Source organism: Frankia torreyi (assembly GCF_000948395.1).
GTDB classification, from domain to species: domain Bacteria; phylum Actinomycetota; class Actinomycetes; order Frankiales; family Frankiaceae; genus Frankia; species Frankia torreyi.
In genome coordinates this window covers 1-57510 of record NZ_JYFN01000045.1, presented here as the reverse complement: position 1 = coordinate 57510, position 57510 = coordinate 1, and the positions used below count along the sequence as shown (strand labels likewise).

The window sequence follows — 57510 nt, the reverse complement described above, 5'->3', positions numbered from 1 at the left end:
ATCAACACGATGGTCGATCAGCTCTCGGGGTTCGCCGACGAGGTGACCCGGGTGGCCCGGGAGGTCGGTACCGACGGGCGGCTCGGTGGGCAGGCGGACGTCAAGGGCGTCTCGGGTACGTGGCGTGACCTCACCGAGTCGGTGAACGTCATGGCCGGCAACCTNACCNNCCAGGTCCGGTCGATCGCNCAGGTNNCNACGGCGGTNGCNNNNGGNGACCTGTCGCAGAAGATCNNNGTNGACGCCCGNGGNGAGATCCTNGAGCTCAAGNNNACNATCAACACGATGGTCGATCAGCTCTCGGGGTTCGCCGACGAGGTGACGCGGGTGGCCCGGGAGGTCGGTACCCAGGGCAACCTCGGCGGTCAGGCCAACGTCCGCGGCGTGTCGGGAACCTGGAAGGACCTCACCGACAACGTCAACGTGATGGCCTCGAACCTGACGGCGCAGGTCCGGTCCATCGCGCAGGTCGCCACCGGCGTCGCCCGCGGCGACCTGTCCCAGAAGATCACGGTGGAGGCGAAGGGCGAGGTCGCCGCCCTGGCGTCCACGATCAACACGATGGTCGACACGCTCGGCGCCTTCGCCGACGAGGTGACGCGGGTGGCCCGCGAGGTCGGTACGGACGGCCGCCTGGGCGGTCAGGCGAGCGTGAAGGGGGTGTCCGGCACCTGGAAGGACCTCACCGACAACGTCAACTTCATGGCGAACAACCTGACCAGCCAGGTCCGCAACATCGCCCAGGTCACGACGGCGGTCGCCCGGGGCGATCTGACCCGCAAGATCGACGTCGACGCCCGCGGGGAGATCCTCGAGCTGAAGACGACCATCAACACGATGGTCGACCAGTTGTCCTCGTTCGCGGCCGAGGTGACGCGGGTGGCCCGCGAGGTGGGCACGGACGGCATCCTCGGCGGCCAGGCCGAGGTGGAGGGCCTCTCGGGCACCTGGAAGCGCCTCACCGAGAACGTCAACGAGCTGGCCGGGAACCTCACCCGGCAGGTCCGGGCCATCGCCGCCGTCACCAGCGCCGTCGCCACCGGTGACCTGACCAGGTCGATCGACGTCGATGCCCAGGGCGAGGTCGCCGAGCTCAAGGACAACATCAACGCGATGGTCCGCTCGCTGCGCGAGACGACCCGCGCGAACCAGGAACAGGACTGGCTGAAGACCAGCCTCGCCCACATCGGCGGGCTGATGCAGGGACATCGCGACCTGCAGACCGTCGCCCAGCTCGTCATCGACGAGCTGACGCCGATGGTCGACGCCCAGTACGGCACCTTCCTGCTCGCCGAGTCGGGGGTGGAACGGCCGGCGCTCAACCTGATCGCGAGCTACGGCTACCAGGCTCCCCGGGACGTTCCGCGCCGGTTCGACTTCGGGCAGTCCCTCGTCGGGCAGGCCGCGCGGACGAAGCGGACGATCGTCGTCGCGAACACGCCCGCCGACTATCTGCAGATCGCCTCGAGCCTCGGGCAGTCGGCTCCGGTCGCCCTGATCGTGCTGCCGATCCTGTTCGAGGACCAGGTGCTCGGCGTCATCGAGCTCGCCTCCTTCAGCCCCTTCACGCAGGTCCACCACGACTTCCTGAACCTGCTCACGGAGACCATCGGCGTCAACGTCAACACGATCATCGCGAACGCCCGCACCGACGCCCTGCTGGACGAGTCCCAGCGGCTCGCGTCCGAGCTGCGGGCGCGGTCCGAGGAACTGCAGTCCCGGCAGGAGGACCTCCAGCTCTCCAACGCCGAGCTGGAGGAGAAGGCCACCCTGCTGGCCCGGCAGAACCACGACATCGAGGTCAAGAACTTCGAGATCGAGCAGGCCCGTCAGGAGCTGGAGGAGCGGGCCCGCCAGCTCGCCCTCGCCTCGAAGTACAAGTCGGAGTTCCTGGCGAACATGTCGCACGAGCTCCGCACACCCCTGAACAGCCTGCTGATCCTGGCCCGGCTGCTGGCGCAGAACCCCACCCGCAACCTGTCACCGAAGCAGGTCGAGTACGCGCACGTCATCCATTCCGCGGGTTCGGATCTGCTGCAGCTCATCAACGACATCCTCGATCTGTCCAAGGTCGAGGCCGGGAAGATGGACATCCACGTCGAGGAGGTCGCCCTGGCCGACATCGTCGACGACGTCCAGGCCACCTTCTCGCCGATCACCGCGGAGAAGGGCCTGCGCTTCACCGTCGCAATGGCGCCCGACCTCCCCGCCCGGCTGCGCACCGATCGTCACCTGGTCGCGCAGGTGCTGCGCAACCTGCTGTCCAACGCGGTGAAGTTCACCGAGCAGGGCAGCGTCGACCTGGCCATCACGTCGTCCGGCGCCAGCGGGGGGGCAGCGGGGCAGTCCGTGCTGTTCTCGGTGTCCGACACCGGCATCGGGATCGCGGGGGAGAACCTGGAACGCATCTTCGGGGCGTTCCAGCAGGGCGACGGCACCACCAGCCGCCGCTACGGCGGCACCGGCCTCGGTCTGTCGATCTGTCGCGAGGTGGCGACGCTGCTGGGCGGGGAGATCCAGGCTCGCAGCGAGTTCGGGCGGGGCAGCACCTTCACCCTCCGGCTGCCGATGGCCCCGGCCGTGACGACACCGCCCGACGGCCCCCAACCCTCCGCCGAACGGCTGGCCCCGGCCCCCGTTCCCCCCTCCCCGTGGGCTGCGCTCCCCGACGGGGCGCCGTTGGACGTGGCGCCGCCGCCGGTGGACGTGGCATCGCCGGTGGACGGCGCGGCGCCGATGGACGAGGCGAAGCCGGGGCTCCACCTGGTGACCGCGAGTGCACCGGTGGCGCCGGTGGCGGTCCCCGTCGATCCGGACCCGTCCCTGGCGCGGGAGGTGGCTGCCGCCCCCGGGATCGCCGGGCGCACCGTGCTGGTGGTCGACGACGATGTGCGCAACGTCTTCGCCATCACCAGCATCCTCGACCTCTACGGGCTGCGGGTGATCCACGCCGCCGACGGGCGGATGGGCATCGACGCGCTGCAGTCCAACCCGGGCATCGACCTCGTGCTGATGGACGTGATGATGCCCGAGATGGACGGCTACGCCACCACCACCGCCATCCGGGCCATGCCTCAGTTCGCCGATCTGCCGATCATCGCCGTCACCGCCAAGGCGATGCCGGACGACCGGCAGAAGTGCCTCGACGCCGGGGCCACCGACTACGTCACCAAGCCCGTGGACATCGAGGAGCTCCTCGCCTGCATCCGGGCCGGCCTCGCCCCCGGTAGGCAACCTCGGTAAGCAGGGCGTTCGATGCCGGCCGTCGTCTGCCGGCTGCCGGCTGTCGGCTGTCGGCCGTCGGCGGGACGGCTCCCCTCAGGCGGCGCGGGGGACGACGGGCTCGGTCCGGCCGCGGCGCGCCGCCGAGCGCACCGGGCCGGGCAGCGCCAGGCGGGTGATCTGTCGCCAGACGCTCGCCGTCTGCCGGGGCAGCGAGCCGGTGGTGTAGGGCAGGCCGAAGCGCTCACACAGCTCGCGCACCCGCGGGGCGATCTGTGCGTAGCGGTTGCTGGGCAGGTCGGGGAAGAGGTGGTGCTCGATCTGGTGGCTGAGATTGCCGGACAGGAGATGGAGGAGCGCCGGGCCGCTGATGTTGGCGGAGCCGAGGAGCTGTCGCAGGTACCACTCGCCCCGGCTCTCCTCGGCGATCTCCTCCTCGGTGAAGGTCCGGGTGCCCGCCGGGAAGTGGCCACAGACGATGATGGTGTGCGCCCAGACGTTGCGGGTGACGTTCGCGGTGAGGTTGCCCAGCAGGACGGGGAGGAACGCCGGACCGCCGAGCAGGGGGAACGCCACGTAGTCCTTGAGCCCCTGGCGGGCGGACTTGCGCAGCGTCTGCCCGAGCTGGCTCGCGGTCTCGCCCCAGTCCTTCTCGCCCCGCCACGCCTTGTCGATCTCCGCGTCGTAGATCGCGATCCCGTGTTCGAAGACGGCCGCGAGACCCAGGTTGTACAGGGGCTGGGCCAGGTACACGGGGTGCCAGGGCTGCTCGGGGGAGACCCGCAGCATGCCGTACCCGAGGTCCCGATCCCGGCCGAGTACGTTCGTGTACGTGTGGTGGGCGTAGTTGTGGGAGTGCCTCCACTGCTCGGCGGGTGAGGCGAAATCCCATTCCCAGGTGGTGGAGTGGATGTCCGGGTCACGCATCCAGTCCCACTGGCCGTGCAGGACGTTGTGCCCGATCTCCATGTTCTCGAGGATCTTGGCGACGGCGAGCATCGTCGTACCGGCCAGCCACGCCGGTGGCACGAGGGACGCGAACATGACCGCTCGGCCGCCGACCTCGAGCCTGCGCTGGAGGGCGATCACCCGTCGGATGTAGCGGGCGTCGCCCTCGCCGCGGCTCGCGATGACCTCCGCCCGCAGCCGGTCGAGCTCCCGGCCGAACTCCTCGATGTCTCGGGTACTGAGATGCGTGGGCGCTGGCATCCGCGTTCTCCTCACAGGTCCGGTTCAGCTCACAGGTCCGGTTCGGCTCACAGGTCCGGTTCGGCTCACAGGTCCGGTTCGGCTCACAGGTCCGGTTCGGCTCACAGGTCGAGCTCGACGTCGCCGACGGCGGTGGACACGCAGGTCTGGATGACGTCGCCCGGGTCGCCGTGCTCCTCGCCGGTGCGCAGGTCCCGGATCCGGCCGCTGGCCAGGCGGGCCAGGCAGGTGCGGCAGACGCCCATGCGGCAGCCGCTCGGCATGGCGACGTCCGCCTCCTCGCCCGCCACCAGTAGGGGCGTGCCCGCGTCGGCGAGCGCTTCCCGTCCGCTGCGGACGAAGCGCACCCGCCCGCCGGGCCCGGCGGACGGGCGCGCCACCGGCTGGAACCGTTCCGTCCGCAGCCGGTCGGCGAGGCCGGCCGCCCGCCAGTACGCCTCCGCGTCGTCGAGCAGTCCCCGCGGCCCGCAGACCCACGCCGGCCGATCCGGCAGATCGGCGCAGGTGGCGGCCAGGTCCGCCATCGTCGGCCGCCGCGCCCGCCGGCCGGGGCGGGAGCGGGTGTGGTGCTCGTGCAGGCGGAGGCCGGGGGTCCGGGCCGCCATCCGGCGCAGTTCGTCGCCGAAGATGACCGCCGGCCCGTCGGGCGCGATGTGCGCGAGGAAGACGTCCGGCCGGTCCCCGGCGAGGGCGAGGCCGCGCAGCATCGACATCACCGGGGTGATGCCGCTGCCGGCGGTCACGAACAGCAACCGGGGCGGCAGGTCCGCCGGCAGCACGAACTGGCCCGTCGGCTGGCCGAGCCGGACGATCTCGCCGGGACGCAGCCGGTGGACGACGTGGTGGGACACGAACCCGCCGGGAGCGGCCTTCACGGTGATGGTGACGAGCCCGTCCGGGCGGCCGGGCGGGGACGACAGCGAGAACGTCCGCCAGTGCCACACGCCATCGATGTTCACGCCGACGCCGACGTGCTGGCCGGCGAGGTGTCGCCGCCAGCCGCGACCGGGCCGCAGGACGACGGTCGAGGCGTCCGGGGTCTCCGGTACCACCTCTTCGACCCGGCCGGANAAGTGCCGCCGCGACCACAGCGGGTTCACCATGGCCCGGTAGTCGTCCGGCGTCAGCGGGCTCGTCAGGACGCCCGCCGCCGCGGTCAGCATCGGCCTGACGGTCAGCATCGGCCTGATAGTCAACATCGATTGAATCACCTCGCCGGCGGCCATACCGGACCAGACGTCTTTCCGAAGAGAATCCCGGTGATTCCGAGCGGGGGCACAGCGACTTCGGGTCGGCTCGACGGCAGGCTACACCGCAGCCGTGGGCCGTCGATTCGATCAATGTGCGGCGTGGCGCCGTCGGCGGCCGCAGGCATCGTCATTCCCGGGGAATTTCCCACGGTCGGTGACGTGCCTGCGGCTCGCGGGTCCGGAGCCGCGCCCGACCTGAATAGTCCGGCACCGCGGCCGGCGGTCCGCCGGGACGATTTCCGGTGGTCATGCGTGGTCGGCTCTACGGTGGGAATCAGGGTGCTGACCTGTGGTCCAGAAGTGAGGGACGGATCCCGCCAGACGGGACGACCCTGACGAGACGGGGGTGGGAACTGTGATCGATCAACGGGCTGCGGACCGAAGGACGCAGTCGCGGTCAGCCGGTATTCCGTGGTACGCACTTCTCGCCGTAGGTGTGGCTTTCACCCTGTTCGCGCTGGCGATCCCGCAGTTCGACATGCATTCCCTGAAGAGGATCGCGGTGGTGCTGGGGATCGTCCTGCTGCTGGGCGCGGCCAGCGAGGTGCTGGCCGCGGGGGCGACCGCCCGGGACTGGCGGTGGTCCCACCTGCTGCTCGCCGCGCTGTTCGTGGTGGGCGGGATCGTGGCGCTGGTCTGGCCGGATCCCACCTTCAAGGTGGTGGCTCGGACGGTGGCCTGGTTCTTCCTGATCAAGGGTGTGTACGACATCATCAACTCGTTCGCGGCCCGGCGCTCCGAGCAGCACGCCGAGGCCGAGGCGGACGGGCGGGCGCCGGCGCAGTGGTGGATGCCGCTCGTCGTCGGCGCGCTGGAGATCGGGGTCGCGTTCTGGGCGGTGGGCTACCCGCGGGACTCGCGGTCGCTGCTGGCCCTGTGGGTCGGGCTCGCCGCTCTCGCACTCGGCCTGACCAAGATCGCCATGGCTCTGCGGCTACGGGGAGTCCGGGCGCCCGCGCCCCTGGACAGCCTGCACCTGGACGACCTGACGACCGCCGGCTTCGGCGGCAGGGCGGTCGCGGAGGGCGGACGCCTGGAAGGGGGCCGCGCCCAGCGGGCGACGACGACCAGCGACCGCTACCCGACCGGCGACCGGTAGACGATCGGCGACCGGTAGGTGACTGACGATAGACCGGCCCGCTGGCGGCCTCAGGCGGTGGGGCCGCCGGCGAGTACCGACCAGCCGGCGTCGACGCGTAGGACCGTTCCGGTCGCCGGGCGCAGGGCGGGGTCGAGGGCCAACCCGACGGCGGCGGCGACGTCCGCCGGTTCCAGGATGCGGTGCAGCACCGAGTTGTCCGCCAGCGCCTTCTCGCGTTCCGCGTTGAGGACCGCTGCGGTGGCCTCGGTGCGCACGGCGCCGGGCGCGACGGTCAGGACGCTGATCCCGTCGCGGGCCGTCTCCGCGGCGACGTGGCGGGCGAAGGTGGCCAGCGCCGCCTTCGCCGTGCCGTGGGCGAGCCGGCCCGCGCCCACGTAGTCGGCGGCGGTGCTGCCGAGATAGACCAGCCGCCCCTCGCCCTGCGCCCGCATGACCGCCACCACCTGCTGGGTGATGTGGAAGGCCCCGGCGAGCTCGCCGGTCATCTTCGCGGCGAACGCCGCCCAGGTCAGCTCGCTCAGCGGTGCGAAGGGCGGGGCGACGGTGTTCGCGTTGACCACCAGCGCGTCGATCCGGCCGCGGTCGGCGAGCACGGTCGCGACCAGCGACGCCACGTCGTCCGGGGCGGTGACGTCACCCGCCAGCGCGACCGCGCTGCCCCCCGACCGGTGAATTCCCGCGACCACGGCGGCCGCCGCGTCGGCATCGCGCCGGTAGTTCACGACCACGTGATAACCGCGGCGGGCGAGGTCGGCGGCGATCGCCGCCCCGATTCCCCGCCCCGCCCCGGTGACGATCGCCGTCGCTGTCGTCGGTGTTTCTGCCATTCCGACCTCGTTGCGGATGAGGGAGTGGACCGTGGACCTCGGCGGATTCCCAGATCCCGGGCGCCGCCATCCGCGAGGCGGCATTCGGGCCGACGCCTCGCCGGCCGCCGAGGCGAACCGCACCCAACGCCGGCGACGGTCGTCATTGCCCGTACTCTATCCGCCGGTCGGTCCGCGGGCGGGGTACGGCCGGAACGTTTTGGTGGGAACATCCGGGTGGCCCGGTTCGAGCCGCTTTGCGCCGCCCTGGCCCGGAGCGGATAGCCCGGAACGCCGTCCCCGGGCGGTAATGTGCGGGGCCGGCGGGAGCCAGTCGAGCGCTCTCGGGTATCGGCAGCCGTCTCCGAAATGTGGGATCGGCCACATCCGTGCGGCCACTTGCCTACGCTTTTCCAGACGCAAAGGGAGACGCATCCGCGGCGTTCACCCGCGGCTCTTTTCGGTACGTGCGGAAATCAAGGCGCGATCGGAGCGGGCACGTGTCCCAGGCGAACGAGTAGAACTGAAGGGACGCGCTGGGTGGACCGACGAAAGGTGTAGCCGTGAGTCTGACCATACGTAACCAACTGACCGGAACCGTCACCGACATCACCGAAGGTGCGGTGATGAGTACTGTACTAATCGCATTGCCTGGCGGGCAGAAGGTGACGGCCGCGGTGACCATAGATGCGATCAAGGAACTCGGCCTGTCGGCGGGCTCCACCGTCGAAGTGCTGATCAAGTCCACCGAGGTTTCCCTCACCACCGGCAGCGTGGACGGTCTGAGCATCCGCAACCAGCTCCGCGGCACGATCTCCAGCCTCGAGACCGGCGGCGCGATGGCCGTCGCGCACATCGCCCTCGACAGCGGCGGCGAGCTCACCTCCGCGATCACCCTGGCCGCCGCGACCGATCTCGGCCTTGCCGAGGGTTCCTCCGTCACCGCCCTGATCAAGTCGACGGAAGTGGCCCTCGCGGCCGTCTGAGCGGCCCGGCACGGTGCCGACGCCCGCGCCGCCGCGGCCGCCACGAGCGACCACGGCGGCGTCGAGCACCGCCCGCGCCGCTCGGTATCGGGGCCGGCCGGGCCCGTGACCTGCCGGGATCTGGCGTCACACCCGATTGGTTCCGGCCCACGGGGGCAGCCTTCGCGTGACCCGCACGTCGCGGACTCCCGGGAGGGCATCGTGGGTAAGGCTGTAGGAATCGACCTGGGGACGACGAACTCGGTCATCGCCGCCGTGGAAGGCGGCCAGCCGACCGTCATCCCCAATGCCGAGGGAGCCCGGACGACCCCTTCCGTGGTCGCATTCACGCAGAGTGGGGAGAGGCTGGTCGGGGAGCTTGCCCGCCGCCAGGCAATTCTCAATCCGAAGGGCACGATAACCGCGGTGAAGCGGTTCATCGGCCGCCGGTACAGCGAGGTGGCAAGCGAACTTCGGACCGTCACCTACGACATTCATCGGGGCACCGACGACGCGGCGCGGATCGTCGTGCGCGGGCGGCAGTACGCGCCCGAGGAGATTTCCGCGATGGTGCTGCGGAAACTGGTCGACGACGCCGCCCGATTCCTCGGCGAGAAGGTCACCGAAGCGGTCATCACCGTGCCGGCCTACTTCAACGACGCGCAGCGGCAGGCCACGAAGGACGCCGGCCGGATCGCCGGCCTGGAGGTCCTGCGGATCATCAACGAGCCGACCGCGGCGGCGCTGGCGTACGGGATGGACAAGCGCGCGCACGAGACCGTGCTCGTCTTCGACCTCGGCGGCGGCACGTTCGACGTGTCGATCCTCGACGTCGGCGACGGCATCGTCGAGGTGCGCGCGACCGCCGGCGACACCCATCTCGGCGGCAGCGACTGGGACCGCCGCCTCGTCGACCTGCTCGCCGACGAGTTCACGAACAACAACGGCATCGACCTGCGCAGCGACCCGCAGGCGCTGCAGCGGCTGTTCGAGGCCGGGGAGAAGGCGAAGATCGAGCTTTCCTCGGTGACGCAGACGCAGGTGAACCTGCCGTTCGTCACGGCCGACGCAGGCGGCCCGAAGCACCTCGACACCACCGTGACCCGCTCGCAGTTCGAGCAGGTGACGGCGGATCTGCTTGAACGGTGCATGGGGCCGCTGCGGCAGGCGATGTCGGACGCGAAACTCTCCGAGCGGGACCTCGACGAGGTGATCCTCGTCGGCGGCGCCACCCGCATGCCGGCTGTGCAGGCCCTCGTGCGCCGGCTGACCGCCGGCAAGGATCCGAACATGACGGTCAACCCGGACGAGGTCGTCGCCGTCGGCGCCGCCATCCAGGCCGCGGTCATCAAGGGCGAGGTCTCCGACGTGCTGCTGCTGGACGTCACCCCGCTCTCCCTCGGAGTGGAGACCCTCGGCGGCGTGAGCACGAAGGTGATCGACCGCAACACCACGATCCCGGCGCGGCGCACCGAGACGTTCTCCACGGCGGAGGACAACCAGTCGGCGGTGGACATCGTCGTGCTCCAGGGGGAACGCGAGATGGCCGCCGACAACCGGACGCTGGGCCGGTTCCGCCTGGAGGGAATCCGCCCCGCCCCGCGCGGTCGGGCACAGGTCGACGTCACCTACGACATCGACGCCAACGGCATCCTCAACGTCACGGCGAAGGACACCGACACCGGCGTCGAGCAGCGGATCACCATCTCGGACAACACCAACCTGCCGTCCGAGGACATCGAGCGCATGGTCGCCGACGCCGAGCGCAACCGGGCCGAGGACATCCGGCTGCGGGAGAACGCCGACGCCCGCAACCAGCTCGACACCATCGTCTACCAGGTCGAACGCCGACTCGCCGAGCTCGGCGGCCGGGTTGCGACGCACGAGTCGGCCCGCGCCGAGCAGCTCATCGCCGATGCCCGGCGCGCCCTGGCCGAGAACGCCGACGTCGACCGCGCCCGGCCGATCATCAACGATCTGCAGCAGATCCTCTATGGTCTGCCCGCCGCCGGGGAGCGGGAGACGGCGTCCGCGCCGGGAGGTACGTCGTCGTCGGCCGGCGGTGCCGGTGCGGCCGGCGCAGCCGGTGGTGCCGGTGGTGGTGGGGCTGGCGGGGTCGGTGCTGGCGGAGGCCAGGGGGCCGGTGGGGACGACGTCATCGACGCCGAGTTCACCACCGGGGACGATGGCTGAGGACCGGTCGGACGCCGAGCGGCCCGACATCGAGCGGCCCGACATCGAGCGGCCCGACGCGGCGACGGCATCCGATCTCGCCGTCCAGCTCGAACAGTGCCAGGCGGCTCACCTGCGGACGCTGGCGGACTTCGACAACGTCCGTCGGCGGACGGGCCGGGAGATCGCCGCGGCGAAGGCAGCCGAGCGGGATCGGGTGGTGCTGGCCTGGCTGCCCGTGCTGGATCATCTCGAACTGGCGCTCGGGCACGCCGAGTCTCATCCTGATGCGCTCGTCGACGGCGTCCGCGGGGTCCGCCACCTCGCCCTGGAGGCCCTGCGGGCCAGCGGGGTCAGCCGCATCGACGCCGACAGCGGTCTGTTCGATCCCCACCGGCACGAGGTCGGGGCCGTCGTCGACGGCTCCGCGTGGGCGACGGCGGGCCCGGCCGGAACCGTCGTCGAGGTGATGCGCCCCGGCTACCAGGCCGACGGGCACGTGCTGCGGCCGGCGTCGGTGGCCGTGAGCGCCGGCCCGCGCTCGCCGACGGCGTCGTGACTGTGGAGATCAGATGAGCGCCAGCGGAACCAGGGATCGCAGCCGGGGGAACTTCTACGAGATCCTCGGCGTCCCCCGCGACGCCGACCCCGACGCCATCCAGAGCGCCTACCGCAGGCTCGCCCGCAGATACCACCCGGACATCAACTCCGATCCGCGGGCCGAGGAGCGGTTCAAGGAGGTGTCGGAGGCCTACGACATCCTGTCCGACCCGGAGAGCCGAAAGCGGTACGACCGGTTCGGCCGGGACTTCCGCCGGATGCCCGAGGGCGCCGAACACTGGGCCGGTGCCGGTGCCGGTGCCGGTGCCGGTGCCGGTGCCCGTGCCCGTGCCCGTGCCGGCCCCGGTGCCGGTCCGGGAACGGGTGGCGGCGGCGGTCCGGATGCCCGTTTCGAGGGCTTCTCGGGTTTCGAGGGCTTCGGCGTCGACGACCTGTTCGGCGGCTTCTTCCGCCGCCGCGACCAGGCGGGCCCGGTGCCCGGTGCGGACCAGGAAGCCGAGATCGAGGTCGGCCTGGCCGAGGCGTACCACGGGGGGCGGCGGCGGATCACTCTGCCCGCCTCCGGTGGCGGCACGCGGGAGGTGGAGGTGACGATCCCGGCCGGGGTCACCGACGGCCAGCGGCTGCGGCTGGCCGGGCAGGGCGGCCAGGGCCGCGGCGGGGGCGGGCGTGGCGACCTGTACCTGGTGGTGCGGCTGGCCCCGGATCCGAGGTTCCGGGTCGAGGGCCGCGATGTGTACATCGATCTGCCGCTCGCGCCGTGGGAGGGAGTCCTCGGCGCGCGTGTCACCCTGCCCAATCCGGCCGGCGGCGAGGCGACCCTCACCGTCCCGCCCGGCACCTCCACCGGCCGCCGTCTGCGCCTGCGCGGACGGGGCCTGCCTCGGCCCGGGCGTGCTCCGTACCGCGGTGAGGGCGCCGGCGACCTCTACGCCCACGCGCGGATCATGGTCCCGCCGAAGCCGACCGAACGGGAGCGGGAGCTGTTCGCCGAGCTCGCCGGGACGTCGTCGTTCAACCCGAGGGAGCGGTGATGACCACGCTGCTGGTGCGCACCCGAGCCGTCGACCGTCGCGACCAGGCGCTTGATCTGGACGCCTTCTGCGCCGCGGTCCGGCTGCATCCCGATCTGGTTCGCCGGCTGGTGGCGCTCGGCCTGCTCGACGCCGACATCGACCCCGCCGGCCGCTACACGCTCGCGGCGACGGCGGTGGCCCGCGCCGCCCGCATCGAACGGCTCCGCCGTGACCTCGGCATCACCTACGCCGCGAGCGGGGTCGTGCTCGACCTGCTCGACCGGATCGGTGAACTCGAACGGCTGCTGCGAGTCCGAGGAGGTCGATCATGACCACTACCGGGGTGGATCCCCATCTCGCGCTGGTTCGACCCGTTGTTCCGCACACCGCGCGCGGCTGTGAGGACTGCCTGCGGGTCGGCTCCGTCTGGGTGCACCTGCGGCTGTGCCTGACCTGCGGCCACGTCGGCTGCTGCGACTCCTCCCCGCTGCGCCACGCCCGGGCCCACGCGCACGCCACCGCCCATCCGATCGTGCGCTCCTTCGAACCGGGCGAGCACTGGCGCTGGTGCTACGTCGACGAGACCTTCGTCTGACCGGGATCAGGAGCCGATCACGAATGCCCACGCCCGGCCGGCACGGCCGGCCGGCCGAAGTCGAAACGGGGGATCAGCGATGAGCACGCAGAACAGTCAACAGCAGTTCCGCGACCCGCAGGCGCGCCAGCCCGGCGACCAGGGAGAACGCGGCGGCGCGCGAGGTGCCGTCCGCCCGGACGCCCTCGGCAGCGCGCTCGGCTGGTTCGGCATCGGCCTCGGCGCGACCGAGCTCGGGGCGCCCGACCTGGTCGCCCGGGCCATCGGAGCCGACGACTCGGCCGTCTCCAGGACCCTGACGCGGATCTTCGGCGGCCACAAGATCGCCGGCGGGGTCGGCGTGCTCGGCAGCGAGCAGCCGGGCCGGTGGCTGTGGGGACGGGTCGCGGGCGACCTGCTCGACCTGTCGGCGCTGGCGCTCGTCGCGGCCCGGCGCCGGGTGACCGGCGCCGGCCTGGCCCGCCCGCTGTTGGCCGTGGGCTCGGTCGTCGGCGTCACCGTGCTGGACGTCATCGCCGCCCGCCGCCACAGCCGCGCCGAGGCGCCGGGCCATCTGGTGCACGCGAGGTCGAGCACCACCATCCGCCGGGCCCCCCAGGACCTCTACCGCCGGTGGCACGACTTCGAGTCGTTGCCCACGTTCATGTACCACCTCGACTCGGTGCGGACCACCGACGGAACCTCGCACTGGAAGATCCGGGGACCGGCCGGGAGGAAGATCAAATGGGATGCCCGGATCGTCGAGGACCGGCCCGACGAGCTGATCGCCTGGCGGTCGGTCGGCCGCTCGGACGTCCGCAACGCCGGCACGGTGCGCTTCCGGCCGGCGCCCGGGGGCCGGGGGACCGAGGTCCAGGTCGACCTGGAGTACCAGCCGCCCGCCGGAGCCGCCGGCGTCGCGCTCGCGAAGGTGCTCGGGGAGGAACCCGGTCAGCTTCTCGCCGAGGACCTGCGCCGCTTCAAGCAGCTCATGGAGACCGGCGAGGTCGTCCGGTCCGAGGCGAGTCCGACCGGCTCCCGGCCGGCCAGCCGCCTGCTGCGCCAGCACCCGGCCCGGCCGCTCGGCCGAGCGTAACGCGAAGGGACTCCAGTCATGCGTGCAAACTGCTGGCTCGGTCGGGGCGAGGTCGAGGTCCGACAGGTCCCCGATCCGCAGATCCTGAACAGCCATGACGCGGTCATCCGGGTCTCCAAGACCGCCATCTGCGGCACCGACCTGCATCTCTACGACGGGTTCGTGCCGACGATGATGAAGGGGGACGTGCTCGGCCACGAGTTCATGGGCGAGGTGGTCGACGTCGGTCACGACGTGGAGACCCTTCGCATCGGCGACCGGGTCGTCGTGCCGTTCCCCATCGCGTGCGGACGGTGCAACACCTGCCTGGCCGGCGACTACTCGCTGTGCGAGAACTCCAACCCGAACGCCTCCCTGGCGGAGAAGATCCTCGGCCACGCCCCCGGCGGCATCTTCGGCTACTCGCACATGCTCGGCGGATTCCCCGGCGGGCAGGCCGAGTACGCCCGGGTGCCGTTCGCCGACATCGGACCCATCAAGATCGAGGACGACCTGCCGGACGAGCGCGTGCTGTTCCTCTCCGACATCCTCCCCACCGGGTACATGGGGGCCGAGTTCTGCGACATCACGCCCGGTGACGTCATCGCCGTCTGGGGGGCCGGGCCGGTCGGCCAGTTCGCCGTCGCGAGCGCCTTCCTGCTCGGCGCCGAGCGGGTCATCGTCATCGACCGGTTTCCCTACCGGCTCGAGATGGCCCGGGACAACTCGGGGGCCGAGCCCGTCAACTACGAGGAGTCCGACGTCCGCGAGGCGCTGCTGGAGCTGACCGCCGGGCGCGGCCCGGACGCCTGCATCGACGCCGTGGGCCTCGAGGCGCACCATTTCTCGCACGCGGCCCACTCCTACGACCGTGCGAAGCAGGTCACCCGGCAGGAAAGTGACCGCCCGTTCGCCCTGCGGGAGGCGGTGCGCAACTGCCGCAACGGCGGTGTCGTCTCGGTCATCGGCGTCTACGGCGGGTTCGTCGACAAGTTCCCGATGGGCTCACTGATGAACCGCGGACTGACCCTGCGGTCCGGGCAGTGCCACGTGCAGCGGTATCTGCGGCCGCTGCTCGACCGGATCCGCAACGGCGAGATCGACCCGAGTTTCGTCATCACTCACCGACTCGGCCTCGACGACGCGCCCCACGGCTTCACGACGTTCAGGGACAAGGAGGACGAGTGCATGAAGGTGGTACTCACCCCTTGACCGGACGGCCGGATGACCGGACGGCCGGATGACCGCAGCCGGACGGCCGGACGACCGGACCACTACCCGCTACCCGCCCCGCGGCCCGTCCGCGGCCGCCTTGTCCTGCACCCCGGGCGGCTGCTCGGCCAGCGTCTCGCCGCGCATCACGGTGAGCAGCTCGGATTCCGGTGGAGGCGGCGGCGCCGACGTCGCGGCGGCGGCCTGCAGCCCGTCGAGCAGGAGGGCGATCAGCCGGGCGGAGCTCTCCGGGGCGTGCGCGCCGGCACGGTGGATGAGACCGGCGTTGGCCATCAGGATGATCAGAATGTCCTGCGGGGCGAAATCGGCGCGTAGCGCCCCCGCGTGCTGTGCGCGGCGGATGGTGCGCACCACGTCCCGCCGGGCGTTGTCGCGTGCCGCGTCGATCGCGGCGTCCGGGAAGGCGTCGCTGGCCAGCAGGTCGGCCAGCCCCCGATCCGCCGCCTGCATCCGGCACAGTGCTGTCAGGTAGCCGCGCAGGGCAGTCCACGGATCGGGTTCGGCCGCCGCGGCGGCCGCCATCTGCGCGTACTTTTCCATCTGCTCGGACAGGGCGGCGGCGACGAGCTGGCAGCGCGAGCCGAAATGCCGGTAGAGCGTGGCGTTCCCGACGTTGGCACGCTGCGCGATCTCATCGAGTGAGGCCTGGATGCCCTGCTCCGCGAACACCCGGCGAGCGGTCGCCAGAATCGCCTGCCGGTTACGGCGAGCGTCCGCGCGGGTAGCCGGTGCAAGATCAGACATCCAGTCATCCTAACCGCGGGCGGGGACGGGACCGGCGTTCTTGGTACTGTGGTCGGCGAACCGGGGATTCGTCCCCGGTGGGGGTGAGAAGCGCGCAAACGCGGGAAACCAGAGCCAACTTCTGGAAAACGTCGGCCACACCAGACGAGGGCAGGTCATGGACACCCAGCGCTTCACGCGCCAACTGATGGCCGGTTTCGGCCCCGGTGAGCAGGAGCGTCTGAGCGGGGCGACGGTGCTCGTGGCCGGGATCGGCGGGGTGGGCGGCGCCGCCACCACCTATCTCGCCGCCGCCGGCGTCGGGCGACTGGTGTTGGTCCATCCCGGCCCGTTGGAGAAGCCCGATCTGAACCGCCAGACCCTGATGCGCCCCGACCGGATCGGCGAGCCCCGAGTCCTGATCGCCGCGGACACCCTGGGTATCCACTACCCGGAGGTCGCGGTGGAGACCTGGGACCGGGACCTGTTCGATCCGCTGCTGCCCGAGCTGGTGGCCGCCGCCGACGTCGTGATCGACGCGCGGCACAACTTCCCCGAACGCTTCCAGATCAACCGAATGTGCCTGGACGCCGAGGTGCCTCTGGTCGTCGCGGCGATGAACGCGACCGAGATCCAGTTGCTCACCGTCGCCGGGGACAGCGCATGCCTGCGGTGCGTTTTCGCCGAGGGCGACCCCGACTGGGATCCCCTCGGGTTCCCCGTCTTCGGAGCGGTCGCGGGGACGGTCGGGTGCCTCGCGGCGATGGAGGTCATCAAGCTGATCTCCGGGTTCGGCGAGCCGTCCATCGGCCGGATGCTCGTCGCCGATCTGTGGGATCTGGACGTCCGTTCGCTGTCGGTGGTGCGCGACCCCACCTGCGCGGACTGCGGCTCCCGGCAGCGGACGCCTCGCGCCTCCCGGCTGGACAGCGCCTCAGGGCGTTAGGGCAGCCGGCCACCGCACCGTCTCGAGGCGGCCGTGGCCAGGCCCGGTCGCGCGGGCTCGGCCGTGTCCAGGGCTGGTCGTCGCGCGGGCCCGTTCGTCGCGCGGGCCCGTTCGTCGCGCGGAGCCACCCCTGGTCGGCGGGCTGTCCGGCGCCAAGCCGGATCGTGGGCGAGGCAGGTGTCCAGGCCGGTCGTCAGGTGGGCCGGCGGGGGGAGNGGGGCTGCGTCGTCGGATCCCCGCCGGGAAGCTCGACGAGTGTCTGCTCCGGCTGGGTGGTGATGCCCGGCCGTGGGCTCGGGGTGTCCGTGGGCTGCGGGGGACGCGGGACGGGCGATGTCGTCGCCGGTGGAGGCGGCAGGGTGACCACGTTCCCGGTTTCGGGGTCGGGGATGACGGCCGGCTGTGGTCGCGTCCCCGCCCGCTCGGCGGTCGCGGGCGCCGGGCGCGGTTCGACGGGCGTGGCCTGCGGTCGGGGCGGCGGGGCCGGCAGCGGGCGAGCTGGAGCCGTGCCGGTCTGACCCGGCAGCCCCGATGGCTGTTTCGCTACCGTCGCCCGCCGCGTGCCGTCGATGAGCACGGCGTCGGGGCCGGCCGGATCGTTCACCCACACCTGATCGCCCTCGGCGGTCACGGTGATCCGCGCGGTGTCTGCGGCGGTCGCCGGCTCGGGGGCGGACCCGGGGACGACGATCGGTGAGATGAATCCGCGAGTGCGCGTATCGAAGACCCAGACCATCCGGCCATCCTGGTCCGGGATGTAGATCATCCCGCCATGTCCGACCGGTGGACCGAGCCGGCGGGGAGCTACCGGCCCCTCGTCCCCCTCGCCTCCGCGGCCCGCTTCGCCGCCTCCGGCCGCTGCGTCCCCTTTGGCCGCGTCGCCTCCGCGGATTGGGTCGCCTCCGGTGACGTCGGGTCCACTGGCCTGCCCGTCCGGTCGGGCCAGGTCGCCGCCCGTGTGGGCGTCCCCCGGAGGCGTCGCCGAGCCCTCTGATGATCTCGCAGGTCGATCGATGTCGGGGAGCCCGGTCGGGGCTGCGGGGCCGGCGGAGGCCGCGTCGCCGCCACCCCCCGCTCGGACTGTGTCGTCCCCCGGCGGGGATGGACTGCCCTCCGCTCGGGCCGTGCCACCCCCCGGCTGGGTCGTGCCACCTCCCGGCTGGGCCGTGCTGCCCCCCGCTCGGGCCCTTCCATCATCCGGCACGGTTGGCAGATCATGCGCGGTCACCGTGCCGTCGTGGACGTCTGCGAGCAGGAGCCGTCCGGCAACCGTGTCGATTACTGGGACGGTGCCCTGCTCTGTCGCGTCGGCCGCAACCACCACCGGGTCGGACGGTGCGGACGCGGTGGTCAGGGTCACCGGCAACGCGATCGCCCGGCCAGGCCGGGCGCCGGCGAGCGGGATCGCCGTCCCGGCCGTGCCGTCGACGACCACCGGGCGATCCTGGGCCAGCACGATGTCGATCTGATGGTCCGGTCGGGCGACGGGAATCGGGGCCGACGCCACGCCATCGCGGATCGGCACCACGGAGCCGCTGGTACGCACGGGCACCCACAACGTTCCGTCCCGCGTCCGGACGACGGCGCCGAGGGCTCCGCCGAGGTCGATGACCGGTCCAACGTCGGTGAGCAACCGTCCGTCCAGGCGTCGTACCCGCCCACTCGCACCATCAACGGCGTAGATCACCTTGCTCCCTGCGATCACTGTCGTGCCGGGACGCAGGCTGGCCGTTCGGGCGGGGGCAAGGCGTTGCGGCTCGATCAGGTGGAGCAGGCCGGCGTCCTCGTCGCAGACGAGGAGATCCGGGCCGTTGCGCAGGACGGACAGCCGATGTCCGACTGCGCCGGGCACGGTGACGGCCGCGTCCGCCCGCTCGGTCGTGCTCTGCAGGTGCGTGACGGTGCCGGTCGACTCGCTCGCCAGCCAACTGCCGCCGGTGGTGAGGTCGAGGGCGAACGGTGGCGTTCCGGGTGCGGCGGCGGCCAGCCCGGCGCCCACGCACAGCGCCGCGCCGGCCGCTGCCGTGATGACGCGACGCAGCCGCCGCCCGAATGCGGAGATGGTCGTGGTCTCACTTTCCCTGATCAGGGCCGGCGCGCGGGCGCGGCAAGGCAGCTCCGGCAGCACGGCCGTGCCGGGCGTCGTTGGTCCTCGGCGCCGGAGTGCAGGCGGTGGGAGCGGACAGCCCGAACGGGTCGGTGTCCTCGAACGGGTCGGTGTCTGTGTGGGCGTGCCACCCCGCCCGCCCACACAGACACCGCGGGGGAGCGCCGCGGGAGGGGTACAGCGCTCACCGCATCCCAGGCGCCATACCCAACGGCGCGCGGGAGTCTGTTGATATTCATGTGTTGACGTCGACTATCCCGAGATGGACCACTTGGGCGGGTCATCCCTCTTGGTAGGTAGGACGCGGCGTTCGTCGGACAGGTTGCGACGCGCTTGATGCCTTTCGTGACATCACCTCGGGGGAGTCGCGCAGCATGGCGGACGCCGGTGCGGCGCGTGCATGCCGGTGTGGGCCTCCTGGCCATCAGATCAACAACTAATTCAGGCTATGGCACAACGAAACGGGGGTGCCCGTCGTCTACCGCAGCGGAACGGATCGTCTCCGTGTCGGCGACGGCCGCTGGAGTCGCCGTTCCCGGGCGGATCTCCCCACCGCCCGCGGGCGGACCGGGCCGGTCGCCCCCTAGTCCGGCACGGTCCGCCCCCCGACTCGTACCCGCCCGCCCGCACCAGCCCGATCGCAGCAGGTGCGACCGGTAGCAGCACGACTCGTACCCGCCCGATCGGTCCCGACGAGGAGGAGCCCGACCCGGTGATGAGCAGCCAGTCCGCGCGGCGAGGACGGTCAGCGTTCCCTACCCCGACCGGACCAGGAGGCAGGGCATGACAAACAGGAACGACGACCGCGACCACCTGCGCGGCGACCAGTCCGGCGTGGCCGCGTTCTCGGCCACCTTCCATGACGTCGTCGCGAATATCGAGAAGGTCATCCGGGGCAAGCGGGATGTTGTCGAACTCGCGACGATCTGCCTGTTCGCCGAGGGGCACCTGCTCGTCGAGGACGTTCCGGGCCTGGGTAAGACCTCGCTGGCCCGAAGCCTCGCGGCCTCGGTCAACGCCGGCTGCCACCGCATCCAGTTCACGCCGGACCTGCTGCCGGCGGACATCACCGGGACGATGGTGTACGACCAGCGTGCCAACGAGTTCGGCTTCCGCCGCGGACCCGTCTTCGCCAACCTCGTCATCGGCGACGAGATCAACCGCGCCTCACCGAAGACGCAGTCGGCCCTGCTGGAGGTGATGGAGGAAGGGCGGGTCACCGCTGACGGCACGGGCTATCCCGTGCCCCGCCCGTTCATGGTCGTGGCGACGCAGAACCCGATCGACATGGACGGGACATACAGCCTTCCCGAGGCCCAACTGGACCGGTTCCTCATGCGGCTGAGGATGGGGTACCCGTCGGTCGATGCCGAGCTGGAGATCCTTGAAGGCCGGCAGGTGGGACGGCGGATCGAGGACCTGAGGCCGGTGATGCGGGCGGAGGACGTCGTCGCCCGAACGGCCCAGACCTTCGCCGTCCACGTCGCGCCGGCGCTGCGCCGTTACCTCGTGGACCTGGTGGCCGCCACGCGGACCATCCCCGACATCGTCCGGTTGGGGGCGAGCCCACGGGGCAGCATCGCGCTGCTGCGCGCTGTCCAGGTCAGGGCCGCCGCGCACGCCCGGGTGTTTGCCACTCCCGACGACGTCAAGGCAGTGGCCGGCCCGGTCCTGGCGCATCGTCTGGTGCTCAGCCCGGAGGCCGAACTGCGGCGCGTCATCGCCGAGGATGTCGTCGACGAGATCCTGCAGACGGTGCCGTCACCGCGCCGGCTCGTCGGAATCTGATCGTGTCGTCCCCCGACGACCGTCGCCAGGGCGGCGACCGGGCTGACCGCGGGCTGCTCCGGGTCATCGACGCGGACACGGCGACCACCCCCTTGCCCGCCTTGATGCCGCCCGCCCCGCTGCCGTCCGCCTCGGTGTCCCCGTCTCCAGCCTCCCTCGCCCGGACCATGCAGCGCCGGACGGGCCGGTCCGCGCCGGACCGGCCCGAACCCGGGCGGACCGTGCGCGGGCTCGGCGAGCGTCACCGTCCGCCTACCCAGGAGCCGCTCCCGCGCCCGGCCGCGGTGGGCCGGCGAGTCGCCTCGGCGGGCCGGCAGCTCACCCCGACCGGTGCGGACGCCGCGGAACGGGCGGGCTCGACCCCGCCGGGTTGGGCCCCCTCCATGGTCGGACCTGCGGAACGCGTTGCTTCCGGGACGGCGGAACCGGACGTGGCCACGGCGGAATGGCCGGCACCGGCCCGAAACGGGCCTGCCCGGTCGGAACCCGTCTCGTCGAGTTCGGGCGCGTCGGGATCTGGACCGGTGGGGCCCGATCGGTCCGGTCCCGGGAGCGCTGCGTCCCCGGCGAAGCAGGGCTGCCCGTCGGATCGTGGAGCCGTGGGGAGCGGGGATCCGCCGGGAAGGGCCCGCCTGAGGGTCACCCCGCTGGGATGGGGGATGTGCGTCACCGTCGCGGCCCTGCTCCTGGGCGCTCGAGTGCTGCGATACGCGGAGCTGGCTGTACTCGGCGGGGCCGGGGCCGCGGCGATGGGTCTGGCGGCTGCTACGGCCGTTCGCCGCCCAAGGGTGTCGGTGGCGGTCCGCGTGTCGCCCAGACGGGTCACCCGAAGTGAGGCCGCCACCCTCACCGTCACGGTCCGCAACCTGTCGCGGTGGCCTTCGCCGCCGTTCACCCTTCATCTGCCGCATGGCCCTGCCGCCGCGCGCCCGGACCTACCGGGGCCGGGTGCTCCCCGTGCGGGGCGGCTGCTGGCCGCTTCGGACCTGGTGGAGACGTGGTGGGAACGGCGTACGTCGACTATCGCCGCCCGCGGAGGCGACGGCCGCGTGCACACCCTTCCGGCCGCGCGCCAAGGGACGCCGCGCACCGGCGCCGCGCCTGGCGGCCACCCGCCGCGGGCTGCCGGCGCCCTGCACGCACCAGACTCCACGCCGTCCCACGGCACCGGCACCGATGGCCGGGGCGCGGCCGGGGCACCGGATTCGTATCCCCCGGACGGGCCGGACACGCTGGCTGCGGCCGTGTCCGTCCAGGTGCCCCGACTCGCCGGCTCGGGTTGCCGGACGATCGAGCTGGCCATGGACACCAGGCGGCGCGGGGTGGTCCGGCTGGGCCCCGCCGAGGTGATCAGATCGGATCCGTTCGGGCTCACCCTGCGCCGGCAGCGGCTGGCGGCGGCCGACACCCTGCACGTCCGGCCGCGGACCCGGCCGCTGGCGCCGCTGGCCTCCGCGCCCTCGCGCGACCCGGATGGGCAGACCGGACTGGGCACGGCCGGGGGACTGGAGATCCACACCCTGCGGAGGTACGCGCCCGGTGAGGACCTCCGCCTCGTGCACTGGCCGTCCAGCGCGCGGGCGGGCGAGCTGATGGTCCGCACCCACGTCGATCCCAGCGAGCCGGCTGCCACCGTCGTCCTCGACAACCGGCCGGCCGCCTATCCGCCCGGCCGGGTCGGCGTCGCGACGTTCGAGGAGGCCGTGGACATCACCGCCGCCGCGGTGATGACCTGCGCACAGGAGGCGTTCGGGGTCCGGCTCGTGACGACCGCCGGGTTGCGGGTGGCAGGCCGGCGCCGCCGACGGGACGCCGACGTGCTGATGGACGAGCTGGCGGGCGTGCATCTGGACGACACCGCCTCGCTGGATGTCGTCGCGACGCTGCGGCGCGGCGGGCTCGGCACGCTGGTGCTCGTCACCGGTGGATTCGACCGACAGGCGCTGGCCGCACTCGCCCCGGTGGCCCACGCATACGGGCGCGTCGTTCTGGTCCGGGTGGGCCCCCGCAGCCCGGCCGCCGCCCGGGCCATCGACCGGCGCGACTCCTCCGACCGGGCCCGCCTGCGGACCGCATCGCCCGGCCGGGTGGCGGGGATCGGCGTGCTCGGCAGCACCGTCCCCACCGGCGGTACGCACCTGGACGGCACCACCACCCGGGCCGCCGGCCGGCTGACGGTGATCGACATTCCCGACGCCGAGGCGCTCGGCGACTACTGGCCGACCGGCGAACGGCACCGGCGATGGCCGCGGGGCTCCCCACGGACGAGCCGATCATGACGCAGATCGGTGGACCGTCCGGCGGGGCCATGCGCTCGGCGTCCGGCTCGAGCGGGGGGCACGTCGTCGGGGTCGACCTTCCCGCCCGTCGGGAGGAGCCGGTGCGGCCTCGCCTGGCGGCCCTGGTGGTGGTGGCGGGACTCGCGATCGTGGGCGGGTTCGGGTTCCGCCGGGTCTTCACCCTCCCCGATCTCCAGGTGATCATCCCTGTCGCCGCGGTCGTGCCCGTGATCACAACCGCGGTGCTGGGTCTGCGACGCCGGCCGGTGCCACTCGTCGGGACGATCGCGACCTGGGCCGGGGGGTTCGTGGTCTGGGCCACCTGCACGGTAGCGGCCGGTGCGGGCGGGTTCTGGGCGCGGTTGTCCCTGGTCCGCTCGGGCGTCCTGCGCGGATGGGCGCGCCTGCTGGACGCGGCCGTCCCGGCCCCGCCCGACGGGGCCCTCCTGCTCGTACCAGCGGCACTGACCTGGCTGGCCGCCGCCGTCGGCGCGGAGCTCGTCGTCCGCACCAGGGCCCGGCTCCTGCCCGCGTTGCCCGCTGCCCTCGTCCTGGCGGTCGCGGTCGCCTACGCGGCCCCCGTGCCGGGATCCGACGCGCCGTTCGCCGCCGCGTTCGCCGCGCTGGCCGCGGTCCTCGTCCGGGTTCGCGGGAGCGGCCCGTCCCGGCCACTGGGAGAGGCCGCAGCCGCCATCCCAGGCCCCACCGGGCCGGGCGTCGGCTCGGGTGAGGCCGCAGGGTCCCCCCGATCCGGGCCAGGTCTGCTACCCGTGGCAAGCCCGCGAGGTTGGGCGGCGCTCCGCCTCGCGGCGCGGTCCATCGTCGCCGTGGCCGTCGTCGTGGGAGCCGGTCTGGCACTCGCGAATGGTCCGATCGGGCCGGATGGGCGACCGCCCGTCGACCCTCGCGACCACCGCACAATCGCGCCGGCACCGCTTGCCGCCCTCAACCCCCTGAGTCGGCTAGCCGGCTGGACCGCCCATCCTGACCAGGTCCTGTTCCGGCTGGGTCTGTCCCCGCAGCCGTCGGGGCCGGTCGCGCTACGGCTCGCCGTCCTCGACTCCTACGACGGCGCCACCTGGTCCACGAGCGGCCGTTACCTGCCCGCGGGACGGGCGATCATCGGCGGGCCAGGCGACCGGGGGCAGGCCGGGCGCGACGCCGGCCAGGATGGTGGTCGGCCGTCCACGCCGGTCACCCAGGACCTGACCGTCGTCGACCTCGGTGGCGATCTTGTGCCCGCCCTCGCCCGGCTCGGCCAGTTCATCGTGGTCTCCGCCGCCGGCACGGTGTCGCCCGCCTCGCCCGCCTCGACCACTGCTCGCACGCCGCATCCCCCGGGCGGGGATCGCTCCACGGTGGCTCCCGAGGGGCCGGCGGGCCAGTTCGCGGTCGATCCGGAGGACGGCACACTCGTGCGCACCACGCCGCTGCACCCAGGCAACCGACTGCGCCTTGTCTCCACCCCGCCGGCCACCATGACCGCCGACAGGCTGCTCGCCCTCACCGTCTCCGCGACGCCGGCCAACGCCCCCTACCTCGCAGTGCCCGGCGGGATCCCTCCGGTGCTGCGGGAACTGGCCTCCGTCGCCACTAACGGCGGGGCGACGCCGTACCAGCGGGCCGCCCTGCTGCGCCAGTACCTGATGGCCAGCTTCAGCTTTGATCCCACCGTGCCCGCCGGGCATTCGCTCGCCCACATCGACCACTTCCTCGGCCAGACCCGACGCGGCACCTCCGAACAGTTCGCCACGACGTTCGTCCTCGCGGCGAGGCTGCTGGGCCTGCCCGCCCGCCTCGTCGTGGGATTCACGGCTGCCGACCCACCCGGCGTAACCCGCACGATCCGGGGTGCCGATGCCCTGGCCTGGGCGGAGGTCAACTTCGACGGCGCCGGTTGGCTGCCGTTCTTCCCCACTCCCCGAGCGGGGGACGAACGCGGTGCGACGGTGGCCGGGTCCACTCAGGGCGAGTCCTCCGCACAGACCTCACTCGTGGAAGCGGTGCTGCGTACCACCATCTCCGTGCCGCCCGGTCGGGCGGAGGCCACCCTGCCGGGAGAGGCCCCACCTCGTTCCGCCGACCGGCGATCGCCATCCCCCGGCTGGGCGGACCTCGTCATCCCCTCGGCGACGGCCGTCGGCGTCACCGCCGTGCTTGGCTGTCTCCTCCTTGGCTGGCTGCTGCCGATCGCGCGGCGTCGGCGGGTGCGGCGCGCCGCGAAGGGCAGCAGGGCGCGGATCGTCGTCGCCTGGCAGCGGGCCATCGAGATGTTCGCCGACTCCGACCGGGCGATGCCGCGGGCGGCCAGCCCGAGCGAGGTGGTGGCCCTCGCGGCGGACCTGGTCGACGACGCCGGACTCACCGCCCTGCGTGGGTTGGCCGACCTCGCCACGCTCGCTCTGTTCGACGACGGCACCATCGGTCGCTGGGAGGAGGGACCCGGCCGGCGCGCCGCGGATGAGGCGTGGCGCCTGCTTGACGGCCTCGAGCAGGCGGTCCGTCGCGCCGTCCCCCGCCATCGCCGACTCGGCAGGCGGATCTCGCCGCGCACGGTCCGCACCGAGCTGCGCAGGCTGCGCCGGACGGCGCCGGCGCCCCAGCGTGCCGCCCACCGCCCGCCGGGGCCAGGCGGACCCGATGCCTCCGTCCCCGCGGCCGAGCGCCGCCGCCGGACCCCTGCATCGGGTTCCGGTCCGACTTCGCCGTGGCCCGAGCGGGCCACGGCCGGCAGGGATCACAGGTAGCCCACGGCAGGTCGGCATCCCCGGAACGGGTCCGTTCTGTCGCTATCTGGACGGTCCGCACCGAATGCGCCGGCATCCGGTCCGCGGCGCGTGGGCCGGTCCACAGCGGTTCCGGCCTGTCGCGGGCGGGTAGTCCCAGACCGGGCGGCTTGTGGGAGTGGGCCGTGCGGGGACCGGGCCCGGCCGGGCGCCGTGCGCAGCCGCGTGCGGGGCGGCCCATCATCCGGGCGGGTGTGCGGCCGCGACCATGGGCCCCGATCGGGCCATGCCGATCGCGGCCGGAGACAGGAGGAGGCAGCCATGGCTCAGGCGATGAAAGGACGCACGAGGCCCGCCGGCGCGGGCACCTCCAACGACGAGATGGCCAGGCAGGTCGCGAGCCAGACCTCGTCGGACCGGATGGCCGAGGAGATCTTCCGCCGGGAGAAGGACGGCGCGCTGACGGACACCGAAGCAGCCAAGAGCGAGGCGCTGCAGCACTGAGGCGCCGGGGGCCGGCCCTGCGTCGCCACCAGGCCCGGGACGAGCGTCACGGCCGGTCCCGGGCCGGATGTCCGTGCGGAGCGTCGGCGGTTCGGCGTATGGATGAGCGATGCACGAAGACACCCCCGAGGCGGGCCGCCCCTTCACCGACGACGGCACCCCCGAACCGGTCTGGCGGGCCTGGCAGCCGGGATGGTCGGAACTGGACCTCACCCCCGCACCGCCGGCAGTGGTCGTCGTGGCCCCCCATCCGGACGATGAGGTTCTCGGCGTCGGCGGGCTGCTCGTCCGCCTGCACGGACTCGGAGCCGCGATCACCGTCGTCGCGGTCACCGATGGTGATGCATCTCATCCCGGGTCGCCGACGCTGGCCCCGGCCGAACTGGCCCGACGACGGATCGCCGAGCAGCATGCCGCGCTGACCGCGCTGGGGCTGGCGCAGGTGCCGGTGCACCGGATCGGGCTGGGGGACGGGCGGGTCGCCGGGCATGAGGCGGCCCTTGCTGACCAGGTGGAACCGCTGCTCACCCCCGGCTGCTGGGTGCTGACCACGTACACCGGAGACCGCCATCCGGACCATGAGGCCACGGGGCGCGCGGCGATGCTGGCGGCGGAACGGGCCGGCGCGCGGCTGTTGGAATACCCCGTCTGGACCTGGCACTGGGCGGTTCCGGATGACCCCAGGGTGCCGTGGGCGAGGGCTCGGACGGTGCCCCTGCCCATCCCGGTGCAGGAGGCCAAGCGGCGTGCGGTCGACTGCTACACCACCCAGATCGCCCCACTGTCCGACGACCCGGCGGATTCGACGGTCCTCGGGGCGCAGGTGCTGGCCAGGCTGCTGCGCCCCTACGAAACGCTCTTCGTCTAGTCCATCGTCGGAGCACGTCGCCCGGAGCACGTCGCCCGGAGCACGTCGCCCGGAGCACGTCGCCCGGAGCGTGTCGTCGAGGGTGTGTTGTCGAGGGCCTGTCGTCGAGCGCAGGCCCCGACCATCGTTGGCCAGGGATCGCGATCGCGGTTAGTCTGCGGGGCAACGAACTGCATACCGCTGCCGCTCACACCCGTGCGGGAGAGTCCCGGCTGCCACCTGCCGGGACGCCGAAGGAGCAAGCTCTCCCCATAAACTCTCAGGCCCCCAACCGCCGGGTCAGGCAACTCTGGAAAGTGGACATCCCGGTGTCCCGCCGACGGTGAAAGCCGCGGCCGCCGTCCGCGGGTCCTCGGCTCGGACCCATGGCGGCGGCGGCCGGTGAAGCTCTCAGGCCAATGACAGAGGGGGAGGCCCGCCGCGGCGTCGGCTTCGTTGTCGTCGTCGCCCGACCTCCGGAGCGCTCATCATGTATGACGGCACCGATCACGAGGACGCCTCCGCAGCGGCCGCCACCAGCAACGCCACTGGTCCGGCAGCCGTGGCTTATCCGCAGTTCGCCGACCGCCACATCGGCCCGGACGCCGGGGCCCAGCGCTCCATGCTCGCCGCGCTCGGGGTGGAATCGCTGCGGGCGCTGACCGACGTCGCGGTCCCGGCCGTCATCCAGGACCGCAGCCTCGAGCTGCCCGCGGCGCTCGACGAGACGGCGGTCCTGGCGGCGCTGCGCGCGCTCGGACGCAACAACCGTCCGGTGCCGTCGATGATCGGTCTGGGCTTCCATCCCGCGGTGCTGCCCGGCGTCATCCAGCGCAACGTTCTCGAGAACCCCGCCTGGTACACCGCCTACACGCCGTACCAGCCGGAGATCTCCCAGGGCCGGCTGGAGGCGCTGCTGAACTTCCAGACGGTGATCACCGATCTGACGGGTCTGGCGGTGGCCGGAGCGTCCCTGCTCGACGAGCCGACCGCCGCGGCCGAGGCGATGCAGATCGCGCTGCGCACGGCGAAGGGGTCCCGCGCGACGTTCCTCATCGACGCGGACACGCTCCCCCAGACGATCGCGGTCGTGGCGACCCGAGCGGAGGCGCTGGGTGTGACCGTCCACGTCGCCGACCTGTCCCGTGGCCTGGCGGCGGGCGGCCCCGCCGCCCCGGACGCCGGGGTGCCCGCGGAGGTGCTGGACTCGACGTTCGGGCTGCTGCTGTCCTACCCGGGGCCGGGCGGGGCGCTGCGCGACCCGCGGTCGGTGATCGCCGAGGCACGTGAGCGGGGGATCGTCGTCACGGTCGCGGCAGACCCGCTGGCACTGACGCTGCTGCGCTCGCCCGGCGAGCTCGGCGCCGACATCGCCGTCGGCAGCACCCAGCGTTTCGGGCTGCCGCTGTCGTTCGGCGGGCCGCACGCCGGCTACCTGGCGGTCCGCAAGGGTCTGGAGCGGTCCCTGCCCGGACGGCTGGTCGGGGTGTCGGTCGACGCGGACGGCGCGCCCGCCTACCGGCTCACCCTGCAGACCCGTGAGCAGCACATTCGACGGGAGAAGGCGACGAGCAACATCTGCACCGCCCAGGTGCTGCCCGCCGTGCTCGCCTCGATGTACGCCGTCTATCACGGCCCGCAGGGACTGGCCGGGATCGCCCTGCGCATCCACGGACTCGCGGTCCGGCTCGCCGAGGGGCTGCGGGCCGGCGGGGTACCCACCGGCGCCGATGCCTTCTTCGACACCGTCGTCGCGGCGGTACCGGGCCGGGCCGCCGAGGTGGTGGCCAAGGCGCTGGCACACGGCGTCAACGTGCGGCTCGTCGACGGCGACCACGTCGGGGTCTCCTGCAACGAGACGACCGTGGAGGCGGATCTGCGCGCCGTCTGGGCGGCATTCGGGGTGCCCGCGGCGGCATCGGCCGAGGTGATGGTCCCGGCGGTCCCGGCGGCCCCGATCGCCCCGTCGGCGTTGCCCCGTGAGCTGGTGCGTACCGACTCCTACCTCGAGCACCCGGTCTTCCACGAGCACCGCTCCGAGACGGCGATGCTGCGTTACCTGCGCCGGCTGTCCGATCTCGATCTGGCCCTCGACCGGGGCATGATCCCGCTGGGGTCCTGCACGATGAAGCTGAACGCGACCACCGAGATGGCCGCAGTCACCTGGCCGGAGTTCGCCGACATCCACCCGTTCGCGCCCCTCGACCAGGCCGGCGGATACCTGACGATGATTCGCGATCTGGAGGACTGGCTGGCCCGGATCACCGGCTACGCGGGCGTTTCGGTGCAGCCGAATGCTGGCAGCCAGGGTGAGCTCGCCGGCCTGCTCGCGATTCGCGCCTATCACCGCGACAACGCGGTGCCCGGGGCGCCGGTCCGCGACGTCTGTCTCATTCCCTCCTCCGCGCACGGGACGAATGCGGCGAGCGCCGCCATGGCCGGAATGCGTGTCGTCGTGGTCGCCTGCGACGACGACGGGAATGTCGATCTTGACGATCTGGCGCTCCGGGCGCGGGCGAACGCCGATGTTCTTGCCGCGCTGATGGTGACCTATCCGTCGACGCACGGCGTCTATGAGGAGGGCATCGGACAGGCGTGCGCGATCGTCCACGAGGCCGGTGGCCTGGTCTATGTCGACGGGGCGAATCTCAACGCGCTCGTCGGGCTCGCGAAGCCCGGCCAGTTCGGCGCCGACGTCAGCCATCTCAACCTGCACAAGACGTTCTGCATCCCGCACGGCGGCGGCGGGCCGGGGGTCGGCCCGGTCGCGGTCGGCGAGAAGCTGCTGCCCTACCTGCCGAACCACCCGCTGCGGGCCGAGGCCGGGCCGGCGAGCGGGGTCGGACCCATCTCGGGGTCGCCGTGGGGCTCCGCCGGAATTCTGATGATTCCCTGGGCGTACATCCGGATGATGGGGGCGGACGGTCTGCGCCAGGCCACCTCGGTCGCCGTACTGAACGCCAACTACATCGCCCACCGGCTCCGTCCGCACTTTCCGGTGCTCTATGCCGGGCGGGACGGACTGGTCGCGCACGAATGCATTCTCGACCTGCGGCCGCTGACGAAGCGGACCGGTGTCACGGTGGACGATGTGGCCAAGCGGCTCATCGACTACGGTTTCCACGCGCCGACCATGTCCTTCCCCGTGGCCGGCACCCTGATGGTCGAACCGACCGAGAGTGAGGATCTGGCCGAGATCGACCGTTTCTGCGATGCCATGATTGCGATTCGCGCGGAGGCGGACAAGGTCGGTGACGGAACCTGGCCGCGCACGGACAATCCGCTGCGCAACGCCCCGCACACCGCCCAGATGGTCACCGCCGACGAATGGCCGCATCCTTATGCGCGGTCCGTTGCGGCCTATCCGGTAGCCGCACTGCGGGCCGCGAAGTACTGGCCGCCGGTGCGGCGAATCGACGGCGCGTACGGCGATCGCAACCTGGTCTGCACCTGCCCGCCGGTCGAGTCCTTCGCCGCGCGGTCCGAGGACGGCCCCGTTCTCGTCGCCGCCGGCTGACGGCGGCCCCGGACCGGAGAGGGCGTGTTCCTCCCCGCGCGGGGTCCCACGTCGGGGTGCGGGGCCGCGGTCGTGGGGTTTCGGGGCCGTGTCAGCATCGTGACATGGCCGCGGCCCCGGCCGTCCCGGCGTGGTGACCGTCAGGTCGGCTGGCTGGTGTCGTCGGGTCACGGTGCGGCGGAATGCCCGTGGACCCGCTGCGGGCGGGTGCGGCGACCTCGTTCGACGCCAGCGGCCGAACGTCGCGGGAGGGCCACTCCTCGCAGGGGCGGAACCCCACGGGTGATAGCCATGTTTCTTTCCGTGAGAACGTGTGCGGACTTCGCCTGCTCCAACGCAATGCGTGGTCCCGGTGGCCGTCGGATCGTGGTGCGTGGGGAGAGGGTCAGTCACTCTTCCCGAGTGTGAGGGTTTGGTTGGGCAAGTCTTCCGCTGCGGTAGTATTCTGCCGACGGCGCCGCTCGCGATGGCGGCAAGGTGGTACCACCGCTATTGACCGTTGATCGTGCCCCCCTAATAGTGGGTGGCCAGCTGCTGTGGTGGAACGCGGGGTTCAGTCACTCCGGCAGATCACCGATGGGGCAACGGGAGGTTGTGGCGGATGGATCCTCGGGTGGAAAAGCAGCTTGCTCAGGTCCGCCGGAAGGCGGTCGATTTGGGCCTCGGTCCGGCGTTGAAGCTGGTGCGTGACACCGTCGTGCCGACGGCCAGGCGCAATCGCAATGACGATCGTCACCTGGCGCTGCTGCTGTCGTTCGTGTTGCGGGAGAACTCCAACTGCATCGACGTGGGCGCGCACCGGGGAGACGTGCTCCGGACGATTCTGCAGCACGCCCCGCGGGGACGGCACATCGCCTACGAGCCGCTGCCGCACATGGCGGCCTCCCTGACGACCGACTTCCCGACGGTCCAGGTGCGCCAGGCGGCGCTGTCGGACAAGCCGGGAGTGCTGCCGTTCACCTACGTCCGCAGCCGGCCCGCCTACAGTGGGCTGCGCGACCGGGTGCCGGACACCGAGGACGTCGAACAGATCGAGGTGGCGGTCGAGGTTCTCGACGAGGCGCTGCCCACGGACTACCTGCCGACCCTCATCAAGGTCGACGTCGAGGGCGCCGAGTACGGGGTGTTTCGCGGTGCCCGGAAACTGATCGCCGCCAGCCGGCCGCATCTGGTGTTCGAGTTCGGCGCCGGTGCCCGCGACTACGGCACGACGGCGGATGAGATGTACGAGCTCGTCGACAGCGATCTGGGGCTGCGGATCTTCGATCTCGACGGCGACGGTCCGTATACCCTGCCCAAGTTCCGGGACACCTTCGAGACCGGTCGCCACTTCAACTTCGTCGCGCATCCCTGACGGTCGCCTGCGAACCACCGCGCAGCGTCGATGCCCGGCCGGCCGGCGAGGATGAGGCCGCTCGGGCGGGGTCGGTCTGTCATCCGCCGGCCCTCGTCGGCGTGTGGCGGATGACCGCGGCGGCCGGCCCGCGAGACACCCCGGACGGAGCCATCCGGGTACGCCGTGAGCCCCTCCGCGGACCATTGGTCCGCATACGTGGTTACGCACCCGGCGAGTGGAAGCGGAGAACAAGAATCGGACAAGAGTCCATACGAGGACTCAAACGAGCGAGTACGAAGAGCGACGGTTCGGTACGGTTTCGGAAGGTCGCGGCGATCGACACACCGGAACCGTCTGGGCGGGACCGGTGTCGCCGCTGCTGCCGGATCCGGTAATGGATCGCCGGGAGGCATCGGGCGTACGCGGCCGGTATGCGCACCACCCGTCCGGTCAACTGAGAGGCTGCTCATGGCCCGCTCCCCCCGGGGTGGCTGTTCGCCGCCAGCCGGTCCTGCATCGTCCACGAGCCCCAGGTCGTCGGTGGACCAACCGACGATGGGTCTGCCGCGGGCCGTTTCCCGAGGCCACCACGTCCCCACGCCCGCCGGGCGCCCCAGGTCCGGGCTTGGGGTCGCGTCGGCGTCACCGCCTTCGCCGCCACCGTCCCGAACGGATCCTGCGTCCCGAACCGAGGGGTGATGCCGGCCCCGCCGTGGCGCGCCCGGCCGGGCCGTGGCTGGCTAGCCTGTCCAGGTGTCGGCCTGGCCGCGGTCATCGCCTTCGTCCTGCCGCCCGCGGTGGGTGTCGGACTCGGCTTCCGGATGGCGTTGTACCTGCTGGTGAGCCTGTCGGCCGCCGGTGCCCTGCTCGCCGGACCGCATCGCCTCGCCGTCGTTCCGCGGCGTGGCTGGGTGCTCCTCGCGGGCGGTCAGGTTCTCTACGCGGCTACTGGTGCGGCCCTCTTCATCTACCCTCGCATGTCCTCGGTCACAACCGGCGCGGCGGCGGACCTCGTTCTGTTCCTCCGTTATCCGCTGCTGGTCGCCGGCCTGCTGGCACTGCTGCGGGCGCGTTGTCCCGGGCGGAGTGCGGCCGGCCTGTTGGACACCGCGATGGTCCTCGCCGCGGCCTGGCTGCTGTCCTGGGTGTATCTGGTGGCACCGGCGGTGCGGGCCGGGGGNGCGTCGGCGGCCGGGATCGTCCCGGTGGTGTGCGCGGCGGCGAGTCTGGTGGTGGTCGGTGTGACCGTCCGGCTCGCGGTGGGGGACGGCGAGCACCCGGCCACGTTGCTCCTGCTGGCGGGNGGGGNGCTCGTGAGCGTGGCCGCGGACGCCGTCGATGTGTTCACCCGCCTCGGCGACGCCGCCGCGGGAGGCCTGGGGATGGGTGGTTCGGGCGGTACAGCCGTCGACGGGCGGGACGCCGCCCGGATGGTAAGCGCTCTTCTGTTCACCGCCGCCGCGCTCCATCCCTCGCTGGCCCGATCGGGGCCGTCGGTGGCGCCGTCGGTGGCGCCGTCGGTGGCGCCGTCGGCGGTGCCGAGCCGCGGCGGGTGGCGGTTGGCCACCTTGGGCGGTCTCGGGCTGGTCGGGCCGGTGGTGCTCGGCGTGCAGGCTGGTCGCGGCGATCTCCGGGACGTCGGCATGATCGCGGTGGTGAGCGCCGGAATCGTGCTTCTGATCATCGTCCGGATGGCCCGGCTGGAGGCCGATCAGCGACACCTCGCGATCACGGATGGCCTGACCGGGCTACGGACCCGTCGGTATCTGGAGGCCGAGCTGCGGGTCGCCGCCCGGCGGGCTCGTCGGGTCGGGTCGGGGATGGGCCTTCTCCTCGTCGACGTCGACCACTTCAAGTCCGTGAATGACCGGTTCGGCCATCCGACCGGCGACCAGGTGCTCGCCGAGGTGGCCCGGCGATTGCTCGACGTGACCCGTCCGGGGGATGTCGTGGCCCGCTACGGGGGGGAGGAGTTCGCGCTGCTTGCGCTGGACGTCCGGGGCGACACGCTGGCGGACATCGCCGAGCGGCTGCGGCTCGGCGTGGGTCGGGAGCCCGTGCAGGTGACGCTGCCCGTGCCGGCCCCCGCTGCTTCCACCGACTGGTCAGCCGCTTCCGCAGAGTGGTCAGACTCTTCCGCAGGGTGGTCGGGCGCTTCCGCCGACTGGTCGCCCTTCCCCGCCGGCGCGGGGGCTGCGGCGGCCCCGGCGGCCGACGTCATCCGGACCGCGGGAAGCATCGCGATGACAACTCGCAGCGACGGCCGACCGGACACGGCGGGTCAGCTCAGGACCGCCACGGGTACCGGATCGTCGTCGCTGTCCGTGCCGGTAACGGTCTCGGTCGGCGGCGCTGTCCTGCCCGACCACGCGGGCGACGTCTACGCGCTGGTCGCGGTCGCGGACCGGGCCCTGTACGCCGCCAAGGAGGCGGGCCGGGACCGGGTCGCGATCGGTCCGGAGGGGGCGCAGCGCCCAGGGCGCGTTCCGGCCGCGGCGCCGACGCCCTCCGGACGGGCCTCCCCCCACCCGCGGCCGCCCCGAGTCCCGAGCGCCGGTCGACCGGCGCTCGACTCCACAGCATCCCGACGCTCACCGATGGACTGGCCGGCCGGCGACCAGCCCGTGGCCGACGGAGGTGCGGCGGATCCGCTCGGCATCCGGCCGCCCACGTTCCCGCGGCCTGCCGTCGATCCGTTCGGGTCCGGGCCCTCCCCGATCGTGGCGTCTGCCCTCGATCCGCTCCGAACGGGTCTGCGGATCGACGATTCCGCGTCGTCGCTGCGGTGGACGGACCGTCCTCACCCGGCCGAGCCAGTCGAGAACGATCCGGAGGGCGCCCTCCGGCCGGGCGCGTCATCCGGCGCGTCGGCGTCCGGCTGGGACGGGCCCTGGGGCGGTGACGACGGCGAAGCGGCCCGATCGCGCCAGGCGACCACCGCCAACCCGGACGGCACGCCGGCCGTGCTCGCCGAGCCCGCGGCGGTGGCCGCAGCCGCCGCGGCGGTGGCCACCGCGGTGGCCGCGGTACTGGTCGCGGAGCCGCGCGAGCTGCCCAGACGCCTGCCCGACAGCGTCGAGTGCCTGCGCCGGATCGCCGAGCAGGTTGACGCCTGGCATGCGCCGCGTGCGGACGGCCGGGCGGTGGGGCACTGGCTCGCCGAGGTGCTCACCGTGCTCGGCCATGCCGCCGTGGCACGCCACCGGGCCCGGCTGGCCGGGCGGCTGCACAACGTCGGAAAGATCCTCCTGCCACCGCACGTCCTGGCCCGTCCGGGCCCCCTGGACGCCGAGGAGTGGCGGCTGATCCGGATGCACCCGGTGATGGGCGCGAATCTGCTCGCCCAGGTGCCGGATCTGCGGGTCGAGTCGGAGATCATCGCCCAGCAGCGGGAGTGGTTCGGTGGGGGTGGTTATCCCAGCGGGATCGCCGGGTCCCGGATCCGGATGGAGGCACGGGCCCTCGCGGTCTGCACCGCCTGGGCGGCGATGCGCGGCGGACGCGGGGGGCGGGCTCCCCTGAGCGGACCCGCCGCCCGCGAGCAGCTTCGGGCCGGGCGCGCCACCCAGTTCGACCCGACGGTCGTCGACGTCTTCCTCGCTCTGGAGGCCGACGGGCGGGTCGGGCTGCCCCATCCGGGCGACCGGCTTACGACCACCCCGGCCGCGTGGGCGTCCACACGGCCGGCGCTGGGGCTCGCCCGATCGCGCGCCGGCGTCCCGGCCGTGATGCTGACCGAGGGAGACTGACGACGTATGAGCGAGTCCGCCCCTTGGCGAGCCCGTCTCTGTGGGTGAGCCCGTCTCTGTGGGTGAGGTGAGCCGGCCTCTGTGGGTGAGCCGGCCTCTGTGGTCCCCAGCGACCGCCGCGGCTTCCTGTTCCTCGCCGCACGGGCCGGGTAGCCCTCTCGGCCTACCGGATCGGTGAGTCGGTGAGTCGGCGTATCCGTTGGGTCGATGCCGGCCTGGCATCGGCTGGCCCGGCAGCGGGTAGTTCTCTCCCGATCGGTCCCGGAGTAACCGCTCCGGGCGCTTGGCCAGACACCCACCGTAGCCACGTGGGACGGTAGTGCGGTTCCGGTGCGGCGCGGCGTGTTCGTGGCCGGTCCCGAAAGTGGTGGTTGATACCCGCGGGGAAAGAGGGGGAGTGACGGACCGGGCCACAACCCCGATACTTTGACGCTCCAGCACCTGGCATGTGTCGGATCGGTTGTGCTCCGCCAGACCGCGAAGAGGACGCGGCGAACCCGAGTGCGGGGAGGTGCCGGAAACGACCGGGGCGGTCGAGGCGTTGCGAACGGAGGTACGCAATCATGCGGTCAGTGGCACGAGGGGGATTCACCGCCCGGTCCGCCTGATACCCACCTCGCAACGCCCGTTGCAGATCCCCATAGGACGTCGCCACCGGTACGGGGGTTGTCCGTACCCAAGAAAGGTCACGAGAGAGGGGCGTCCGTGCGAACGCTCGAACCCACCAGCCTCGACCTCGACACAATCGAGGTGGACAAGCTTGCCAAGGGCATCACCCTGAGCCTGTTGATCCCGGCCCGTGGCCCGGAGGCGGCCCGGACTCTCGGCGAGATCATCGCGCAGAACCGGCAGCGGTGGATGCAGGAGCGCAGTGTGCTGGACGAGATCGGCGTCGTCGTCGATCCGTCCTCGGACGGCGACGAGCACGACCTCGTGCGCATCGCGACGGACGCGGGCGCGAGCTGGGTCGTCCGCGGGCAGTCCGTCCTGCAACGCCATGCCGGCCGGGAGGCCACGACGACCGGTGGGAAGGCCGGCGCCATGCGCAGCCTCGCCTACCTTGCGTTCGGTAATCGTCTCATCTTCCACGACGCCGATCTGGAAAGCTACGATCCGTACACGGTTGGGGTGCTCGCCGCTGCGACGACCGCCGGCAACGCTCCACTTTTCGTGAACGGAAGTTCGCGTAGGGTGACGGGTGACGGTCAGCCCGGCGGGCGCACCACGGAGATGCTGCGATCGTTGTTGTCGAAACAGCTCGCCCGGTATGTGCCGTCCATCACGCGGACTATCCAGCCCCTGATCGGGGAGTTCGTCATCGACGCGGATGTCTTCGCGGCGCTGGCCTTCTCGCGCGGGTATGGCGTGGAGACCTCGCTGAAGGTTCTGGCGCTCGACCTGCTCGACTACTCGGACAGCCTGCAGGTCGAGCTGCCGATCAAGTATCAGGTCGGCCAGCATTACCACAGCCTCGTGAAACAGTTCCATGAGATTAGTTTCACAATCGATGTCCTGGAAGCGTACTTCCAACGGCGCCGTGTCGATCCGCACGTCGCCATCTGGCAGATCGCCGACAACTACGACCTGCTTTTTCCGGGACGCACCTACGCTCTGCACCGGCCGCCGGGCTACGACGAGACGGATTTCGTCCCGCGTATGGGCTTCTACCAGCCGCTGGCCACGGCACCGGCGTATCAGGCCCGACTTCCGGAGATCAAGAGTGCCCGCCGGGTCGCACTGGACGCGCTGGAGCGCCGGATGCGTACTTCGGCCTGACCGATCTGCCCCGACCGGGCCGGGTGGCCCGGTCGGGTGCTCTACCGGCCGCCCATGCGGGCTGGTCCAGACCCGACCGTCCGGTCCGGTCGGGTCGGGTCATCCGCGCCGGGCGGGCTCGCCGGGACGATCGCCCGGCAGGCCTGGGTGAACACGTCGATCATCTGTCGGTCGAACAGGTCGGCAGGATCTTCGAGGGCCGGGGGGAGGTGGCCGAAGGACTCCAGCGACAGGAAGCCGTGCAACTGGGTCCAGGCCGCCAGGCAGACCGCCATGCCACCGGGGTCGATCGCCACGCCGTGGTCGCCAGCCCAGGCGCGCAGCCTGACCTGCATCGTCGGGGTGAGCCCGGCTTCGACATGGCCGGTGTCGACCAGTCCGGCCTCGATCGCCTCCGTCATGCAGCGGAACAGCACGGTCACCGACCGCTGCAGCTCGGCGGCCACCCGGGTGCCGACGAACCCGCCTTCCGGTACCCGCGTACCGAAGATCAACGTGTACTCGACGGCGTGGTCCAGCGCCCAGTGGCGGTGCGCCCGGGCGACGTCCAGCCACCGACCGAGATGATCGTGCGGATCGCCCGCCGTGAACGCTGCCTCGAGGGCGTCGGCCAGCGAGGCGAAGCCGTCGGCCGTCAGCTCCGCCAGCAGGACCTCGCGGCTGTCCACGTAGCGGTACAGGGCCGAGGGGGCCATGCCCATCGCCCGCGCTACCCCCCGAAGGGACAGGGCGGCGGGACCGAGCTCCGCCAACTGGGCATGCGCCGTCTGCTTGATCTCGTCGAGGGTGGCCCGCCGTAGCCGCTCCCGGCGGGGGACTGGACTACTCACAGCGGCCATGGTCGATCTCGGGGTGAACGCTGTCAACTTTGCGTCAGTTCGGCCTTGACGAGAACACCCGGCGCGAACACTGTTCTCTCCAGGGTTGCCCCATCTGTGGAGGAAGCCGTGTTCTCGTCCCTTGTGGCGCTGGTGACGCGCCGCCCTCGCCTGGTGCTGGTCCTCACGGTCGTCGTCCTGCTCGGCGGCGGCGTCCTCGCGAGCACCGCCTTCGGCAAGCTGCAGACCGGGGGCTTCGACGACCCGGCTTCGGAGTCCACCCGGGCAGCCGATGTGATGGACGCCCGCTTTCACGGCCATCCGAACGTGCTCCTTCTCGTCACCGCCCGGCGAGGGGATGTCGACGACGCGACGGTCGCCGCCGCGGGCCGGTCCGTGGCGGCCGATCTCGTCGCCCAGCCCGGCGCCCGCGACGTCGTGTCCTACTGGACCGGCGGCGGGCCGGCGCTGCGCTCCCGGGACGGCCGATCGGCCCTGGTCGTGGCCAGTGTGCGGAACGATGACCAGGCCTCGGACATCGTCGATCGCTACGAGTCGAGTCGAGAATGGTCGGACACGGTGACCGTGCTGCCGGGTGGTGCGGCGACGGTGGGCGAGGACATCGGCAACCAGGTCTCCAGCGACCTCGCCGTGGCCGAGTCGATCGCCATCCCCATCACCCTGGTGCTCCTGGTGATGGCGTTTGCCGGCGTCGTCGCCGCGCTGCTGCCGCTGGGCATCGGCCTGCTCGGCATCGTCGGCGGTTTCGCGACGCTGTCCGTGATCGGCGGGCTCACCGACGTGTCGATCTTTGCCGTGAACCTCGCGACGGCGATGGGCCTCGGCCTCGGCATCGACTACTCCCTGCTGATGGTCAGCCGGTTCCGCGAGGAACTGGCGGCCGGGCGTGACCGTGCGGACGCGGTGGCGGTGACCGTTCACTCCGCCGGTCGGACCATCCTGTTCAGCGGTGCCACGGTGATCGTGGCGTTGGCCGTGATGCTGCTGTTCCCGCCGTTCTTCCTGAAGTCCATGGCCTATGCGGGGATCGCGGTGACGCTGGTGGCGGTGGTCGCGGCGATCGTGTCGCTGCCGGCCCTGCTGATGGTGCTCGGCGAGCGGGTGAACTCCTGGCGGGTGGGTGGCCTGATCGGACTGGTCCGCCGACGCCGGACGAGTCGGTCCGGGCCGGTGGAAGTCTCCGGCGCGGATGGGGGGAACGGGGGGGACGCGATCGCGATTCGGCAGACGGGCGAATCCCCGTTCTGGCGGCGGGTGGCGGCGACGGTGATGCGCCGCCCGGTGCTCACCGGGCTGCCGGTGGTCGCGGTGCTGCTCGTACTCGGGGCGCCGTTCCTGCACGTCAACTTCGGGACGCCGGACGACCGGGTGCTTCAGCCCGGCTCCGCGTCGAGCCGGGTGGTCGGGGACGCGCTGCGCGAGGACTTCGCGGCCGACCTCGGCGGTGCGATGGAAGTCGTCGTGCAGGCCGAGGGGACGCGATCGGTCGACCGGCCGGCGCTGGCCGCATACACGGCGACGCTGTCGCGGCTGCCCGACGTGGCCCGCGTGGACGGTGCGCTGGGAACCTACGTGCAGGGCCGCCGTGTCCTACCCGCCGAGCCGACCAGTAGCCGCTTCGCCGTCGCCGGTGCGGACTCGCTGCAGGTGGTGACCTCGGTGGACTACGCGTCGGGTCGCGCGCAGGCACTCGTCCGGGCCGCCCGGGCCGTGCCGGCGCCCGCCGGGACCAGCGCCCTGATCGGCGGGGCGCCCGCCGTGCTGGTAGACGGCAAGAACACGGTCGCCGACCGGCTCCCCCTCGCGCTCGGCCTGATCGCGTTGGCCACCTTCGTCCTGATGTTCCTGTTCACCGGCAGCGTGCTGCTACCGGTGAAGGCGATCGTGCTCAACGGCCTCGCCATGTGCGCGGTGTTCGGCGCATCCGTATGGATCTTCAGTGACGGGCACCTCGAGGGACTGCTCGACTTCACCCCCGGCCCGCTGGACACGTCCATGCCAGTGCTGCTGTTCTGCATCGCCTTCGGGTTGTCGATGGACTACGAGGTCTTCCTGCTGTCGCGGATCAGGGAGGCGCACGATGCCGGTGCCTCCAACGCCGAGGCCGTCGCCGCCGGGCTCGCCCGGGTGGGCCGGATCGTGACCACCGCGGCGGCGCTGCTCGCCGTCACCTTCGTCGCCTTCGCGACCTCGTCGGTCCGCTTCATGCAGATGTTCGGCGTCGGCACGGCGTTGGCCATCGTGCTGGACGCGACGCTCATCCGGGGGGTGCTCGTCCCGGCGTTCATGCGGGTTGCGGGCAACGCGAACTGGTGGGCGCCGCGCCCCCTGCGGATCCTGCATGACCGGTTCGGACTCCGCGAGTACCGCGCGCCCGCACCCCCGGCCCGGCCGGGCTCCCCGCTCGTCCCGCGCGCAGGGCACGGATCGGCGGCTGTGGGCCTGGCACCGGCGCAGCGGTCCGCGGCCCAGGGCGGGGCGTCGCCGCGCGGCGACGCCGGACAGGGCCCGGCTGGGCGGCCGGGGCCGTCGGCGGGCTGACCGGATCGAGGCCGTCCCCGAGAAGGGGGCTGTGGGGCCCCGTGCGTGGGCGGCGGCGGGCCGCCGGCGCCGGCTCGGCTCAGAAGCGCTCGAAGCCGCGTCGACGTTCCCAGTCGGTGACCGTGCTCTCGTACGCGGCCAGCTCGACCTCAGCCGCATGCGCCAGATGGGCGACCACCCGGTCACCGAAGGCGGCGCGGGCCACCGCGCTTGACCGCCACCGCTCGACGGCGTCGCGCAGCGTCGCGGGCAGCGGCGTGAGTCCCGGCATGGTGAACGCGTTGCCGATCCGGCCGGGCTCGAGCGCCAGCCCGTGCTCCATCCCGAACCGGCCGGCGGCGATCATGCCGGCCACGGCGAGGTAGGGGTTGGCGTCCCCGCCGGGCACGCGGTGCTCGATGCGCAGCCCCGTCCCGCTGCCGACGACGCGTACGGCGCACGTCCGGTTGTCGCGCCCCCAGCTCACCCCGGTGGGCGCGAACGTGCCGGGGGCGAGCCGCTTGTAGGAGTTGACGTTGGGCGCGAACAGCAACGTGAAGTCGGCCATGCAGGCCAGCTGGCCGGCGACGAACGAGCACATCAGCGGCGACATCCCTGCGGTGTCGGATCGGCCGGCACCGGCCGCGGCCGCGAACACCGGCTCGTCCCCGTCCACCCCCCGCAGGGAGAGGTGGACGTGACAGGAGTTTCCCTCGCCCTCGTCGTACTTCGCCATGAAGGTCAACGCCTGCGCCGACGCGGCGGCGATCTTCTTGGCGGTCGTCTTGTAGAGGGCGTGGTTGTCGCACGCCTGGAGCGCCTCGGCGTAGCGGAACACGATTTCGTACTGGCCCGGATGGACCTCGCCCCGAGCCGACTCGACCGCGATCCCGGCGTCGGCCATGGCCCGCCGGATGCGGCGGGTCAGATCGTCGAGTTCCTCGGTGCCGAACAGTGCGTAGTCGATGTTGTAGCGGCTGGCCGGAGTAAGCCTCGACCAGGAACGCCGCGCCGCCCGTTTGTAGGACTCGCGGAAGACCAGGAACTCCAGCTCGGTCCCGACGAGGGCGGTGAGTCCGGCGGCGGCGAGCGCGTCGAGCTGGCGGCGCAGCACCGCTCGGGGGGCGACGTCCACGGGGGACCCGTCGGGCCAGGTCGCGTCCGCCAGGACCACCGCGCAGGACGGGCGCCACGGTGCCCGGCGCAGGCTGGTCAGATCGGGTCGGAGTCGAAGATCGCCGAAGCCGTCATACCAGGGAGTGCGCGGATAGCCGCCGTCGGTCTGCATGTCCACGTCGACGGCGTGCAGGTAGGTGCACGCCCCCATCCCGTCGGCGAGCACCTCGCCGGTGAAGTGGTCGGGGGACACGGCGCTGCCGACCAGCCGGCCCTGCAGGTCGACGGTGGCGACGACCACCTCCTCGACGGCGTGGTCGCCGGTCAGCAGCCGGTGCAGAGCCTCGACGCCCGCCGCCTGCGGATCGGTCAGGGCCTGCGGATCTGCCAGCGCCTGGAGATCTGCCAGGGCCTGGGGGTCGGCGTCCGCCGATCGCGGGCCGGCACCGTCGCTGGTACTGGTCCGATCGGGTGGCGATGCCGGGGCGGCGGGCTGCGGCGGTGCGGGGGCGGGCGGGTGGCCGGCCGGTTCGGCCGGGCTCGGCCGCTCGGCGGGCCCCGCCGAGCGGGCGGGTGGTATCGGCGCTGGCAGCGACGTCACTGGTCCTCCGTTCGTGCCATCGAAACCTCGGCCTGGGACGCCGGCCCGTGGGAGGTCACCGCCGCCACCGGGTTGGCCACCTTCCCGTGCATCAGGTCGAACCCGCCGTCCCGGTCCGCCCGGTCGTGGAACCCGGCGCCGGCGAGCTGCTCGCGGTTGAGGCAGACCCGGTCGAACCGCGGCGTGAGCAGATCGATCTCGCGGAAGCGTTCCCCCAGCTGGGGGAACCGCGCGTGATAGCCGTCGACCGCCGCCCGGACCAGCCGCCAGAACTCGCCCTCCTCGACCTGCAGATGATCCGCCGCGAGCACGGAGAAGTAACGGAAGTGGCCGGCGAACACGGCGGAGAGCACCGAGTGGGCCAGCAACGGCCCGGGCCAGCGGCGGCAGTGCGCGGCCGCCTGCGTGGGCATGCCCGCGCGTTCGGGAAAGTCGCCGTCCACCAGCTCGATGTCGGCGCCGAAGTCCTTCACCGCGATCCGTCGGGGTAGCTGCTCGGCGTCGAAGATGCAGATGATGTTCTCGCCATGCGGGGTGAAGGCGACCCCGTACCGGTACAGGTAGTGCAGCAGTGGCGGCAGCAACGCGGTGAAGAGGGCGCCAAGCCAGTCGCGGGCCGACTGGCCCGATCGGGCCACCAGTTCGGCAGCCAGGGACCGTCCGTCCGACCCGATCGTGAGCAGCGACGCGAGGCTGCGAGCCTGCTCCCCGTCGACGAGATGCCGCTCCACCGGATCGCGCCAGATCACGCCGAGCAACTCGTGCAGCCGGTAGGGCGCGCCGGGGATGGCATCGTAGGCCCGGTGGCCGACGGCGGCGCCGGCCACCTCGGACAGCGGCAGCACCCCCGTCACCTCCCGCAGGAACGGATCGGCGTCGCGCAGGTCGAGCAGCCAGCGCGACACTGCCGGCCCGGCGGCGGCGTCCGCCGCGGACATGCCACGCCAGACCAGGGTGTTGCGGATCATCAGGGCAAGCTTGACGTTGCGCCGCTCCGGCCGGTCGATGTTGGCCAGCGTGCGGACGGCCTGCAGCGGGAGGTACCGGTCCGGTCCCTCGCCCAACGGGACCAGCAGACCCGTGGCGAGCTCGGCGGCGAACAGCGGGACGATCACGTTCTCCCACTGCCATGGGTGCACCGGCAGCCAGACGTAGTCCTCGGCCGCCGCTCCGACGGCCAACAGGCCCGGCTCGCTGGACGGGTCGGGCTCGCTGGACGGGTCGGGCTCGCTGGATGGGGCGCGGCAGCTGGATGGGCCGAGGTCGGTGAGCGGGCCGAGGTCGGTGGACGAAGGGGGTGCCGTGGGCGTTGGGAGGTGGCTGGCCTGGGCGGCGGCGTCCCGCGGTGGTGCAGTGGCCACCAGGGCACGGGCGAGGACGTCGGCGAAGCGGACGCGGGTTTCGGTGTCTAGCTCCGCGCGGACCAGAGCTGCATTGCCCGACTGGTCCGCGGCGGCCCCGTCCGGTAGGCCGGGACCGGTCGAGGCGATGTCCCAGTACCGCCCGATCGCGGGATGCGCTGCCACCCAGCGCAGGCGGAAGGGCGACCGGGCCTCCGGGGTGTATCGGCTGGCGGCCGCGCCGAAGCCGAGGCGTCCCTTGTTGGCGACGAGGCAGGGATGGCCCGACTGATGTCCTTCCAACGCGACGAAGGGCAGGCGGGCGAGGAGGGCCGCGGGCGACGCCGTGGCCAGAAGGTGCTGATCGGCCGACTGGGTGGCGAGCAGGTCGCGCACCACGTCGGCGAGGACCGGATCGGGCCATCCGAGTAGGGACTGCGCATCCCGCAGGAACCGCACCGGGTCGTCGGCGGCAGCCTCGTCGATCCGCCCTTGGCCACGCGGGTCGACCGGCCGGCGGTCGTCCGGTCCGCTCGGGGGAGACAGGATGGTCCCCTGCCCGTCGACCGGCGGGGCGGTGCGGGTGAGGCTCGCGGGATCGATCCACCAGGATCCGAACGTGCCCCGCCGGGCGCGAAATCGGTAGACGGCGCCGGCTGTCACCAGCCGGTGGGCCAGCGCGGGTCCCCGGCCGATCGGGGGATGCTCCGCGAGGTCCGTGTCACCGGTGTAGTCCTCGATCTGCGGACTGAGCAGATCCTCGTAGGCGAGTTCCGCGATGAGCTTGGTCAGCAGTATGCGACCGGCCTGCCGCCAGCGGTCGGCTGACCCGCCCGGCCTCGCAACCGGCGGCGGGGATCCTGCGGCAGGTGGGCGGAGGGTCACCGGTCGGCCTCCCCGAGCATCACGGGATGCCGCCGTACCCCCCGATCGGAGGCTGCATCCCGCGCGCCGTCGGGTTCCCGACGCCCCCCACCATCCGCCGCCGGGGAGGCGGCGGCGCTGCCGGGCCCGACATGGCCCGTCGGCGCTGTTGTCGCCGTGGCCCGCGGTGCGTGGTGGGACCCGCCCGTCCGGGGAGGGGCACCGAAGGTCGTGAACGCCGAAGGCGGCGGCAGTCGGTATGCGTGTCCTCCGGTCAGGTCATCGAGGATGACCGCGGCCCGCCAGGCACCCAGGCCGAGATCGGGGGCACCGACCCCGTGGGTGTGCAGCTCGGCGTTCTGGACGTAGAGATGTCCGGTCACGCTGGGGTCGGTGGCGATCCGGTAACGGGCGTCGATCTGGAACCGACCTCCGTCGTCGAGAGCCAGCAGCCCGACCATCGGATCGAGCAGGGCCGGGCGCCGAGCGGCGTATCCCGTGGCCAGCACCACCGCGTCCGTGGTCAGCGCAAAGGCCCGGTTCTGATCATCGTGGCGGCAGTCGAGCACTGTCTCTCCCCGCTCGCCGTCCAGCGACGCCGACTGCACCGACACCCCCGGCAGCAGCGTGACCGCCTCGTCGCCACCGTCGATCGTCCGTTCGTAGAGCAGGTCGTAGATCTCTGCGATGGTGTCCGCGTCGATCCCCTTGTAGAGCTGCCACTGCGCCGGGACGAGCGCGTCCTTGCGGCCCTGCTCCAGGCCGTGGAAGTAGCGCACGTAGTCGGGGGTGAACTGTTCGAGGCCCAGCTTCGAGTACTCCATCGGCGCGAAGGCTGGGGTGCGGGTGATCCAGGTCAGGTGCTGCGCCGCCGTCTGCTGGTTGCGCAGCAGGTCGGCGAACACCTCGGCGCCGGACTGGCCCGATCCGACCACGGCGACGTGGGATAGTCCGGCCAGGGACGTGCGCCGCTCGCGGTAGTACGCCGAGTGAAACACCCGGTCACCCGCGACTCCCGCGAAGGCGGGTGGCATGGTCGGTTCGGTGCCGATTCCGAGCACCACATGCCTCGCGGTCACCACCCGGGTGGACCAGGTGCCAGCCCGGTCGGAGGGCTCTGCGTGCGCCGTCGCAGCAGGCGGGGCCGTCTGCCTGACCACGAGGCGAAACAACCCGGCGTCGGGATGCCAGCGGACCGCCTCCACCCGGGCGCCGAAATGGGTGGATTGCAGGCCCTCGGCGACCCACCGGCAGTAGGCGTCGTACTCGCGGCGGGGGATGTGGAAGCGTTCGTAGAGGTAGAAGCGAAAGAGCCGGTCGTGCGCCTGCAGGTAGGACAGGAACGACCATGGGCTGGTCGGATCGATGAGGGTGACCAGGTCGGCGAGGAACGGCACCTGCAGGGTCGTGCCCTCCAGCAGCAGGCCGGGGTGCCAGGTGAATGCCGGCGCCTGCTCGAAGAAGGCGGCCCGCAGACCGGGGAGGCCGTCGGCCAGTGCGGCCAGTGACAGGTTGAACGGCCCCAGCCCGACCCCTACAACGTCGTAGTCCGGTGCCTCCGGATGGGGGAGGCCGGATGCCGGCACCGTGACCGGGGTCCGCGGCGGCTCGTCGCGGGGTTCGGGCGGGATGCGGGACATCACGGGGCGGCCTCCAACAGCGGGTTCGGAATCTGTACGTAGACCGACTGGGTGGCCACCGGTCCGATCAGCTCGTCGCGGCCGTCCACACAGGTGCGCAGGTTGCCCTTGCTGGGCAGGGTGGCGGCCGTCAGGAGGGTGTCGAGTAGCCGGCGGCGGACGGCGGGTGGCCCGGCCGGGCTGTGGTCCGATCGGGTGTCTGAGGCCATCCGGGACAGCAGATTGCGTGCTCGCCCGAGCAGGCGGTGTTCGTCGGCGACATCGGCCGCGCCCAGGGCCCCTGCCACGGCGAAGACGTTGTTCACGAACAGGTAGTAGATGATGCGTTCCGCCACCAGTTCGTCGTCGAAGATCGCGTCGAGGCCCATGGCGAAGCCGGGTAGCAGGCGTTCCATGGCTGCGGCGGCCGAGGCGGCCACGTAGTAGCCCTGGCTGTCGCGGTACCACCCGGCCACCGGCCAGCCGTCGGTGTCCAGGCTGATCAGGGTGTTCTGCAGATGCGCCTCAACGCCCACACCAAACCACAGGTACAGGTCGAGCACGGGCGCTGCGAGCACGCTCAGGTAGCGCCCGAACCAGGTCTCGGCGAGCTCCTGGGGGGATTCTCCCCGGCGGTCGGCCAGCCGGATGAGCAGGCGGGGGAGCATCGCCGCCCGGGACCGACCGCGGCTGTCCGCCGCCCGATCGGGCCGGGGCGCGATCAGCGCCGCCAGGCTCATCGCCCGATCGGTCGGGCCGAAGGGGTTCGTGCGGATGGCGGTCTCCAGCCCCACCACGCCGTTGCTGCCGTCCGAGGACTCGCCGAACGTCCCGGCCGACCGGGGGATGCCCAGCCGCTCGGATCTCCCGGATGGTGGGGACCGGTCCGCATGGGTGACCGCCACCCAGTCGGGCTCCCCGATGAGGTGGAAGTCCGGATGTCGGGCGGTGAGAGCGGCACCGAGGCCCGCGTCGACCAGCCTGGTGATCATCTCTGCCAGTCGAAGCTCCCCGAGATGCAGGACCCGGCGAGAGTTGGTGATCCGCAGGCCCAGGGAGAGCTTGAGCATGACCCGGCGGTCCGGCCGCCAGACCGTGCGCAGGGACGACGTCGGATACCACAGCGGGCCCGACTCGCCGAGGTCCACGAGGCGGCCGTCGGCGAGCAGCCGGGCAAGGGGGCTGTCCGCGCGTTCGGTGAGTTCACGGGCCTGCCACGGATGGGCCGGCACCGGAACGTAGCCGGGTGGAAGGCACCTGTCCGGCAGACCGCCCAGGTCGGCGCCGGTCGGTGCCGACGGGCCTGCTCCGATCGGGCGGCACCCCGCCGCCTCGCTGTGGGCGGCACCGCCGCCGTACAGCTCGGTCAGCAGGCGCGTGACCGGATGGCGGCCCGCCGGCGATGTCGCCGTGGGGCTGCGCTCGGCCGCTGGGGCGACCGACGTCGACACCACCGAGGGATGAGCGGCGAACCAGTGCAGCGCGAAGGAGCCGGCCCGCTCGGGGGAGTAGGCGGCCATCGCCCGGTCGGAGGCCCCCTGCCGGCTCATCGCGGCCGGGTGGAAGGGATGGCCCGTGAGCGACGCCTGCTCGGCGGCGAGGAACGGGGGGACGGCACTCGGGTGCCCCTGTGTCCGACGGGCGTCGAGATGGGCGGCGATCCGGCAGGCCGAATCGAGGATCCGGTCCAGCGCCTCGGCCCCGTGGGCGGCGGGCAGCCCCTGTTCCGCGGTGATCTCCCGGACGAGGAGCGCGGCGAGCAGGCCGGCGTCGACGGCCGACGGCGCGCCCGCCGGGGAGACTAGCTCGGGCTGGGCGAACCGGTGCCACCCGGACGGCGAGCGGTGGGTCATCGTCGCCCGGACGGACAGGCCCGACGCCGGCAGCTTGACGTCGATCGCGCGGGCGCCGGCGGCCGGCAGCGCGCCGGTCTCCCGAAGCCAGCAGCGCAGGAGAGTCTCGGTGACGAGATCATCAGCGATGGCCGCAGCCGTGGGCTGGTCTCCGGTCACGAGGCGCTCCCGATGCCACCGCCGTCCGCGCCGGCGAGTTCGTCGCCGATCGCGGCGATCAGGCGGAGCAGCGCGTCCACGTCGGCTTCGGTGGCGTCGGGATTCAGCAGGGTGAGCTTCAGGTGCACGGCCCGATCGGGTCCCGCTCGGGTCCGGCCGACCACCGCGCGCCCGTCGAGCAGCAGCGTGCGACGGATGTCCGCGTTGAGCCGGTTCAGTCGATCGGTGGTGCAGTCCGCCGCCGAGCCGGTGGCGCCGGCCTGCGGCCGGTAGCGGAAGACGACCGTGCTCAGCGTGACCGGAAAGGCGGCCTCGAGGCGGGGATCGGCGAGGACGGTCCGTTCCGCGTGCCGGGCGAGATCGTGGCAGGCGTCGACCAGGGCGCCCAGCCCGTCGCGGCCGAGCGCGCGCAACGTCACCGCGATCGGGAAGGAGTCCGCGCGGCGGGTGGTCCGCAGGGACCGGTCCAGGAGGCTGGGAAAGCCGGCGGCCTCGTCGTCCTCGGAGCGGAGGTAGTCCGCATGCGCGGCGCGCAGGCTGGGCCACTCGTCCGGACGGGGCGTCAGGAAGACGCCGGCCGGAGCCGGCTGCCAGCCCAGCTTGTGCAGGTCCAGGGACACCGAGTCGGCGAGCGCGAGCCCGTCCAGGTGGCCGGCCAGCCGGTCGGAGAACAGCGCGCCGCCGCCGTATGCCGCGTCCACGTGCAACCAGCCGGACGAGGTGAGATGGCCCGTTCCGGCCGGTGCCGCCGGGGGTCGCCGCCCGCGTAGCCGGCGCCGGTGCTCCTCGACCGCAGCCGCGATCTCGCGCAGCGGGTCGACGGCCCCGGCGTCGGTGGTGCCCGCGGTGGCCACGACGACGGCCGGGCCGGGGTACTCGGCGAGCGTCCGTCGCAGCAGGTCGACCCGCATCCGGTCCTGGCCGTCGGTGGGGATGGTGGCCCCCGGCGGGGCATCGAGGCCCAGCACCGCGGCGGCGCGGTCCACCGACAGGTGCGCGGCAGCCGAGCGGAACACGCGCAGCCGCCCGTTCGGCCCCGCCGCTTCCGTAACCCCACCGGCTGTCCCCGCGGCCCCCGGGCGGGCGGCATCCCGGGCGAGAAGCAGGCCCATGAGATTGGACTCCGTGCCGCCGGTGGTGATCGTGCCGGTGGCCCGATCCGGGTCGAAGCCGGCCAGCCCGGCGAGCGCGGCGACGACCTCGGTCTCGATCGTGGTCGCGGCCGGGGCCTGATCCCAGGAGTCCAGGGACGGGTTGAGGGCGCTCACGGCGAGGTCGGCGGCGACCGCCACGGGCAGCGGGGGGCAGTGCAGATGGGCGGCGCACCATGGGTCCGCCGGGTCCACGGACCCGGCCGCGAGGGCCTCCACCAAGCCGGTGAGCGCGGCCGTGGCGCCAATACCGGTGCGCGTGAGCAGGCTGGTGCGGTTGGGCGATACGCCGAGGGCGGCCTGGATCGCCGCACGCACTCGCGCGGGTCCACCGGCCGGCAGCGGTCCGCCGCGCCGACGCCGGCCCTCGGCCAGCGCGGCGAGGGTCAGCCCGACGAGCTCGTTCAGGCCCCGCCGGGGCTCCGGCGCTTCGCTCACGTGGTCGGACGCCCGGTGGCGTCGGCGGTGAGCCGCCGCACGGCCGCATCGGCGGCGTCGGCGAGGATCGCCAGGGCGCGCTCGCTCTCCTCCTCGCCGATGATCAGGGGTGGTAGGAGCCGGATGACCGCCCCGTGCCGCCCACCGAGCTCGATGATCAGTCCACGGCGGAGGCACTCGGCCCGGACCAGGGCAGCGAGCCGGGGATCGGCGGGATGCGCGCCGACCGCGTCCGCCTCGATCGTCGGATCGACCAGCTCGGCGCCGAGCATGAGCCCCCGGCCGCGCACGTTCCCCACGTACGGACGGTCACGGGCGAGATCCTCGAGGCCGGCCAACAGGCGGGAGCCCAGGCGGGCGGCGCGTTCGTCGAGTCCGTCCTGGCGCACCCGGCGCAGGGTGGCACGGCCGGCGACCATCGCGAGCTGGTTGCCGCGGAAGGTGCCGGTGTGCGCGCCGGGCGTCCAGACGTCCAGCTCGGCCCGGTAGGCGATCACGGCCATCGGCAGTCCGCCGCCGATCGCCTTGGACATCACGAGGATGTCGGGGGTGATCCCGCTGTGCTGCGCGGCCCAGAACCGTCCGGTCCGCCCCACCCCGGTCTGCACCTCGTCGAGGATGAACGGGATGCCGCGCCGGCGGGTGATCTCCCGGATGGCCCGCAGCCAGCCGTCCGGCGCCGCGACCACGCCACCCTCTCCCTGGACTACCTCCACGATCAGTCCGGCCGGATCGGTGACCCCGCCGAGCGGGTCATCCAGCAGCCGTTCGATGTAGCGGATGGAGAGTTCCGCACCGTCCGGACCGGCGGCGCGGCCGGCCGGGGATCCCACCCCGAACGGGCACCGGTACGGGTAGGGAAAGGGCAATCGGACAACCGAGGCCGTGGCCGGCAACGGGTTCTTGACGGCGACGTTGCCGGTCACGGCCAGCGCGCCCGCGGTCATGCCGTGGTAGCCACCGGTGAACGCGAGCATGGTCTGGTTTCCGGTCGCCGTCTGGGCGAGCTTGATAGCCGCCTCCACCGCGTCGGCCCCGCTCGGACCGCAGAAGTGCAGCTTGACATCGCTGCCCAGCCCCGGTGGCAGGCAGGCCCGAAGCTCCTCGGTGAACGCGTCCTTCTCGGGGGTGGCGAGGTCCAGGGTGTGCAGGGGGGCGCCGCGGGAGAGCGCCGCGGTGATCGCCTGGACCACGTCCGGATGGTTGTGGCCCAGGGCCAGAGTGCCGGCACCGGACAGGCAGTCCAGGTAGCTCCGGCCGTCCGCGCCGACGACCGTGGCTCCGCCCGCGCGGACCGGCACGATCGGGAGGGTGCGCGCGTAGGTTCGGGCGGACGACTCCCGCTCGCGCTGCCGCGCCAGGATGGCGGCGGGATCCCAGGCCGGGGGGACCGGGTCGATGCTGGTGCTGATGCCGTTTCGAGCGGAAATCGTCATTGCGGGCGACTCCCTTTCGAGCGGACCGTGTTCAAGGAAGCCTAACCTAACTCCGCGGCGAGCTGTTGCTCCGCGCAAGGATACGGTCGCGTCTGGCACCATCGGCGGATCCCTCCATGGTCCGCCTGGATGCCCTGCATCGTCGTGGAATTGCTGCTCCTGAGGCCCTCCCTGGCTCGGGCCCCCGCCATTCGGGCAGTGTCCGAGCGCACACCCGGGGGTGGACTCTCCGGCTGGCATGGTCGTGTCTGTCTTGGGACGTGGCTGTGCCGTCGGTGCGTGGCCCGATTCCGCCCCGCTCAAATGGGCTGATCACCCCTGCGCCCGGGCCGCTGCGGCCGTCGTCGCCGGAGGAGCGCGGAGCCGGGTCGACCACGCATTCGGCATTTTATTGCGCGGAATACGCCGCATTCGTCACTGTGGGAACGGCGTGGTGGTCCGATCGGGCGATGACCGGGCCCCGGGGAGGAGGACTCGGATGGACCTGCCGCCGTCCGCGGCTCCGCTGCATGCCCTGCCCGCGGAGCGCCTACCCCTCGCGGTGCTCGCGGCGGTGCGCGATCGACCGGCGGGGACGGCGGAGATCAGCGCCTACCTCTACGACCCGACCGTCGCCGCGCGCAACGCCGCCGCGCTGCGTGCCTGCCTGCCTGGCTGGGCGGCACTCTGCTACGCGGTGAAGGCCAACGGCTTCCCGCCGGTCCTCGACGCGCTGCTGCGGGGCACCGGCGCAGGCCGTTCGGGTCTGGCCAGGACGCACCCCACCCTCCTGGGCGCGGACCGGTCGGCCGTCCCCGGAGTGGGCCAGGAGGCCGCCGCCACCGGCGCGGACCGCGGGTGTGCCGTCCCCCGTCTGGACCTGCCGTCCGCCGCTTCCGAGGCCGGCGAGGACATCGTGGTCCCCCGACTGGACCCGAACGCCGTCGTCCCCGGTCTCGGTGGGGTGGACGGTTTCGAGGTCTCTTCGGTGCGTGAGATGCGCCTGGCCCTGGCGACCTACGGCCGAGTGGCCGCCGCCCGATCGCCCTACCTGGTCGCGTCCGGCCCGGCGAAGTCGGTCACTCTGCTGACCGCGCTGGTCGAGTCCGGCGTGTCCATCGTCAACGTCGAGAGCCCGGGTGAGCTACGGCGGCTGGAGGCTGTCGCGGCGCGGCTCGGTCGGCGGGTCACCGTGGCGGTGCGGGTGAACCCGGCGCGGGTCTCCCTCACGGGCTCCCTGCAGATGGGGGGACGGCCGAGCGCGTTCGGGGTGCCCGAGTCGGAGGTGCCGGCCGTGCTGGATCTGGCGAAGCGTCTGCCCCATCTGGACGTGGCCGGATTCCATGTCCACGCGGTGTCGGGCAACCTCGACGCAGCCGCCCATCTGGACTACGTCCGCTGGTGCCTCGGGTTCGCCGAGCGCACGGCCGCCGACGCCGGGATCGACCTGCGGGTGGTCGACGTGGGTGGGGGACTTGGCGTGCCGTTCGAGCCGGACCGGCGCGGCGAGCGGCCCTTCGACCTGGACCGGTTCGGGGAGGGCCTCGCGCGGCTATCGGTCCCAGCCGGCGTCGATGTGATCTTCGAGCCGGGCCGGCTGCTCGTGGCCGACTGCGGCTGGTACGCCGCCGAGGTGATCGACGTCAAACGCTCCTACGGGACCGATTTCGTCGTGCTGCGCGGCGGCATCCACCATTTCGCCCTGCCGACCTCCTGGGAGATCGTGCACAACTTCGCGGTCGTGGCGAGGTCCCATCCGAGCGGCGCGGAGAAACAGAAAGAAGCCGAGGACGTCGGGGGCGCGGGAGAGAACGGGGGCGTCGACACGACCGGACGTCCGGTCACCGTCGTGGGCGAGCTGTGTACCCCGGAGGACACTCTCGCGCGCGACATCACGGTCGGATCGGTGCGGCCCGGCGACGTCATCGTCTTCCCGCTGGCCGGAGCCTACGGCTACGAGTTCGCGCTCGCGGACTTCCTCGGCCATCCTCGGCCGCGCCGCATCGTGCTTGCGACATCGGCCGACGGCGGTCCGCAGGGCGGGTGACACGGGCGGTCGCCGGGGTCTCGCGGCGGGGCCCCGGTCGGACCCGTCGCAGACGAACGTCACCGGGCGCGGGACGGGCGGGATGCCCGGCCGAACCCGAGCCCCGACGCAGGCGTCCGCTCCACCGCCGGTCCCCTGCGGTCGATGGGGAACCCAGGGGAGGACCCGTGTCTATCGCGTCCGGCGGACGGGCAGCAATGTCGATGGCTGTGCGTGTTAGTCGGAAGAATGGTAAATAGGCTGTTTTGTCTCCACGCAACGCAATGGCTGCAAAATTCTCTATGTACAGACAACGCGACTCGGCTAGACTTGTCCTGGTCGCATCCAATGTGGTTGCCGGGCTCGATCCACCCGGTCGGCCGCGGATGACGGCCGACTACCGCCGGCGTGTGGTGAATTATCGTCCGGGCCGATCAAGCCGACCAGTCCGTTCCGTCTACCAAGTATGAAGGTGGTCTCCTCTTCGGTTACAGCCTGATCGGCTGCTTTCGGTGGTTCCTTGGTCTCGGCCTTCTGGTCTGCTGGTCGTGTTCGCCCGGCGTCGCGTCGGTGATCCGTGTGGTCGTGGCAACGGCCGATCCGAAGCCGGTTGTGCGGGGGGAATTCTCATGCTTTCGTTTCTGCGTGGGCGCGTGTCCGGGCATCGGTACCGAACCGCCGTCCCCCTTCTTCTGGGGGCCGTACTGCTCGGTGCAGTTCTGGGTGGCGGTGGCTATGCGTATGCGTCCGGCACATCTTTCGACAATCCCTGGGTCTTCCGGGCGACGAACCAGGCGAGCGAGGGGCTGCGCATCCAGTCCACCGGTGGGCCGAACGGTCAGCTACTCATTGTGTACGATAATTTTAACCAGCCTATCTTCGCCGTCAACAAGGCGGGCGGGGCGAGCGTGTTCGGCGACAACTTCAACGTGCACCAGGGCGGTGACATCTTCCATCCCTGGGTCAGACTGAGCGTCGTCGATCCGCGGCCGGCGGACTGCGTGACCACCGGTCAGCTCGTCATCGGCGGATCAGCCACCTCGGGCGGTCGGATCTGGCGATGCGTCGTCGGCCGTGGCTGGCTCCCCGTGCTCTGACGTGTATCTGGCGGAATTCCCGTCCGCCCGGTGGGCTGCATCGACGGAGGCATCCCGGTACCCACCTTCGCCGCCCGGCGGGCTTGCTGAATTCGGCGGTGTCCCGAGGGTCCATGGCGGGTGACCCGGAGGCTGGCCCGGGCCGGCGTTCACGGTTCATCAAGGAGCAGGGCCATGACGCCGACGAGGGTGGCGCTGCTCACGATCTTTCGGTGGCGGATGAGCTCGCCGATCTCGCCGAGCGGTATCCATTCGATGCGATCCGACTCGTTGCGTTCCGTGGGCGGTCCGGTGAACGTGGCGGAGTCCGCCCGGAACACGAAGTGCTGCGCGTCGGTGATGCCGTTCGCGGGCTGCGCGTAGATCAGGGGCCGCAGCGGCCCCGGGCGCCAGCCGGTCTCCTCCTCCAGTTCCCGGGCGGCGGCGTCGATGGGTTCCTCGCCGTCCTCCACCAGACCCATCGGCAGTTCCCAGCCCCAGGTGTCAGTGACAAACCGGTGCCGCCACAGCATGAGTACCCGCCGCGACTCGTCCAGCAGCGAGGTGATGGCGACATCGCGCAGCCGGACCACGTGATACTCCGCCCGCTGCCCGTCCGGCTGCTCCACGTCGAGGTAGGCGAGGTTGACCCAGGGCGTCTGGAAGACGGACCGCTCCTGATGAACCCGCCACTTCATGAAGGCTCCCTGCTCGTGCGACAACTGACCGTCCGCCGTCCGCCGTCCGCCGTCCGCCGTCCGCCGTCCGCCGTCCGCCGTCCGCCGTCCGCCGTCCGCCTGCAGCCGGACGGCGAGGCCGTTTGCTCGATGCGGGATCGGATCTGCCGCTCCGCAGGGACGGTGGCGGTTTCCCCTGCGCCGGCGTTCTCGTCGAAGGGGTCGCGGTGGAGGCCGCCATCGATCCAGATCGGTGGCGGCGGATTCGACCGAGCAAAAACATCAGGCGCTTCCGTGCCCCGGGTAATTCGGCGCCCTGTCCTCACCTACGGTGCGAACCGATGTTATCGTCTACGCGTAGACGCCGGGAGGATCCTGATGACTGAGCCGGTGAAGCGGCGGCGCTCTCTGCTGGGTGATGCTCTGCCAGCACGAACGTTCGACCAAGGGGTCGATCTTGAGGTTGCGGAGTGGATCCTGGGAGCCTTGACCGCCAGGATCTCCAGTCTGCTGGCTGAGGAGCCGGACGAGACGGTGGCGCAGAGTCTCCGGGCGGAGCGTGCCGCCCTGGCCGCCGAGCGGCGTCGAATGATTGCCGGGGGCCCGTCTGCAGTCGCCCGGGTGCTCCAGGAGTACGGACCGCGGGCTAGGCAGCTCCGAGAAGAGCGGCAGTGACCGAGGAGTTCAGGCTCGATCCGAAGAGCCACCAGGAGATTTTCGTCCACGAGATCGTTCCCGAACTGCTCGCGGGGGCGCGGTGGCAGGAGGTTCCGATCGTCTTCCTGCTCGGCGGCCAGCCTGGGGTCAATGCCACGTAGCCTATTTTGATCATGTTCGGTTGAGGGTGTGGATCCTGGCCGTCGCTGGAGCGTGATGGCGGATGCTGGCGGCCTCGCCGGGTTTTTTGACGCGGTAGTTGTTGTGGCGGGCGCGTTTCACCGCGCGGGGGCAGGTGCGTTCACGGCGGTCGGGGATCAGGAGCCGGGCGAGGTTGGACAGGTGCTTGGGAAGGTGGTCAGTCCAGTCCTGAGGGGGGAATGTCCGCCGTCCCGGTGGCGGTACGGCGGATCAGGCGGAGGGCCTTGGCGAAAGAGATCGAGTCCGGGTCGAGGTCCGCGGCGGCGGACGCCTGCGCGGTCAGGTCACTGATCGCATGGTGGACGATCAGATAGGACCAGATCTCCTGGTAGACCAGGTCCGGAAGACGGGACCGTAGGACTCGCCCGGGGCCGCGGAGATGGGTTTTGAGCTGGTTGTTGACTCTGCTGCTTAATTCGGCTGGGTGTCGTGGGTGCGGCATGATCTCCTCTGCGGTCCGGGTCGCCTCGTGGGCCGCGGGAGGTGGGGCACATGTCGTTGCAGCCGAAGGGGCTGCCCGAGATCCCGGCGCAGACCGTGGCGGTCGCGCGGGCGGCGTTCCCGCGGGGGACGCCGGCGATGCGGCTGCGGGACCGGCTCGCCGAGGTGTTCGTCGATAAGCCGTTCACCCCGGCGTTCGGCCGGCGGGGGGCGCCGGGTCTGCCGCCGGCGGTGTTGTCGCTGGTCACGGTGCTGCAGTTCACCGAGAACCTCACCGACCGGCAGGCCGCGGCGATGGCGGTCCGCGCGATCGACTGGAAGTACGCCCTCGGCGCGGAACTGACCGACACCGGGTTCGACGCCACTGTGCTGTCCCGGTTCCGGACCCGCCTGGCCGACCATGGCCTGGAACGGGTGGTGTTCGACCGGCTCGTGGAGGTCTGCCGTGAGCGGGGCCTGATCGGCGCCGGTGGCCGGGCGCGCACCGACTCCACCCATGTGATCAGCGNGGTGCGGGACCTGAACCGGACCGAGCTNGCNGGGGAGAGTGTGCGGGCGGCGTTGGAGGCCCTCGCGGTCGCGGCCCCNGACTGGCTGGCCGACACCCTGAACGTCGACGAGTTGGCGCACCGCTACGGCGAGCGGGTCAACGGATGGACGATGCCGTCGTCGACGGCGGCCCGGGACCGCCTCGCGGTGGTGTTCGGCCAGGACGCGCTCGCGGTGTGCCGGGCGGTGGGCGCGCCCACCGCACCCGGCTGGCCGCGCGAGATCCCCGCGGTGGCGTTCCTACAGCAGATGCTGGTGCAGACCTACTACCTGTCGACCGACAGCCGGGGACGGGAGGTGATCGTGAAGCGGGACGCCGACCAGCAGGGTGTCCCGCCCGGACATCGCCGCTTGGCCTCCCCCTACGACCGCGACGCGCGGTGGGCGGCCAAGGGCGACGACCTGTTCTGGTGCGGCTACAAGGTCCACCTCACCGAAACCTGCGACCCTCCCACCGAAGCCGAAGCCGAAGCCGAAGCCGAAGC

General features: G+C 72.2%; 37 protein-coding genes, 4 pseudogenes and 2 riboswitches. Of the genes and pseudogenes, 28 read left to right on the top strand and 13 right to left on the bottom strand.

Going from position 1 to position 57510, the window contains the following annotated elements; translation table 11 throughout:
- Together FF36_RS41550 and FF36_RS22755 are read left to right on the top strand one after the other, a co-directional pair.
- A pseudogene (locus tag FF36_RS41550) lies at positions 1 to 164 on the top strand (HAMP domain-containing protein); the annotation flags it as partial.
- Between the two features lie 109 nt (positions 165 to 273).
- Positions 274 to 3243: HAMP domain-containing protein (locus FF36_RS22755; RefSeq protein WP_242422764.1), on the top strand; the 2970-nt coding region annotated here is incomplete at its 5' end.
- A gap of 75 nt (positions 3244 to 3318) precedes the next feature.
- Here the strand turns inward: FF36_RS22755 and FF36_RS22750 are convergent.
- Together FF36_RS22750 and FF36_RS22745 are read right to left on the bottom strand one after the other, a co-directional pair.
- Positions 3319 to 4431, bottom strand: a complete 1113-nt coding sequence (locus tag FF36_RS22750) for a fatty acid desaturase family protein (protein WP_044887183.1) — start codon at positions 4429 to 4431, stop codon at positions 3319 to 3321.
- Between the two features lie 101 nt (positions 4432 to 4532).
- Positions 4533 to 5501 (bottom strand): annotated as a pseudogene (locus FF36_RS22745) (ferredoxin reductase); the annotation flags it as partial.
- Between the two features lie 616 nt (positions 5502 to 6117).
- Here FF36_RS22745 and FF36_RS22740 point away from each other — a divergent pair.
- A complete protein-coding gene (locus FF36_RS22740) occupies positions 6118 to 6780 on the top strand; it encodes an HdeD family acid-resistance protein (protein ID WP_242422763.1) in 663 nt (220 codons plus the stop codon).
- Positions 6781 to 6830: 50 nt separating this feature from the next.
- On the opposite strand, the gene FF36_RS22735 is transcribed toward FF36_RS22740, so the two are convergent.
- Positions 6831 to 7610 (bottom strand): SDR family oxidoreductase, encoded by a 780-nt coding sequence (locus FF36_RS22735; RefSeq protein ID WP_044887180.1) that lies wholly within the window; start codon positions 7608 to 7610, stop codon positions 6831 to 6833.
- Between the two features lie 542 nt (positions 7611 to 8152).
- On the opposite strand from FF36_RS22735, the gene FF36_RS22730 reads away from it, so the two are divergent.
- The 8 genes from FF36_RS22730 to FF36_RS22695 all read left to right on the top strand — a co-directional run bounded on the left by FF36_RS22730 (position 8153) and on the right by FF36_RS22695 (position 15164).
- Positions 8153 to 8575 carry a TOBE domain-containing protein gene (locus tag FF36_RS22730; protein ID WP_044887179.1) on the top strand — a complete coding sequence of 141 codons (423 nt, stop codon included), beginning with the start codon at positions 8153 to 8155 and terminating at the stop codon, positions 8573 to 8575.
- Positions 8576 to 8776: 201 nt separating this feature from the next.
- Complete coding sequence (dnaK, locus tag FF36_RS22725; protein ID WP_044887178.1) at positions 8777 to 10747, top strand: molecular chaperone DnaK; 1971 nt, start codon at positions 8777 to 8779, stop codon at positions 10745 to 10747.
- Positions 10740 to 11285, top strand: coding sequence for a nucleotide exchange factor GrpE (locus FF36_RS22720; RefSeq protein ID WP_044887177.1), 546 nt, complete (start codon positions 10740 to 10742; stop codon positions 11283 to 11285). Before dnaK ends, FF36_RS22720 begins: the two co-directional genes overlap by 8 nt.
- 13 nt (positions 11286 to 11298) lie before the next feature.
- On the top strand, positions 11299 to 12321 hold the full coding sequence (locus tag FF36_RS22715; protein ID WP_044887176.1) for a DnaJ C-terminal domain-containing protein: 1023 nt from the start codon (positions 11299 to 11301) through the stop codon (positions 12319 to 12321).
- On the top strand, positions 12321 to 12635 hold the full coding sequence (locus FF36_RS22710) for a chaperone modulator CbpM (RefSeq protein WP_044887175.1): 315 nt from the start codon (positions 12321 to 12323) through the stop codon (positions 12633 to 12635). The genes FF36_RS22715 and FF36_RS22710 overlap by 1 nt, the downstream gene beginning before the upstream one ends.
- Entirely contained in the window at positions 12632 to 12898 is a 267-nt protein-coding gene (locus FF36_RS22705) for a UBP-type zinc finger domain-containing protein (protein ID WP_011607491.1), read from the top strand. The genes FF36_RS22710 and FF36_RS22705 overlap by 4 nt, the downstream gene beginning before the upstream one ends.
- A gap of 79 nt (positions 12899 to 12977) precedes the next feature.
- Positions 12978 to 13973: an SRPBCC family protein gene (locus tag FF36_RS22700; RefSeq protein WP_044887174.1), complete on the top strand. Its 996-nt coding sequence runs from the start codon at positions 12978 to 12980 to the stop codon at positions 13971 to 13973.
- Positions 13974 to 13991: 18 nt separating this feature from the next.
- Complete coding sequence (locus tag FF36_RS22695) at positions 13992 to 15164, top strand: zinc-dependent alcohol dehydrogenase (protein WP_044887173.1); 1173 nt, start codon at positions 13992 to 13994, stop codon at positions 15162 to 15164.
- A 69-nt stretch (positions 15165 to 15233) separates the two neighbouring features.
- On the opposite strand, the gene FF36_RS22690 is transcribed toward FF36_RS22695, so the two are convergent.
- On the bottom strand, positions 15234 to 15929 hold the full coding sequence (locus FF36_RS22690) for a TetR/AcrR family transcriptional regulator (RefSeq protein ID WP_044887172.1): 696 nt from the start codon (positions 15927 to 15929) through the stop codon (positions 15234 to 15236).
- 157 nt (positions 15930 to 16086) lie between these two features.
- Between FF36_RS22690 and FF36_RS22685 the strand changes: the two genes are divergently transcribed.
- The 10 genes from FF36_RS22685 to FF36_RS22635 all read left to right on the top strand — a co-directional run bounded on the left by FF36_RS22685 (position 16087) and on the right by FF36_RS22635 (position 37483).
- Positions 16087 to 16854, top strand: a complete 768-nt coding sequence (locus FF36_RS22685; RefSeq protein ID WP_044887171.1) for a HesA/MoeB/ThiF family protein — start codon at positions 16087 to 16089, stop codon at positions 16852 to 16854.
- Between the two features lie 2890 nt (positions 16855 to 19744).
- Positions 19745 to 20749 carry an AAA family ATPase gene (locus tag FF36_RS22675; RefSeq protein ID WP_044887170.1) on the top strand — a complete coding sequence of 335 codons (1005 nt, stop codon included), beginning with the start codon at positions 19745 to 19747 and terminating at the stop codon, positions 20747 to 20749.
- 1049 nt (positions 20750 to 21798) lie between these two features.
- On the top strand, positions 21799 to 23028 hold the full coding sequence (locus tag FF36_RS22670) for a DUF58 domain-containing protein (protein ID WP_236705439.1): 1230 nt from the start codon (positions 21799 to 21801) through the stop codon (positions 23026 to 23028).
- Positions 23025 to 25775, top strand: coding sequence for a transglutaminase-like domain-containing protein (locus FF36_RS22665; RefSeq protein ID WP_242422762.1), 2751 nt, complete (start codon positions 23025 to 23027; stop codon positions 25773 to 25775). Before FF36_RS22670 ends, FF36_RS22665 begins: the two co-directional genes overlap by 4 nt.
- A 300-nt stretch (positions 25776 to 26075) precedes the next feature.
- Entirely contained in the window at positions 26076 to 26258 is a 183-nt protein-coding gene (locus FF36_RS22660; RefSeq protein WP_044887167.1) for a hypothetical protein, read from the top strand.
- A gap of 109 nt (positions 26259 to 26367) precedes the next feature.
- On the top strand, positions 26368 to 27126 hold the full coding sequence (locus FF36_RS22655; RefSeq protein ID WP_044887166.1) for a PIG-L deacetylase family protein: 759 nt from the start codon (positions 26368 to 26370) through the stop codon (positions 27124 to 27126).
- 188 nt (positions 27127 to 27314) lie between these two features.
- Positions 27315 to 27410: riboswitch (glycine riboswitch) on the top strand.
- Positions 27411 to 27538: riboswitch (glycine riboswitch) on the top strand.
- Positions 27539 to 27595: 57 nt separating this feature from the next.
- Positions 27596 to 30622 carry an aminomethyl-transferring glycine dehydrogenase gene (gcvP, locus tag FF36_RS22650; RefSeq protein ID WP_082122146.1) on the top strand — a complete coding sequence of 1009 codons (3027 nt, stop codon included), beginning with the start codon at positions 27596 to 27598 and terminating at the stop codon, positions 30620 to 30622.
- Between the two features lie 613 nt (positions 30623 to 31235).
- A complete protein-coding gene (locus FF36_RS22645; protein ID WP_242422759.1) occupies positions 31236 to 31976 on the top strand; it encodes an FkbM family methyltransferase in 741 nt (246 codons plus the stop codon).
- A 1364-nt stretch (positions 31977 to 33340) separates the two neighbouring features.
- Positions 33341 to 35707 (top strand): diguanylate cyclase, encoded by a 2367-nt coding sequence (locus tag FF36_RS22640; protein WP_339325619.1) that lies wholly within the window; start codon positions 33341 to 33343, stop codon positions 35705 to 35707.
- Between the two features lie 705 nt (positions 35708 to 36412).
- On the top strand, positions 36413 to 37483 hold the full coding sequence (locus FF36_RS22635; RefSeq protein ID WP_044887163.1) for a glycosyltransferase family protein: 1071 nt from the start codon (positions 36413 to 36415) through the stop codon (positions 37481 to 37483).
- A 41-nt stretch (positions 37484 to 37524) separates the two neighbouring features.
- Here the strand turns inward: FF36_RS22635 and FF36_RS22630 are convergent, their stop codons facing one another.
- Positions 37525 to 38322 carry a TetR/AcrR family transcriptional regulator gene (locus tag FF36_RS22630; protein WP_052681347.1) on the bottom strand — a complete coding sequence of 266 codons (798 nt, stop codon included), beginning with the start codon at positions 38320 to 38322 and terminating at the stop codon, positions 37525 to 37527.
- 108 nt (positions 38323 to 38430) lie between these two features.
- Between FF36_RS22630 and FF36_RS22625 the strand changes: the two genes are divergently transcribed.
- Entirely contained in the window at positions 38431 to 40863 is a 2433-nt protein-coding gene (locus FF36_RS22625; RefSeq protein ID WP_044887161.1) for an MMPL family transporter, read from the top strand.
- 79 nt (positions 40864 to 40942) lie between these two features.
- Here FF36_RS22625 and FF36_RS22620 read toward each other — a convergent pair whose 3' ends face one another.
- The 6 genes from FF36_RS22620 to FF36_RS22595 are packed head-to-tail and all read right to left on the bottom strand — an operon-like array spanning position 40943 to position 51419.
- Positions 40943 to 42559: a glutamine synthetase family protein gene (locus tag FF36_RS22620; RefSeq protein ID WP_277912966.1), complete on the bottom strand. Its 1617-nt coding sequence runs from the start codon at positions 42557 to 42559 to the stop codon at positions 40943 to 40945.
- Positions 42556 to 44784: an IucA/IucC family protein gene (locus FF36_RS22615; protein ID WP_044887160.1), complete on the bottom strand. Its 2229-nt coding sequence runs from the start codon at positions 44782 to 44784 to the stop codon at positions 42556 to 42558. The genes FF36_RS22620 and FF36_RS22615 overlap by 4 nt, the downstream gene beginning before the upstream one ends.
- A complete protein-coding gene (locus tag FF36_RS22610) occupies positions 44781 to 46403 on the bottom strand; it encodes a lysine N(6)-hydroxylase/L-ornithine N(5)-oxygenase family protein (protein WP_044887159.1) in 1623 nt (540 codons plus the stop codon). The genes FF36_RS22615 and FF36_RS22610 overlap by 4 nt, the downstream gene beginning before the upstream one ends.
- Positions 46403 to 48394: an IucA/IucC family protein gene (locus FF36_RS22605; RefSeq protein WP_044887158.1), complete on the bottom strand. Its 1992-nt coding sequence runs from the start codon at positions 48392 to 48394 to the stop codon at positions 46403 to 46405. Before FF36_RS22605 ends, FF36_RS22610 begins: the two co-directional genes overlap by 1 nt.
- Positions 48391 to 49983 carry a pyridoxal phosphate-dependent decarboxylase family protein gene (locus FF36_RS22600; protein WP_044887157.1) on the bottom strand — a complete coding sequence of 531 codons (1593 nt, stop codon included), beginning with the start codon at positions 49981 to 49983 and terminating at the stop codon, positions 48391 to 48393. The genes FF36_RS22605 and FF36_RS22600 overlap by 4 nt, the downstream gene beginning before the upstream one ends.
- The gene (locus FF36_RS22595) at positions 49980 to 51419 is read right to left on the bottom strand and encodes a diaminobutyrate--2-oxoglutarate transaminase family protein (RefSeq protein ID WP_044887156.1); all 1440 of its coding nucleotides are present in this window, start codon (positions 51417 to 51419) and stop codon (positions 49980 to 49982) included. The genes FF36_RS22600 and FF36_RS22595 overlap by 4 nt, the downstream gene beginning before the upstream one ends.
- 478 nt (positions 51420 to 51897) lie before the next feature.
- Between FF36_RS22595 and FF36_RS22590 the strand changes: the two genes are divergently transcribed.
- Positions 51898 to 53445 (top strand): type III PLP-dependent enzyme domain-containing protein, encoded by a 1548-nt coding sequence (locus FF36_RS22590; protein WP_044887155.1) that lies wholly within the window; start codon positions 51898 to 51900, stop codon positions 53443 to 53445.
- A 608-nt stretch (positions 53446 to 54053) separates the two neighbouring features.
- Positions 54054 to 54521, top strand: a complete 468-nt coding sequence (locus FF36_RS35040) for a hypothetical protein (protein ID WP_055406242.1) — start codon at positions 54054 to 54056, stop codon at positions 54519 to 54521.
- A gap of 149 nt (positions 54522 to 54670) precedes the next feature.
- On the opposite strand, the gene FF36_RS22580 is transcribed toward FF36_RS35040, so the two are convergent.
- Complete coding sequence (locus tag FF36_RS22580) at positions 54671 to 55198, bottom strand: NUDIX hydrolase (protein WP_044887153.1); 528 nt, start codon at positions 55196 to 55198, stop codon at positions 54671 to 54673.
- A gap of 357 nt (positions 55199 to 55555) precedes the next feature.
- On the opposite strand from FF36_RS22580, the gene FF36_RS22575 reads away from it, so the two are divergent.
- Positions 55556 to 55852: a hypothetical protein gene (locus tag FF36_RS22575; protein ID WP_044887152.1), complete on the top strand. Its 297-nt coding sequence runs from the start codon at positions 55556 to 55558 to the stop codon at positions 55850 to 55852.
- A complete protein-coding gene (locus tag FF36_RS35545; RefSeq protein ID WP_157866960.1) occupies positions 55849 to 55995 on the top strand; it encodes a hypothetical protein in 147 nt (48 codons plus the stop codon). Before FF36_RS22575 ends, FF36_RS35545 begins: the two co-directional genes overlap by 4 nt.
- Positions 55996 to 56192: 197 nt before the next feature.
- Here FF36_RS35545 and FF36_RS22570 read toward each other — a convergent pair whose 3' ends face one another.
- Positions 56193 to 56477, bottom strand: a complete 285-nt coding sequence (locus tag FF36_RS22570) for a hypothetical protein (protein ID WP_044887151.1) — start codon at positions 56475 to 56477, stop codon at positions 56193 to 56195.
- A 50-nt stretch (positions 56478 to 56527) separates the two neighbouring features.
- Between FF36_RS22570 and FF36_RS41100 the strand changes: the two are divergent.
- Positions 56528 to 56984, top strand: a pseudogene (locus tag FF36_RS41100) (transposase); the annotation flags it as partial.
- A gap of 80 nt (positions 56985 to 57064) precedes the next feature.
- Positions 57065 to 57510 (top strand): annotated as a pseudogene (locus FF36_RS36460) (hypothetical protein); the annotation flags it as partial.

Excerpts from the sequence above, each read along its gene's own strand:
- FF36_RS22640 (WP_339325619.1), top strand. The coding sequence starts at position 33,341 with ATGGGTGGTTCGGGCGGTACAGCCGTCGACGGGCGGGACGCCGCCCGG.
- FF36_RS22705 (WP_011607491.1), top strand. The coding sequence starts at position 12,632 with ATGACCACTACCGGGGTGGATCCCCATCTCGCGCTGGTTCGACCCGTT.
- FF36_RS22690 (WP_044887172.1), bottom strand. The coding sequence starts at position 15,929 with ATGTCTGATCTTGCACCGGCTACCCGCGCGGACGCTCGCCGTAACCGG.
- FF36_RS22720 (WP_044887177.1), top strand. The coding sequence starts at position 10,740 with ATGGCTGAGGACCGGTCGGACGCCGAGCGGCCCGACATCGAGCGGCCC.
- FF36_RS22700 (WP_044887174.1), top strand. The coding sequence starts at position 12,978 with ATGAGCACGCAGAACAGTCAACAGCAGTTCCGCGACCCGCAGGCGCGC.
- FF36_RS22570 (WP_044887151.1), bottom strand. The coding sequence starts at position 56,477 with ATGCCGCACCCACGACACCCAGCCGAATTAAGCAGCAGAGTCAACAAC.
- FF36_RS22735 (WP_044887180.1), bottom strand. The coding sequence starts at position 7,610 with ATGGCAGAAACACCGACGACAGCGACGGCGATCGTCACCGGGGCGGGG.
- FF36_RS22710 (WP_044887175.1), top strand. The coding sequence starts at position 12,321 with ATGACCACGCTGCTGGTGCGCACCCGAGCCGTCGACCGTCGCGACCAG.
- FF36_RS22630 (WP_052681347.1), bottom strand. The coding sequence starts at position 38,322 with ATGGCCGCTGTGAGTAGTCCAGTCCCCCGCCGGGAGCGGCTACGGCGG.
- FF36_RS22655 (WP_044887166.1), top strand. The coding sequence starts at position 26,368 with ATGCACGAAGACACCCCCGAGGCGGGCCGCCCCTTCACCGACGACGGC.
- FF36_RS22675 (WP_044887170.1), top strand. The coding sequence starts at position 19,745 with ATGACAAACAGGAACGACGACCGCGACCACCTGCGCGGCGACCAGTCC.
- FF36_RS22580 (WP_044887153.1), bottom strand. The coding sequence starts at position 55,198 with ATGAAGTGGCGGGTTCATCAGGAGCGGTCCGTCTTCCAGACGCCCTGG.
- FF36_RS22685 (WP_044887171.1), top strand. The coding sequence starts at position 16,087 with ATGGACACCCAGCGCTTCACGCGCCAACTGATGGCCGGTTTCGGCCCC.
- FF36_RS35040 (WP_055406242.1), top strand. The coding sequence starts at position 54,054 with ATGCTTTCGTTTCTGCGTGGGCGCGTGTCCGGGCATCGGTACCGAACC.
- FF36_RS22665 (WP_242422762.1), top strand. The coding sequence starts at position 23,025 with ATGACGCAGATCGGTGGACCGTCCGGCGGGGCCATGCGCTCGGCGTCC.
- FF36_RS22750 (WP_044887183.1), bottom strand. The coding sequence starts at position 4,431 with ATGCCAGCGCCCACGCATCTCAGTACCCGAGACATCGAGGAGTTCGGC.
- FF36_RS22660 (WP_044887167.1), top strand. The coding sequence starts at position 26,076 with ATGGCTCAGGCGATGAAAGGACGCACGAGGCCCGCCGGCGCGGGCACC.
- FF36_RS22575 (WP_044887152.1), top strand. The coding sequence starts at position 55,556 with ATGACTGAGCCGGTGAAGCGGCGGCGCTCTCTGCTGGGTGATGCTCTG.
- FF36_RS22595 (WP_044887156.1), bottom strand. The coding sequence starts at position 51,419 with ATGACGATTTCCGCTCGAAACGGCATCAGCACCAGCATCGACCCGGTC.
- FF36_RS22590 (WP_044887155.1), top strand. The coding sequence starts at position 51,898 with ATGGACCTGCCGCCGTCCGCGGCTCCGCTGCATGCCCTGCCCGCGGAG.
- gcvP (WP_082122146.1), top strand. The coding sequence starts at position 27,596 with ATGTATGACGGCACCGATCACGAGGACGCCTCCGCAGCGGCCGCCACC.
- FF36_RS22715 (WP_044887176.1), top strand. The coding sequence starts at position 11,299 with ATGAGCGCCAGCGGAACCAGGGATCGCAGCCGGGGGAACTTCTACGAG.
- FF36_RS22610 (WP_044887159.1), bottom strand. The coding sequence starts at position 46,403 with ATGTCCCGCATCCCGCCCGAACCCCGCGACGAGCCGCCGCGGACCCCG.
- FF36_RS22695 (WP_044887173.1), top strand. The coding sequence starts at position 13,992 with ATGCGTGCAAACTGCTGGCTCGGTCGGGGCGAGGTCGAGGTCCGACAG.